Annotated in this window: 52 protein-coding genes (2 of these 52 cut by a window edge); 22 read left to right on the top strand and 30 right to left on the bottom strand. The window is 63.8% G+C overall.

The window, feature by feature from the left end:
* Both ABWW33_RS23945 and ABWW33_RS23940 read left to right on the top strand, forming a co-directional pair.
* A protein-coding gene (locus ABWW33_RS23945) for a TonB-dependent receptor (protein ID WP_353404031.1) crosses the window boundary here: on the top strand, positions 1-299 show its end. Its footprint begins 2104 nt before the window's first position; the window shows 299 of its 2403 coding nt (coding positions 2105-2403); the start codon falls outside the window, past its left edge; the stop codon is at positions 297-299.
* Positions 299-1474: a glycerophosphodiester phosphodiesterase gene (locus ABWW33_RS23940; RefSeq protein ID WP_353404030.1), complete on the top strand. Its 1176-nt coding sequence runs from the start codon at positions 299-301 to the stop codon at positions 1472-1474. Before ABWW33_RS23945 ends, ABWW33_RS23940 begins: the two co-directional genes overlap by 1 nt.
* A 72-nt stretch (positions 1475-1546) precedes the next feature.
* Here the strand turns inward: ABWW33_RS23940 and ABWW33_RS23935 are convergent, their stop codons facing one another.
* From ABWW33_RS23935 to ABWW33_RS23915, 5 genes are all read right to left on the bottom strand, one after another.
* Positions 1547-2137, bottom strand: coding sequence for a PEP-CTERM sorting domain-containing protein (locus ABWW33_RS23935; RefSeq protein ID WP_353404029.1), 591 nt, complete (start codon positions 2135-2137; stop codon positions 1547-1549).
* A gap of 112 nt (positions 2138-2249) precedes the next feature.
* Positions 2250-2777, bottom strand: a complete 528-nt coding sequence (locus tag ABWW33_RS23930) for a gamma carbonic anhydrase family protein (RefSeq protein ID WP_353404028.1) — start codon at positions 2775-2777, stop codon at positions 2250-2252.
* Positions 2778-2782: 5 nt separating this feature from the next.
* Positions 2783-3409: a glutathione S-transferase gene (locus ABWW33_RS23925; protein WP_353404027.1), complete on the bottom strand. Its 627-nt coding sequence runs from the start codon at positions 3407-3409 to the stop codon at positions 2783-2785.
* Entirely contained in the window at positions 3406-4113 is a 708-nt protein-coding gene (locus ABWW33_RS23920) for an aspartate/glutamate racemase family protein (protein WP_353404026.1), read from the bottom strand. The genes ABWW33_RS23925 and ABWW33_RS23920 overlap by 4 nt, the downstream gene beginning before the upstream one ends.
* A gap of 13 nt (positions 4114-4126) precedes the next feature.
* On the bottom strand, positions 4127-4510 hold the full coding sequence (locus tag ABWW33_RS23915; protein WP_176654311.1) for a VOC family protein: 384 nt from the start codon (positions 4508-4510) through the stop codon (positions 4127-4129).
* Positions 4511-4713: 203 nt separating this feature from the next.
* On the opposite strand from ABWW33_RS23915, the gene ABWW33_RS23910 reads away from it, so the two are divergent.
* Entirely contained in the window at positions 4714-7800 is a 3087-nt protein-coding gene (locus ABWW33_RS23910) for a TonB-dependent receptor (RefSeq protein ID WP_176654310.1), read from the top strand.
* A 96-nt stretch (positions 7801-7896) separates the two neighbouring features.
* Positions 7897-9546, top strand: coding sequence for a GH35 family beta-galactosidase (locus tag ABWW33_RS23905; RefSeq protein ID WP_353404025.1), 1650 nt, complete (start codon positions 7897-7899; stop codon positions 9544-9546).
* A gap of 7 nt (positions 9547-9553) precedes the next feature.
* On the opposite strand, the gene ABWW33_RS23900 is transcribed toward ABWW33_RS23905, so the two are convergent.
* The 7 genes from ABWW33_RS23900 to pyrG form a co-directional block, all read right to left on the bottom strand.
* A complete protein-coding gene (locus ABWW33_RS23900) occupies positions 9554-10477 on the bottom strand; it encodes a L,D-transpeptidase family protein (protein ID WP_353404024.1) in 924 nt (307 codons plus the stop codon).
* Positions 10478-10538: 61 nt separating this feature from the next.
* Positions 10539-10919, bottom strand: coding sequence for a VOC family protein (locus ABWW33_RS23895; RefSeq protein WP_176654307.1), 381 nt, complete (start codon positions 10917-10919; stop codon positions 10539-10541).
* 4 nt (positions 10920-10923) lie between these two features.
* Positions 10924-11721: a transporter substrate-binding domain-containing protein gene (locus tag ABWW33_RS23890; RefSeq protein WP_353404023.1), complete on the bottom strand. Its 798-nt coding sequence runs from the start codon at positions 11719-11721 to the stop codon at positions 10924-10926.
* Between the two features lie 7 nt (positions 11722-11728).
* Entirely contained in the window at positions 11729-12049 is a 321-nt protein-coding gene (ftsB, locus tag ABWW33_RS23885) for a cell division protein FtsB (protein WP_176654306.1), read from the bottom strand.
* Between the two features lie 43 nt (positions 12050-12092).
* A complete protein-coding gene (gene eno, locus ABWW33_RS23880) occupies positions 12093-13376 on the bottom strand; it encodes a phosphopyruvate hydratase (protein ID WP_176654305.1) in 1284 nt (427 codons plus the stop codon).
* Between the two features lie 133 nt (positions 13377-13509).
* Positions 13510-14364 (bottom strand): 3-deoxy-8-phosphooctulonate synthase, encoded by an 855-nt coding sequence (gene kdsA / locus ABWW33_RS23875; protein WP_176654304.1) that lies wholly within the window; start codon positions 14362-14364, stop codon positions 13510-13512.
* Complete coding sequence (gene pyrG, locus ABWW33_RS23870; protein WP_353404022.1) at positions 14361-16061, bottom strand: CTP synthase; 1701 nt, start codon at positions 16059-16061, stop codon at positions 14361-14363. The genes kdsA and pyrG overlap by 4 nt, the downstream gene beginning before the upstream one ends.
* A 224-nt stretch (positions 16062-16285) precedes the next feature.
* Between pyrG and ABWW33_RS23865 the strand changes: the two genes are divergently transcribed.
* Positions 16286-16705: a PRC-barrel domain-containing protein gene (locus ABWW33_RS23865; RefSeq protein ID WP_176654302.1), complete on the top strand. Its 420-nt coding sequence runs from the start codon at positions 16286-16288 to the stop codon at positions 16703-16705.
* On the opposite strand, the gene ABWW33_RS23860 is transcribed toward ABWW33_RS23865, so the two are convergent.
* Positions 16706-19879 carry an error-prone DNA polymerase gene (locus ABWW33_RS23860; protein ID WP_353404021.1) on the bottom strand — a complete coding sequence of 1058 codons (3174 nt, stop codon included), beginning with the start codon at positions 19877-19879 and terminating at the stop codon, positions 16706-16708. It lies immediately after the preceding gene.
* Between the two features lie 70 nt (positions 19880-19949).
* Between ABWW33_RS23860 and ABWW33_RS23855 the strand changes: the two genes are divergently transcribed.
* Both ABWW33_RS23855 and ABWW33_RS23850 read left to right on the top strand, forming a co-directional pair.
* A complete protein-coding gene (locus ABWW33_RS23855) occupies positions 19950-20750 on the top strand; it encodes a PhzF family protein (protein WP_353404020.1) in 801 nt (266 codons plus the stop codon).
* Between the two features lie 129 nt (positions 20751-20879).
* A complete protein-coding gene (locus ABWW33_RS23850) occupies positions 20880-23285 on the top strand; it encodes a TonB-dependent receptor plug domain-containing protein (protein ID WP_353404019.1) in 2406 nt (801 codons plus the stop codon).
* 351 nt (positions 23286-23636) lie between these two features.
* Here the strand turns inward: ABWW33_RS23850 and ABWW33_RS23845 are convergent, their stop codons facing one another.
* Positions 23637-24641, bottom strand: a complete 1005-nt coding sequence (locus ABWW33_RS23845; protein WP_353404018.1) for an alpha/beta fold hydrolase — start codon at positions 24639-24641, stop codon at positions 23637-23639.
* Positions 24642-24942: 301 nt separating this feature from the next.
* Here ABWW33_RS23845 and ABWW33_RS23840 point away from each other — a divergent pair, with 301 nt between their 5' ends.
* The 3 genes from ABWW33_RS23840 to ABWW33_RS23830 all read left to right on the top strand — a co-directional run bounded on the left by ABWW33_RS23840 (position 24943) and on the right by ABWW33_RS23830 (position 27952).
* Positions 24943-25563, top strand: coding sequence for a hypothetical protein (locus ABWW33_RS23840; RefSeq protein ID WP_353404017.1), 621 nt, complete (start codon positions 24943-24945; stop codon positions 25561-25563).
* A 156-nt stretch (positions 25564-25719) separates the two neighbouring features.
* Complete coding sequence (locus tag ABWW33_RS23835) at positions 25720-26160, top strand: DUF2844 domain-containing protein (RefSeq protein WP_353404016.1); 441 nt, start codon at positions 25720-25722, stop codon at positions 26158-26160.
* 10 nt (positions 26161-26170) lie between these two features.
* Entirely contained in the window at positions 26171-27952 is a 1782-nt protein-coding gene (locus tag ABWW33_RS23830) for a DUF3443 family protein (RefSeq protein ID WP_353404015.1), read from the top strand.
* Between the two features lie 6 nt (positions 27953-27958).
* Here ABWW33_RS23830 and ABWW33_RS23825 read toward each other — a convergent pair whose 3' ends face one another.
* Together ABWW33_RS23825 and ABWW33_RS23820 are read right to left on the bottom strand one after the other, a co-directional pair.
* Entirely contained in the window at positions 27959-29377 is a 1419-nt protein-coding gene (locus ABWW33_RS23825; protein WP_353404014.1) for a DUF4785 domain-containing protein, read from the bottom strand.
* A 19-nt stretch (positions 29378-29396) separates the two neighbouring features.
* Complete coding sequence (locus ABWW33_RS23820; RefSeq protein WP_218087940.1) at positions 29397-30269, bottom strand: Fes1 domain-containing protein; 873 nt, start codon at positions 30267-30269, stop codon at positions 29397-29399.
* Between the two features lie 242 nt (positions 30270-30511).
* On the opposite strand from ABWW33_RS23820, the gene ABWW33_RS23815 reads away from it, so the two are divergent.
* From ABWW33_RS23815 to ABWW33_RS23805, 3 genes are all read left to right on the top strand, one after another.
* The gene (locus ABWW33_RS23815; RefSeq protein WP_353404013.1) at positions 30512-32608 is read left to right on the top strand and encodes a bifunctional 2',3'-cyclic-nucleotide 2'-phosphodiesterase/3'-nucleotidase; all 2097 of its coding nucleotides are present in this window, start codon (positions 30512-30514) and stop codon (positions 32606-32608) included.
* A gap of 52 nt (positions 32609-32660) precedes the next feature.
* On the top strand, positions 32661-33404 hold the full coding sequence (locus ABWW33_RS23810; protein WP_353404012.1) for a tetratricopeptide repeat protein: 744 nt from the start codon (positions 32661-32663) through the stop codon (positions 33402-33404).
* 96 nt (positions 33405-33500) lie between these two features.
* Positions 33501-33956, top strand: coding sequence for a carboxymuconolactone decarboxylase family protein (locus tag ABWW33_RS23805; RefSeq protein WP_176654290.1), 456 nt, complete (start codon positions 33501-33503; stop codon positions 33954-33956).
* Positions 33957-33974: 18 nt separating this feature from the next.
* Here the strand turns inward: ABWW33_RS23805 and ABWW33_RS23800 are convergent, their stop codons facing one another.
* Positions 33975-34787: an NIPSNAP family protein gene (locus ABWW33_RS23800; RefSeq protein ID WP_353404010.1), complete on the bottom strand. Its 813-nt coding sequence runs from the start codon at positions 34785-34787 to the stop codon at positions 33975-33977.
* Between the two features lie 151 nt (positions 34788-34938).
* Between ABWW33_RS23800 and ABWW33_RS23795 the strand changes: the two genes are divergently transcribed.
* The 3 genes from ABWW33_RS23795 (at position 34939) to ABWW33_RS23785 (ending at position 36119) form a co-directional block, all read left to right on the top strand.
* Complete coding sequence (locus ABWW33_RS23795; protein WP_176654288.1) at positions 34939-35223, top strand: YlcI/YnfO family protein; 285 nt, start codon at positions 34939-34941, stop codon at positions 35221-35223.
* Between the two features lie 5 nt (positions 35224-35228).
* Entirely contained in the window at positions 35229-35519 is a 291-nt protein-coding gene (locus ABWW33_RS23790) for a type II toxin-antitoxin system RelE/ParE family toxin (RefSeq protein WP_353404009.1), read from the top strand.
* 90 nt (positions 35520-35609) lie between these two features.
* Positions 35610-36119, top strand: a complete 510-nt coding sequence (locus tag ABWW33_RS23785) for a hemerythrin domain-containing protein (protein WP_176654286.1) — start codon at positions 35610-35612, stop codon at positions 36117-36119.
* A 16-nt stretch (positions 36120-36135) separates the two neighbouring features.
* On the opposite strand, the gene ABWW33_RS23780 is transcribed toward ABWW33_RS23785, so the two are convergent.
* The 6 genes from ABWW33_RS23780 to ABWW33_RS23755 all read right to left on the bottom strand — a co-directional run bounded on the left by ABWW33_RS23780 (position 36136) and on the right by ABWW33_RS23755 (position 41911).
* Positions 36136-36504: a hypothetical protein gene (locus ABWW33_RS23780; RefSeq protein WP_353404008.1), complete on the bottom strand. Its 369-nt coding sequence runs from the start codon at positions 36502-36504 to the stop codon at positions 36136-36138.
* The gene (gene coaD, locus ABWW33_RS23775; RefSeq protein ID WP_353404007.1) at positions 36501-37643 is read right to left on the bottom strand and encodes a pantetheine-phosphate adenylyltransferase; all 1143 of its coding nucleotides are present in this window, start codon (positions 37641-37643) and stop codon (positions 36501-36503) included. The genes ABWW33_RS23780 and coaD overlap by 4 nt, the downstream gene beginning before the upstream one ends.
* 32 nt (positions 37644-37675) lie before the next feature.
* On the bottom strand, positions 37676-39064 hold the full coding sequence (locus ABWW33_RS23770; RefSeq protein ID WP_353404006.1) for an ATP-binding protein: 1389 nt from the start codon (positions 39062-39064) through the stop codon (positions 37676-37678).
* 8 nt (positions 39065-39072) lie between these two features.
* Positions 39073-39732: a response regulator gene (locus ABWW33_RS23765; RefSeq protein WP_176654283.1), complete on the bottom strand. Its 660-nt coding sequence runs from the start codon at positions 39730-39732 to the stop codon at positions 39073-39075.
* A gap of 58 nt (positions 39733-39790) precedes the next feature.
* Positions 39791-41314: a DegQ family serine endoprotease gene (locus ABWW33_RS23760; RefSeq protein ID WP_353404005.1), complete on the bottom strand. Its 1524-nt coding sequence runs from the start codon at positions 41312-41314 to the stop codon at positions 39791-39793.
* Between the two features lie 138 nt (positions 41315-41452).
* Positions 41453-41911 carry an Hsp20 family protein gene (locus tag ABWW33_RS23755; protein ID WP_176654281.1) on the bottom strand — a complete coding sequence of 153 codons (459 nt, stop codon included), beginning with the start codon at positions 41909-41911 and terminating at the stop codon, positions 41453-41455.
* A gap of 252 nt (positions 41912-42163) precedes the next feature.
* Between ABWW33_RS23755 and ABWW33_RS23750 the strand changes: the two genes are divergently transcribed.
* The 4 genes from ABWW33_RS23750 (at position 42164) to ABWW33_RS23735 (ending at position 46086) form a co-directional block, all read left to right on the top strand.
* The gene (locus ABWW33_RS23750; RefSeq protein ID WP_353404004.1) at positions 42164-44044 is read left to right on the top strand and encodes a M61 family metallopeptidase; all 1881 of its coding nucleotides are present in this window, start codon (positions 42164-42166) and stop codon (positions 44042-44044) included.
* 73 nt (positions 44045-44117) lie between these two features.
* Positions 44118-45044: a sensor domain-containing diguanylate cyclase gene (locus ABWW33_RS23745; protein WP_353404003.1), complete on the top strand. Its 927-nt coding sequence runs from the start codon at positions 44118-44120 to the stop codon at positions 45042-45044.
* 37 nt (positions 45045-45081) lie between these two features.
* Complete coding sequence (locus ABWW33_RS23740; protein WP_353404002.1) at positions 45082-45720, top strand: glutathione S-transferase family protein; 639 nt, start codon at positions 45082-45084, stop codon at positions 45718-45720.
* An 18-nt stretch (positions 45721-45738) separates the two neighbouring features.
* Positions 45739-46086 carry a hypothetical protein gene (locus tag ABWW33_RS23735; RefSeq protein ID WP_176654277.1) on the top strand — a complete coding sequence of 116 codons (348 nt, stop codon included), beginning with the start codon at positions 45739-45741 and terminating at the stop codon, positions 46084-46086.
* Here ABWW33_RS23735 and ABWW33_RS23730 read toward each other — a convergent pair whose 3' ends face one another.
* Genes ABWW33_RS23730 through imuA form a run of 3 tightly spaced genes read right to left on the bottom strand, consistent with a single transcriptional unit; the run spans position 46087 to position 49015 of the window.
* The gene (locus tag ABWW33_RS23730; RefSeq protein ID WP_353404001.1) at positions 46087-46842 is read right to left on the bottom strand and encodes an alpha/beta hydrolase family protein; all 756 of its coding nucleotides are present in this window, start codon (positions 46840-46842) and stop codon (positions 46087-46089) included.
* A 51-nt stretch (positions 46843-46893) separates the two neighbouring features.
* On the bottom strand, positions 46894-48372 hold the full coding sequence (locus tag ABWW33_RS23725; RefSeq protein WP_353404000.1) for a Y-family DNA polymerase: 1479 nt from the start codon (positions 48370-48372) through the stop codon (positions 46894-46896).
* A complete protein-coding gene (imuA, locus tag ABWW33_RS23720; RefSeq protein ID WP_353404094.1) occupies positions 48302-49015 on the bottom strand; it encodes a translesion DNA synthesis-associated protein ImuA in 714 nt (237 codons plus the stop codon). Before imuA ends, ABWW33_RS23725 begins: the two co-directional genes overlap by 71 nt.
* 137 nt (positions 49016-49152) lie before the next feature.
* On the opposite strand from imuA, the gene ABWW33_RS23715 reads away from it, so the two are divergent.
* Positions 49153-50406 (top strand): putative Na+/H+ antiporter, encoded by a 1254-nt coding sequence (locus ABWW33_RS23715; RefSeq protein ID WP_176654274.1) that lies wholly within the window; start codon positions 49153-49155, stop codon positions 50404-50406.
* On the opposite strand, the gene ABWW33_RS23710 is transcribed toward ABWW33_RS23715, so the two are convergent.
* The 4 genes from ABWW33_RS23710 to hrpA all read right to left on the bottom strand — a co-directional run bounded on the left by ABWW33_RS23710 (position 50389) and on the right by hrpA (position 56527).
* Positions 50389-50691 carry an addiction module antidote protein gene (locus tag ABWW33_RS23710; RefSeq protein ID WP_176654273.1) on the bottom strand — a complete coding sequence of 101 codons (303 nt, stop codon included), beginning with the start codon at positions 50689-50691 and terminating at the stop codon, positions 50389-50391. The genes ABWW33_RS23715 and ABWW33_RS23710 overlap by 18 nt on opposite strands.
* A 9-nt stretch (positions 50692-50700) precedes the next feature.
* Positions 50701-50988: a type II toxin-antitoxin system RelE/ParE family toxin gene (locus tag ABWW33_RS23705; RefSeq protein ID WP_353403999.1), complete on the bottom strand. Its 288-nt coding sequence runs from the start codon at positions 50986-50988 to the stop codon at positions 50701-50703.
* Positions 50989-51200: 212 nt separating this feature from the next.
* Entirely contained in the window at positions 51201-52295 is a 1095-nt protein-coding gene (locus ABWW33_RS23700) for an extracellular catalytic domain type 1 short-chain-length polyhydroxyalkanoate depolymerase (protein ID WP_353403998.1), read from the bottom strand.
* Positions 52296-52372: 77 nt separating this feature from the next.
* Positions 52373-56527 (bottom strand): ATP-dependent RNA helicase HrpA, encoded by a 4155-nt coding sequence (hrpA, locus tag ABWW33_RS23695; RefSeq protein WP_353403997.1) that lies wholly within the window; start codon positions 56525-56527, stop codon positions 52373-52375.
* Positions 56528-56582: 55 nt separating this feature from the next.
* On the opposite strand from hrpA, the gene argA reads away from it, so the two are divergent.
* Positions 56583-57044, top strand: the 5' end (the start) of a protein-coding gene (argA, locus tag ABWW33_RS23690; RefSeq protein ID WP_176654271.1) for an amino-acid N-acetyltransferase. 849 nt of this gene lie beyond the right edge of the window; the window shows 462 of its 1311 coding nt (coding positions 1-462); its start codon is at positions 56583-56585; its stop codon lies beyond the right edge, outside the window.

Raw genomic sequence — 57044 nt, 5'->3', positions numbered from 1 at the left:
CGCTGAGCGTCGCCGACACCGAGTTCCAGCTGATCGGCGACTACGTCGGCAAGCGCTACGCCACCTACACCAACGACCTGGACGTGCCGAGCTACTTCCTGATGAGCCTGGGCGTATCGGGCAAGCTGCCCTTCCTCAACGGTGGCCTGGTGAAGAACGCGCGCTATCGCTTGAACGTCAGCAACCTGGCCAATCGCGCAGGCAGTTTGAATGTGGTGGTCGGCGCGGCCAGCGGGACTTACAATACATTCCCGATTGCACCACGTCAGGGCTTCCTGACTTTGATGGCGGACTTCTGATGAACAATCTTTATTTACCGAAGCGTCTGTCGCGGCGCGGCTTCATTCAAACGGCGGCGGTGGCCGCCGGCGCATCGCTGATCATGCCGGCCTCGGTGCTGGCGGCATCGTCGACGCCGGACCTGTCCGGCATGCCGGGCATCGCGCCGGTGGGCGCAGGTTCGAAGACGCCGCTGGTGTTCGGCCACCGCGGCGCCAGCGCGCTGCGTCCCGAGCACACGCTGGGGTCGTACGCCAAGGCCATCGCCGACGGCGCCGACTACATCGAGCCGGACCTGTGCAGCACCAAGGACGGCGTGCTGGTCGCGCGCCATGAAGCCTTCCTCAGCGAAACGACCGACGTGGCCGCCCATCCCGAGTTTGCCAGCCGCAAGGCGCGCAAGACCATCGACGGCGAAACGCACGAAGGCTGGTTCGTCGACGACTTCACGCTGGCCGAACTGAAGACGCTGCGCGCCGTCGAGCGGCTGCCGCAATACCGTCCCGGCAGCGCGCAGTACAACGGCATGTTCCAGGTGCTGACGTTTGAAGAAATCATCGACTTCACGGCGGCGGAAGCGGCGGCGCGCGGCCGCATCATCGGCCTGGTGCCGGAGCTGAAGCACTCGACCTATTTCGCCAGCGTCGGCCTGCCGCTGGAGGACCGCTTCCTGTCCATCCTCGCGGCGCACGACTACACGCGGCGCAATCCGGTCGAGATCCAGTCGTTCGAAATCGCCAACCTGAAATACCTGCGCGGCAAGCTGGGCCGCCGCGCCAACCTGCGCCTGATGCAGCTGGTCATCGGCGAGAACGTGCGTCCGATGGATGTCGCCGCGGCCGGCGGCACGCTGACCTTCGCGCAGATGTGCACGCCGGCAGGCCTGCGCGAAGTCGCCCAGTACGCCGACGTGATCGCCCCGCCGACGCGTGCGCTGATTCCGCTGAAAAAAGACGGCAGCCTCGACCAGCCAAGCTCGCTGGTGGACGATGCGCACAAGGCCGGCCTGCGCGTGGAGCCGTGGACCTTCCGTCCGGAAAACCACTTCCTCGCGGCGGACTTCCGCAACAACGCCGGCGACGCCGCGCGCAACGAAGCCGGCTCCATCGCCGAAATCAAGCGCTACATCGCCACCGGCCTGGACGGGTTCTTCACCGACGATCCCGCCCTCGGCCGCGCCGCCTTGAACGGCTGACCCTGACGGTACCGGCGGTACAAACAAAAAAGCCCGGTTCGAAACTGAACCGGGCTTTTTTTACTGCGGCGATCAGCGCGAACGGCGCCGGGCATATCCCGCCACCAGCACCAGGCCGGCCAGCATCATCATGAACTGCTCCGGTTCCGGCACCGGCGCGGTCGTCAGCACCAGGTTATCCAGGTTGAGGATCTGCTGCTGCTGCGGTGGCAAGATCGAGAAACTGTAGATCGGCACAGCGCTGGTAACGCTCACCGTGCCGCTGGAGCTCGACAGTACATTCGTCGCGAGGACATTCCCGTGGCTGTCAAACGCGGTCAGCGTCGCGCTCCAGTACGACCTGCTGTCCATCGAAATGCCGAACACCGGCACCGAGAACGTAGCGATCGGATTGGTCGAGCTGACGAAATGATTGAGTGGATTGCCGTCGTAAAAGCTGTCCTGGAGCAGCGATCCCTGGGAAAAATGCACGCCGACTGCGGCAAATTTTTCATCCAAGGAAGTCATAAAAGTATTGTCAGTCGGAACATCGTCCGCCGTACCGAGAACGCCATCTGCCCCTGGCAGATGCTCAAAATCGATGGAAATCGTGGCCGCGCCGGCGGCAGCGGAACACAGCAATGAGACGAACAGCGCGACAACCGCGCCACGAATTTTTTTCATGATTATCCCTGTGAGTTAATTATTTGAAATAACAAATTAACCACATAATATGCAAACATAGAAAAATTTACAATAGATTTATTATGAAACAATGAGACCTGCCGGATGCCGGCTATGCCAGGTAGTTGTTCTTGATACGGACGTAATGCTCGGCCGAGTATTTCAGATAGGCGATCTCCTCGGCGGTCAGCGCCCTCACCCGCAGCGCCGGGCGGCCGACGTACAGATAGCCGCTCTCCAGCACCTTGCCGGGCGAGACCAGGCTGCCGGCGCCGACCATCACGCGGTCCTGGATCACCACGTCGTCCATGATGATGGAACCCATGCCGACCAGGCATTCGTTGCCGATGGTGCAGCCGTGCAGCAGCGCCGAGTGGCCGATGGTGACATAGTCGCCGATGATCAGCGGCGAGCCGTCGGGCTTGGCGGCGTTCTTGTGCGACACGTGGCCCATGGCGAAGTCCTGCACGTTGCTGCACTCGCCGATGACGATGCTGTTGACATCGCCGCGCAGCACGGTGTTGCACCAGATCGAGCTGTCGCGGCCGATGCGCACATCGCCGATGACTTGCGCGGAGGCGTGCAGGAAAATGTTGTCGCCGAGGACGGGGCTGGTGTTCAGGTAAGAAGTCAGGGGCATTGTTTTTAACCTTGATAAGTGCTGTCGCCATGCGGCGCGGCGCGGAAGGCTGGCAGCGCTTCGGCCTGGCGCGAGAACTCGGCCTGCAGCGGATAGCTGGCGGCGGCCACCACCTCAGGCAACATCTGCTGCATGAAGTGCCAGGTGACCGCCGTCATCACGCCGGCGTGGTCCATGTCGGCCACGGACAGCGGATGGGCGCGCAGCTCGGCTTCCAGCGCGTCGAACGCCGCCAGCATCTGCCCCGTCACGCGGTCCACCCACGGCTGGTGCAGCTTCTCCGACGGCCGCACCATGCGCTCGTACACCAGCTGCACGCCCTTGTCGCAGGCGGCCAGCGCCAACCCCAGAACGCGGAGGGAGCGCAACAGTTCGGCCGGCATGGTCGGCGTCAGGCGGCTGGACGGCATGGCCAGCGCTTCCGCATATTGCACGATCAGCGTGGAGTCCATCAGCACGGTGCCGTCGTCGGCCACCACGGTCGGCGCCTTGACCACCGGATTGATCGCGCGGAACTGCTCGAAGGTGCTGAACACCGACAGCGACTGGTGCTCGAAGCGCACCCCCATCAGCTGCAAGGTCACCGCCACGCGGCGCACGTAAGGGGAATCGAGCATGCCTATCAGTTTCATTTTTTCTCCATGGAAGTCAGCGCCCATTCGGCGGCCTTGCGCGCGTGAATGGCGGTGGTGTCGAACAGCGGCACGGCCGCGTCCTGCTGCGCGACCAGCAGCGATATCTCGGTGCAGCCGAGGATGATGGCCTGCGCGCCCTGCTCGACCAGTCCGGCGATGATGCGGCGGTATTCGTCGCGCGAGCCGTCGACGATGCGGCCCAGGCACAGTTCTTCGTAAATGATGCGGTGGACGATGTCGCGGTCTTCCTGCCCCGGCACGATCACGTCCAGCCCGTGGCGCTCGCGCAGGCGGTCCTTGTAGAACGCCTGCTCCATCGTGAAGCGCGTGCCCAGCAAGCCGATCCGGGTGTGGCCCGCGCGCTTGATTTCTTCCGCGGTCGGGTCGGCGATATGGAACAGCGGAATGTTCACCGCGCCTTCAATGGCGTGCGCCACCTTGTGCATGGTGTTCGTGCACAGCACCAGGAAATCGGCGCCGGCCGCCTGCAGCGAGCGCGCCGCGCCGGCCAGCAGCGCGCCGGCCGCGTCCCAGTCGCCGGCGTGCTGCAGCCGCTCGACTTCATGGAAGTCCACGCTGTACAGCACCACCTTGGCCGAATGCAGTCCGCCCAGATGCTCCTTGATTGTCTCGTTAACCTGACGGTAGTAAGGCACCGTCGATTCCCAGCTCATGCCGCCTATCAGCCCTATTGTTTTCAACCGTTGCTCCGTTTCATTGTCGTGCATAGCTTACCGTTAGCATTTCCCACTGGTGGCCGTCCGGCTCGTTCCAGTAGACGATGCTGCCGCCGTGATAGGTATCGACCTTGTAGTCTACCGGACTGTGCACCGAGCTGCGGTAGGGAATGCCGGCGGCCCGGATGCGGCCGAGGATAGCGTCGAACTCCTGCTGCGTGACGCGGAAGCAGTAATGCGCCAGCGGTATCGGTTCGGGCCAGGTGTCGAAATCGATGGTGAAGCCATCGCTGACGAACACCGGCGCGAACGGACCGATGCCGGTGGCGGACCACGGCACATCCAGCAACTCCGCCAGCATCTTCGCCGCCGCCACCTTGTCGCGCGACGGCACCAACAGATGATCCAGATGTATGGTCATAAGTGCCTCCTTGACAGCATTGTAAAACAGGCCAGTGGCAAAAGGCGGGGATATCGTATGCGATGAAAAATGACTCAATTGCAACAAATGGTAGCGTATAGCTTTTTTTGCTGATTTTTGTTGACATCCACTTTTATTGATCTCAAAATGGTTGCGCTACCATATAAAAGCAATAAATTACGACTTACAAAGAGGAGACATCAATGTCAAGCAGCTACCCAGCACCAGGCCGCCGTTCGCGCCGGCAATTCGCCTTCGCCCTGACGGCCATGGCCAGTCTGATTTCCCAGGTTTATGCACAGGACGGCACGCCCGCCGCTCCCGCAACGCCGGCCCCCGCCGCCGATGCGCCCGCGATCCAGACCATCCAGATCAGCGGCTACCGCAACAGCCTGCTGTCCTCGGCCAAGGACAAAAAGGAAGCGGTCGGCTTCCAGGATTCGATCAACGCCGAAGACTTCGGCAAATTCCCCGACAAGAACATCGCTGAATCGCTGAGCCGCATTCCCGGCGTGGGCGTGTCGCGCGACATCACCGGCGAAGGCTCGACCATCCAGATCCGCGGCCTGGGTTCCAGCTTCACCAAGATCCTGCTGAACGGCGCGCCGATCGCCGTGGCCTCGTCCGGCCCGATCGACGGCGCCAACACCAACCGCGAGGTCGACCTCGACCTGCTGCCGACCGACCTGTTCACCAAGCTCACCGTCAGCAAGAGCCCGACCGCCGAGATGATCGAAGGCGGCGCCGCCGGCGTGGTCAACCTGCGCAGCGCGCGGCCATTCGACAAGGAAGGCCGCTACATGGTCGGCAGCGTCACCGCCACCAAGCAGCAGATCGCCGACAAGACCGGCGGCCGCGGTTCCTTCATGGCCAGCCAGACCTTCGGCAACTGGGGCATCCTGGGCGGCATCGCCCTGTCGCGCCAGCAAATCCACACCACCGGCTGGGAAACCGTCGGCTACACCAACGCCAACCTGTCGGCCGCACAGAACCCGGCCGCCAACCGCAACAACACCGGCGGCGGCAACTGGACCATCCCGGCCACCGTGCCGGCCGGCGCGGGTAACGGCCTGGTGCCGGGCACAGTGATCGACCAGGCCTTCCTGCTGGCGCACAATCCCGGCCTGACCATCCAGCAGATCGACAACGCGATCCTGCCGCGCCTGGGCCGCACCATGGACTACTTCGGCACCAAGGACAAGGGCTCGGCCATCTTCAGCGCCGAATACCGTCCGTCCGAAAACCTGCACTTCTACGTCGACACGATGTACAGCAAGCGCGACGACAAGATGACGCGCATGGACTACGACTGGTCGGTCCGCAACGGCGGCATGATCCCGCTGAACATGACGGTCGACAAGAGCGACTGCAGCGACGGTTGCACCGTCACCGGCGGCACCTTCGCCAACACCCAGAACTTCTTCGAGCACGGCTACCGTCACGACCAGGTCAGCATGCTGGGCCTGAACCCGGGCATGGAATGGAAGATCACGCCCACGCTGAAGCTGGACGCGCAGGTCAACTACACGCGCAGCAACTTCACCCACGAGGCGCCGACCGTCTATCCGATCACCGCGCCGAACAGCGGCAACACGGTCACCTACACCAACACCGGCGGCATTCCGTCCGTGGTTTCCAATGTGGATCTGAACAACCCGGCCAACTATGTGTGGAACACGGGCCGCGTCAACATCCAGAACGAGTTCCGCAAGACCGAGACCAAGGGCTTCCACGGCGACCTGACCTGGGGTGACGACAAGTTCAACATCAAGGGCGGCCTCGCCTACGATGACATCACCCGCCGCATCAACGCCACCGACAACTCGGCCGCGTGGCAGGCCGCGGTATGCGGCAACAATCCTAGCGTGTTCCTGCAGGGACCGAACGGCGCGCCGCCATGCAACGGCGCCTCCACCCCGGGCGCCAGCGCCGCCGCGCTGTACCCTGGCTACGGCACCGGCTACACCGCCGGCGCCACCACGCCGCTGACCTATGGCGGTTCGCTGATTCCGCAAAGCGCGCTGGCCAGCTACATCGTGCCGGGCCCGTACGGCCGTCCGATCGTCGACTGGGATCGCTTCGCCAAGGATGCGCAGTACCAGAAGTATTACGACAATGCGCCATCGAGCGGCGCCTCGTCGACCGGCGCGGCGGCGGGCTTTATCGGCGAGAAGACCACCGGCCTGTACATGGAGGCCAACGGCAAGTATGACCTGTCCGGCTTCCCTCTGCGCTACAACGGCGGTGTACGTTACGTGCGCACCAAGCAGTCGGTCGGTTCGCTCAACTCGATCACCGATCCACGCAACGCCAACCTGACGCTGAACGGCAGCAAATACCCGAACATCGACCAGTGGGTGTACCAGGAAACCACGTACAACAACACGCTGCCGTCGGGCACCGTGGCGCTCAACCTGCGCAGCGACGTGGTGGCCCGCGCCGCCCTGTCGCGCAGCCTGACCCGCGCCGACCCGAACGCGCTGCGTCCTGGCGTGAACTTCTCCGGCGTGTCGGCGGACGTCGGCTCGGTGGGCAATCCGGCGCTCAAGCCCTACCTGTCGGATAACATCGACCTGGGCCTGGACTGGTACACCGGCCGCGAAGGCTACGTCAGCCTGACCGTGTTCCAGAAGAAGGTGGATGGCTTCACCGTCAACGAAAACGTCACCGCGCCATTCAGCGCGCTGGCCGCCTATGGCATCAACTACAACACGCTGACGCCGAACCAGCAGACCGCCATCGATTCGCGCGGCGGTCCTGACAAGGCCACCGTGGTGCTGACCCGTGCCCGCAACGCCGATGGCGACCTGCGCATCCGCGGCCTGGAACTGGGCTGGGTCCAGCCGCTCGACAAGATCCTGCCGTTCCGCGGCGTGGGCTTCAACGAGACGGCCACCTTCATCACCCAGCGCGCCAGCGGCGACGGCTTGAACGGCTTCATCGCACTGGGCGTGCCGAAGCGCACCAACAACTTCTCGGTCTACTACGAGAACCACGGCTACATGGCGCGCCTGTCGCACACCTTCTCGAAGGGCAGCCAGACTGCAACGGCCAACCAGAACGGCATCACCAACGCGGCGCTGTTCTCGGACAACTACAAGCAGCTGGACTTCTCGTCGAGCCTCGACCTGGCGGAAGTGTTCGACAAGGATAACTGGCCGACGCTCAGCTTTGACATCGTCAACCTGAACAACGACTCGCGTCGCGGCTACTTCCAGTTCGGCAACGCCAACTTCACGCAATACTCGCCAGGCCGTACCTACTCGCTGGGCTTGCGCGCCAAGTTCTAAACAGCTCGCTCCGAGGCCGCCTGTTCCTGTTCAGGCGGATCTTATCCATCGCCGCCCTCCAGTGGCGGTGGATTTTTTTTACAGACGAGGACAACCATGAAATTTTGGACAGGCCGTCACGGCCTCTGCGCCGGCGCTCTGCTGCTGGCCTGCGGCGCCGCTGCCGCCCAGGCGGCGACGATCCCCCATCTGCGCAAGCAGGGTACGGCCACGCAACTGATCGTCGACGGCCAGCCGCTGCTGATGCTGGGCGGCGAGCTGCACAACTCGTCGGCCTCCAGCCTGGCCTACCTGGACAAGCTGTGGCCGGCGCTGAAGACGGCCGAGCTGAACACGGTGATCGCGCCCGTCGAGTGGGACCAGATCGAGCCGGTGGAAGGCCGCTTCGATTTCACCGTGCTGGACGGCATGCTCAAGCAGGCGCGCGCGCACCAGATGCACGTGGTGCTGCTGTGGTTTGGCGCGTGGAAGAATTCGATGTCCACCTACGTGCCGGCCTGGGTCAAGCACGACCAGCAGCGCTTCCCGCGCGCGCGCAGCCGCGCCGGCGTGCCGCAGGACTTGCTGTCGCCGTTCGACGCCCGCACGCTGGCGGCGGACACGGCGGCCTACCGCGCCATGCTGGCCCACCTGAAGCAGGCCGACCCGCAGCACACTGTGGTGATGGTGCAGGTGGAAAATGAAATCGGCATGCTGCCGGACGTGCGCGACTACAGCCCGCAGGCCGAAGCCGCCTTCGCCGGCCCGGTGCCGGCGGCGCTGACCGCCTACCTGGCCGCGCACCAGGACAGCCTGCATCCGGCGCTGCGCGCGCTGTGGGCGGAACACGGCAAGCGCACGGCGGGCAGATGGACCGAAGTGTTCGGCGACAGCATCGCCGCGCAGGAAATCTTCCAGGCCTGGTATTACGCCGCCTTTGTCGACAGCATGACGGCGGCCGGCAAGGCCGCCTATGCGCTGCCGGCGTACGTGAACGTGGCGCTGAACCGGCCGGGCAAGAAGCCGGGCGAATATCCCAGCGCCGGCCCGTTGCCGCACTTGTTCGACATCTGGAAGGCCGGCGCGCCGGCCGTCGATCTGATCGCCATCGACACCTACTTCCCCAACTTCGCCGACTGGGCCAGACTGTTCAAGCGTCCCGACAATCCGCTGTTCATCCCGGAAGCCAACTATGCGGGCCGGCCCAACAACGGCGCCAACGCCTTCTTCATGATGGGCGAGCTGGACGCGTTCGGCTTCTCGCCGTTCGGCATCGAGGACATCAAGGATGGCAAGACCGAGTCGCTGCCGCAGGCCTACCGCGTGCTGCGCCAGCTGACGCCGCTGATCAACCAATACCAGGGCAGCGGCAATATGCGCGGCTTCAAGGCGCCGGTATCGTACGACGGCGTGGTCGACCTGCTGCCGGTGAAGACCACGATGGGCGGATATGCGCTGGAAGTCAGCTTCGTCAACCAGTGGGGCAAGACCGACAGCGCCGAGGCCGAAACCCGGGGAGGCCTGGTGATACGGCTGGCCGACGACGAATTCCTGGTCGCCGGCAAGGGCATGACCGTCACCTTCAGCAACGCCAACGGCGACGGCAGCGTGGCCGGCATCGAGAAACTGACCGAAGGCGGCTACGACAACGGCGTATGGAAGGAAGGCCGCTGGCTCAACGGCGACGAAAGCCACCAGGGCCGCCACGTGCGGCTGCCGGCCGACGACTTCAGCATGCAAAGGGTCAAGCTGTACCGTTACAGGTAGTGCGGCACTAGGCGCTCTGCTGCAGCAACACCACCGCGCCGCGCGAGATCGAGCGGACCACGGCCATCACGTCCCAGTTGGTGAGGCGGATGCAGCCGTGCGACTGGGTCTTGCCGATCTTGCCCGGCTCGGGCGTGCCGTGGATGCCGTAGTGTTCCTTGCTCAGTTCTATCCACGCGACACCGACCGGGTTGTTCGGCCCTGCCGCCAGCCTGGCCTTGCTGTCGCCGGCCTGGGCATCCCAGAACAGCTTGGGGTTGTAGCGGTATTCCGGATTGACGGCGACGCCGCGCACCTGCCAGCGGCCTTCGGGCAAGGGATCGTGCTTGCTGCCGGTGCTGGCGGGGAATTGCGCGAACGGCATGCCGCCCGCATCAAGCAGCGTCAGCGTGCCTTCCTTCGCATCGACCAGGATGGACGCCGCCTTCGGCAGCGGCTTGGCGGCGGCCACATTGGGCACCACCAGCTGCGTGCCGGCGCGGGCCAGCACCTTGCCGGGATTGAGGCGGCGCAGCAGGTCGGGACTGATGTGGAAGCGTTCGCCGAGCGCTTCGGCCAGGTTGGCATAGCCCAGCGCCGGCAGTTTGGCCTTGGCCATCATGCCGGCCGGCACCGACGTGTAAGGCCCGGCCACATCCTGCGCGGTGACGGTGTAGACGTCGAGCACCGGCGCCTGATCGCGCTCCAGCTCGGTCCACGTGGCGGCGTCGACCACGCCGGTCACCGGCAGCTGGTGCAGTTTCTGGAAGCCCCGTATGGCCTGGCGCATATTGCTGCCATAGGCGGCGTCCATTTCGCCGGAAGAAAAGTGCGCGCGGTCGAGCAGCACTTGAGCCCGCAAGACTTCATCGCCCCTGGAATGCGGACCGATCACGGCCGCGTTGGCGACGCCGGCCAGCGTCAGCGTGCATGCAAAGAATAGAACTCTCAAACCAAACTCGGATAACGACAAAAGAAGCGCATTCTATCCGCAATTCGTCGGCGGACCGCGCTCAGGAGATCTGCTGTCCGACTTCCCAGCTATGGCCGGCGGGATCGACGAAATTGGCGGTACGCATGCCCCATGGGCGATCCACAGGGCCCTGCAGCAATTGCACGCCGCGCTGCTGCAATTGCGCGCAGACCGCGTCCACATCCGGCACCCAGATGCTGATCTGGAAGCGCGATCCTGCATCGCGCGGCGCCACGACAGCGGGCGCAATAATCACCGGTGCGCTGTCCACGTGCAGCAGATTGATGAGCACGTTCTCGAACTGCATCACCGCCGATACCGCATCCTCGTAGACCATCTTGACGTCGAACACGTCCAGATAGAAAGCCTTGGCGGCAGGCAGGTCTTCAACAAACAAGCTGATGGCGCTGATCGATTTCATGGAGTTAGTCCTGTTTGCGGTATTTTTGCATGACGTAGCCGAGGCGGCCACGGTTGGTGTCCAGCCAGGTCCACAGCGCTTCGACCTGGTCGTGGTGGGCGCGGTAGTAGCCGGCGTTGAAAGCCAGCCACAGCCGCGTATTGATCAGAGGTTGCGGCAGCTGCACGATGGTGCCCTTGTAGCGCTTCAACGTCGCCGTCAGGTGCTCCGGCTTGACCAGGCTGGCCAGCACGCCGTCCACCCGGCCCAGCTTGAGCTTTTCGATATTGCGGTCGAGGTCGCGGGCGCCGTCGTCGATGGTCAGGCCGGACTCGCGCAGGCGTGCGGTGTAGGCGTTACCCTGCGTCGCGCCGAGCGGCTTGCCACGGAAATATTCCATCGGATTGGTGCTGGCCGGCAGCTTGTCCCTGGCACGCACCAGCACCACCACCGTGTTGTGCAGCGCGCGGTTGCGGTCGACGTTGCCGTCCTTGTCGCGCGGCAGCGCGATCTCGGGCGGATAGCTGGGCTGCTCGCCCAGGGTCGACATGTCGATGTCGCCCGCTTCCAGCGCCAGCTTCAGCCGCGCCACCGGCAGCCGCACCAAGGTCGGCAGGCAGTTGAAGCCGGAGCCCATCACCGCGTCGCGCACCAGGTCGACCGCCGCGCCGGGCGGTTCCGGCACCTTGTCGCCGTCGCCCATCCAGTACGGCGGCCGGTCCTGGTCCATATAGCCGAAGCGCAGCGGAATGCAGTTGCCCGCCGCCTGCGACAGCGGTGCAATCAGGGCCAACATCAGCAATATGCCAGCACGTTTCGCCATGGTGGGATTACTGCCCGGGAGGTTTCGGAGCGACAGGCGGCGGCGGAGTGGCTTGGCCCTTGCCGACGATCTGGATGAAGATTTCGTTTTGCTTGATCATGCTGAGCTCGTAGCGAGCACGCTCCTCGACCGCGCCGGTGCCGTCCTTGAGGTCGCGCACTTCGGAATCGAGCTTGGCGTTGCGGGCGATCAGTTCCGCGTTTTTCTTGTGGGCCGTGTTGACCTGGGACTCGAAATCAGCCACGCGCAGCCATCCCCCCTTCCCCAGCCAGAGCGGGTACTGGATCAGCAACAACAGCGTTGCCAGTGCGAGGGTGATCAGGCGCATGGGAAGGAATGCGGCCGGATCAGATCCGGCCGCGCTTGCTTAATTACTTCAGATTATAGAACGCGTCGCGGCCCGGGTAGGAAGCGATGTCGCCCAGATCTTCTTCGATACGCAGTAGCTGGTTGTATTTCGCCATGCGGTCCGAACGCGACATCGAGCCGGTCTTGATCTGCAGGGCGTTCAGGCCAACGGCGATATCGGCGATGGTCGAGTCCTCGGTTTCGCCCGAACGGTGCGAGATCACGGCGGTGTAGCCGGCGCGCTTGGCCATTTCGATGGCGGCGAAGGTCTCGGTCAGGGTGCCGATCTGGTTGATCTTGATCAGGATCGAGTTGGCGATGCCCTTCTGGATGCCTTCTTTCAGGATCTTGGTGTTGGTGACGTACAGGTCGTCGCCGACCAGCTGCACCTTCTTGCCCAGTTCCTTGGTCAGGATCGCCCAGCCATCCCAGTCGCCTTCGTGCATCGCGTCTTCGATCGAGATGATCGGGTACTTGTCGCACCAGGTCGCCAGCAGGTTGGTGAACTCGGTGGCGGTCAGGCTCAGGCCTTCGCCTTCCAGTTCATACTTGCCGTTCTTGTAGAACTCGGAAGCAGCGCAGTCCAGGCCGATGGCGATCTGGGTGCCTGGCTCGTAGCCGGCTTCTTCGATGGCCTGGATGATCAGCTTGATCGCTTCTTCATGGTTGGCCAGCGATGGCGCGAAACCGCCTTCGTCGCCCACGTTGGTGTTCAGGCCCTTCTTGTGCAGGATCTTTTTCAGCGTGTGGAACACTTCGGCGCCGTAGCGGACCGCTTCCTTGAACGACGGGGCGCCCACTGGAATGATCATGAATTCCTGGATGTCCAGGTTGTTGTCGGCGTGCGCGCCGCCGTTGATGACGTTCATCATCGGCACCGGCAGTTGCATCGCGCCCGAACCGCCGAAGTAGCGGTACAGCGGCAGGCCGGCTTCCTCAGCAGCGGCCTTGGCGACAGCCATCGACACGGCCAGCATGGCGTTGGCGCCCAGGCGGCCTTTGTTTTCGGTGCCGTCCAGGTCGATCAGCGTGCGGTCGAGGAAGGCTTGCTCATTGGCGTCCAGGCCCATGATCGCTTCCGAGATTTCGGTGTTGATGTTTTCGCAGGCTTGCAGCACGCCCTTGCCGAAGTAACGCTTCGGATCGCCGTCGCGCAGCTCGATCGCTTCGCGCGAACCGGTCGATGCGCCCGACGGCACGGCGGCGCGGCCCATGACGCCGGATTCCAGCAGCACGTCGCATTCGACGGTAGGATTGCCGCGCGAGTCCAGGATTTCACGGCCGATGATGTCAACAATAGCACTCATGTCATTCTCCAAAGTTAGGCGATGCGAAGTCGCTACGCGTTCTGATGCGCGTTGCGGACAAAATAACGGGAATTAATTGTACCCGGCGCAAGAGGGCCACTCATACGAAAACTCGTACGCCAGGTATGCTGCGTCAGTTGAAGCTGTTTTCCAGGAAGCCAGCTTTTTTGGTGATGCGGTCCAGCTCGATCAGCGTGGACAGCAGCTCCTTCATGCGACCCAGCGGCACGGCGTTCGGGCCGTCCGACAGGGCTTCCGCAGGGTTCGGATGCGTTTCCATGAACACGCCGGCCACGCCCACGGCCACGGCCGCGCGCGACAGCACGGGCACCATCTCGCGCATGCCGCCGGACGAGGTACCGTTGCCGCCTGGCAGTTGCACCGAGTGGGTCGCATCGAACACCACCGGGCAGTTCGATTCGCGCATGATGGCCAGCGAACGCATGTCCGACACCAGGTTGTTGTAGCCGAAGGAGGCGCCGCGCTCGCAGGCCATGAAGTTGTCTTCGTTCAAGCCCTTGGCGCGGGCGGCCAGGCGGGCTTTGTCGATGACGTTCTTCATGTCGCCGGGAGCGAGGAACTGGCCCTTCTTGATGTTGACCGGCAGGCCGGACTCAGCGCAGGCGACGATGAAGTCGGTCTGGCGGCAGAGGAAGGCCGGCGTTTGCAGCACGTCGACCACCGCCGAGACTTCGGCGATTTCGTCGATCGAGTGCACGTCGGTCAGCACCGGCACGCCCAGCTCGCGCTTGACGTCGCCGAGGATCTCCAGGCCCTTGTCGCGGCCCGGACCGCGGTACGAGGTACCGGAGGAACGATTGGCCTTGTCGAACGAGGACTTGTAGATGAACGGGATGCCCAGCGCCGCCGTCATTTCCTTCAGCGCGCCGGCGGTGTCGAACGCCATCTGGCGCGATTCGATCACGCAGGTGCCGGCGATGAGGAAGAACGGTTTATCCAGGCCTACGTCGAATCCGCACAGTTTCATGCTGCATCTCCTTGCAGTGCAGGTGCTTCACCCGCGGCGACAGCGTGCGGGCGATTGCCGCCGGCGGCCTTGTGGGCCAGTGCTGCCTTGATATAGGACGTGAACAGCGGGTGGCCGTCACGCGGGGTCGATTTGAATTCCGGGTGGTACTGCACGCCCATGTACCAAGGGTGGGCGTTTTCGCCGGTACGCGGCAGTTCCATGATTTCGCACAGGTCTTCGGTCGGCGTACGGGCCGCCACCACCAGGCCGGCCGCTTCGACGCGCGGCAGGTAGTGGTTGTTGGCTTCGTAGCGGTGGCGGTGACGCTCGGTCACCACGCCGCCGTAGATTTCCGATGCAAGGGTGCCCGGCTTGACGGCGCAGGTCTGCGCGCCCAGGCGCATGGTGCCGCCCAGGTCGGAGTTTTCGTCGCGCTTCTCGACCTTGCCGTCCTGGCCTTGCCATTCGTCGATCAGGGCGACCACGGGCTGCGAGGTTTCCAGGTCGAACTCGGTCGAGTTGGCGGCGGTCAGGCCTGCCTTGTGGCGGGCGTATTCGATCAGCGCCACCTGCATGCCGAGGCAGATGCCCAGGTAAGGGATCTTGTTTTCACGGGCGAACTGCGCCGCCATGATCTTGCCTTCGACGCCGCGCTTGCCGAAGCCGCCCGGCACCAGGATGGCGTCGTACTTGGCCAGCGAGGCGCAGCCGGTGGTTTCGATCTCTTCCGAGTCGATGTACTCGATGTTGACCTTCGATTCGTTGTGGATGCCGGCGTGGCGCAGCGCTTCGGTCAGCGACTTGTACGACTCGGTCAGTTCCACGTACTTGCCGACCATGCCGATCGACACTTCGGTCTTCGGATGTTCCAGCGTGTAGATCAAACGGCTCCACACCGACAGGTCGGCCGGCGCCGGGTTCAGGTCCAGCGCTTCGCAGATGATCGCGTCCAGACCCTGGTCGTGCAGCATCTGCGGCACTTTATAGATGGTATCGACGTCCCACACGGAAATGACGGCCTGCTCTTCGATGTTCGAGAACAAGGAGATCTTGGCGCGTTCGTCTTCCGGGATGGCGCGGTCGGCGCGGCACAGCAGCGCGTTCGGCGAGATGCCGATTTCGCGCAGCTTCTGTACCGAATGCTGGGTAGGCTTGGTCTTCAGCTCGCCGGCGGAGGCGATGTACGGCACCAGGGTCAGGTGCACGAAGGCCGTGTTCTTGCGGCCTGCGCGCAGGCTCAGCTGACGCGCGGCTTCGAGGAACGGCAGCGATTCGATATCGCCGACGGTGCCGCCGATTTCGCACAGGGCCACGTCGTAGCCTTCGGCGCCGCGACGGATGTAGTCCTGGATTTCATTGGTGATGTGCGGAATCACCTGCACGGTCTTGCCCAGGTACTCGCCGCGGCGTTCCTTGCGGATCACCGATTCATAGATCTGCCCGGTGGTGAAGTTGTTCACCTTTTTCATGCGGGTGGAAATGAAGCGCTCGTAGTGACCGAGGTCGAGGTCGGTTTCGGCCCCGTCGTCGGTGACGAAGACTTCACCGTGTTGCATAGGGCTCATCGTGCCAGGATCGACGTTGATGTACGGGTCGAGCTTGAGCATGGTGACTTTGAGGCCGCGCGATTCGAGGATCGCGGCGAGAGAGGCGGCGGCAATCCCTTTACCAAGGGAAGACACGACGCCGCCAGTGACGAAGACAAATTTGGTCATTGCAGATAGTGCCGAACGGCACGTGCGGGAAATTGAAATTATACCCTAAAACGTGCAATTCTCCACCTTCCTGCCCGGAAAAATCCGCAACTGGACGGGAAAATCCAGATGGTTAAACAGCAAACGAGACCGTTTATCAATCCGCCGCGACCGTGCCTCACCGTACAGACCGGATACTCCAACAAGAACAAAATGACAACTCATTGAATAAAAGGAGGCTCATCATGAACTACGAAGAACTCGATCCATTTGGCATGTATGTCGACAACGGCCATAAAGGCCCCGGTCCGGAACTGATGGGCGCCGACACGCTGATCGGCAACCATGTCCACAACCTGAAAAACGAGCACCTGGGCGAGATCAAGGAAATCATGCTCGACATGCGCACCGGTCAGATCGCCTATGCGGTGATGTCGCACGGCGGCGTGTTCACGCTCGGCGAGAAGCTGTTCGCCGTGCCCTGGGAAGCGATGACCCTGGACACCATCAACAAGCGCTTCACGCTCAATATCGACAAGGACCGCATCGATAGCGCCCCCGGCTTCGACAGCGACCACTGGCCGAACATGGCCAACCAGACCTGGGCCAGCCAGATTCATACCTACTATGGCACCAACAGCGCGCGCAGCGCCGACCTCCGCTAACTAGCAGAAGTCGCGGCTGATGGTCGGCAGGCGTCCCAGCAGGTGGGACATGTCGACCAGCCGCTTGGCAATCAGGTGGCGCACCACACCCTCCTGTTGCCAGACCCCATACACCCCCAGCAGCGGCGCGCTCAGCACTTCGCGCCGCTGCTGCTCGACCAGCGCCGGCCAGATGATGACGTTGACGTTGCCGGTCTCATCCTCGAGGGTGATGAAGATCACGCCCTTGGCCGTGCCGGGACGCTGCCGCACCGTGACCATGCCGCAGGCCCGCGCCAGCATGCCGTTGGTGTAGGTGTTGAGCGTGGCGGCCGGCAGGAAGCGGTGCTCCAGCAGCCTGGGCCGCAGCAGCGCCAGCGGATGGCGCCCCAGCGTCAGGCCGTGCGAGCGGTAGTCGCCAAGGATTTCCTCCCCTTCCGACGGCGGCTTCAGCACCGGGATTTCCTCGTCCGGCGTGGTCGGCCGCAGCAGGTCCTTGTCCGGCGTGGCGCCGACCGCCTGCCACAAGGCCTGGCGCCGGTTGCCGGCCAAATCCTTCAACGCATTGCCGCCGGCCAGCACCTGCAGGTCATGCCGCTCCAGGTCGGCACGCCGCGCCATATCGGCCACGCTGGCGAACGGCCGCTGCGCGCGGGCCTGCTCGATCCGCTCGGCCGCTTCGGCCCGCATCCCCTTCAGCATCGACAGGCCCAGCCGCACCGCAGGCTGGCCGCGCTTGCCCGCCGGCTCTTCCAGCGATGAATCCCAGCCGCTGATGGTGACGTCGATCTCGCGCACCTGCACGCCGTGGCGTCTGGCGTCCTGCACCAGCTGCGACGGGCTGTAGAAGCCCATCGGCTGGCTGTTGAGCAGCGCGCACAGGAAGGCGGCCGGCTCGTGGCATTTGAGCCAGGAACTGGCATAAGTGAGCAGCGCGAAACTGGCGGCGTGCGATTCGGGGAAGCCATACTCGCCGAATCCTTTGATCTGCTCGCAGATAGCTTGCGCGAAGCCCAGTTCATAACCGCGCTCCAGCATGCCACTGATGATGCGGCCCTGGTACTTGTCTACGCCGCCCTTGCGCTTCCATGCCGCCATCGCGCGGCGCAACTGGTCCGCCTCGCCTTCGGTGAAGCCTGCCGCAATCTGGGCAATTTGCATCACCTGCTCCTGGAAGATCGGCACGCCGAGCGTGCGTTTCAACGCCTCGTCCAGTCCGTGCGGATAGTCGATCAGTTTGGGATTCATGCGCCGCTGCAGATACGGATGCACCATGCCGCCCTGTATCGGCCCCGGCCGCACCAGCGCAACTTCGATCACCAGATCGTAGAACTCCTTAGGCCGCAGGCGCGGCAGCATGCTCATCTGGGCGCGCGATTCGATCTGGAACACGCCGATGGTATCGGCTTCCCACATCATGGCGTAGGTGGCCTTGTCCTCCTTCGGAATGTCCTGCATGCGGAACGGCGTCCCGCGCTGCGCCGCGACCAACGCCAGGCAGCGCCGCAGCGCCGACAGCATGCCCAGCGCCAGCACGTCCACCTTCATCAGGCCCAGCTCCTCCAGATCATCCTTGTCCCATTGGATGACGCAACGCCCCTCCATCGTGGCCGCCTCGATCGGCACCAGCCGCGACAGCTTTTCGTGCGAAATGACAAAACCGCCCGGATGCTGCGATAAATGGCGGGGGAATCCCAGCAGCGTCATCGCCAGCGAAGCCCACTGCTGCGCCAGCTGCGATGCCGGATCCAGCCCGCACTCGGCCAGCCGTCCCAGCAGATCATGCTTGCTGTCGAACCAGTGATGCGCCTTGGCCACCTTCTCGACGATGGCGAGGTCCACGCCCAGCGCCTTGCCGCTGTCGCGCAGCGCGCTCTTGGGCCGGTAGCTGATGACGACGGCGGCCAGCGCGGCACGATCGGCGCCGTACTTTTGATAGATGTACTGGATCACCTCCTCGCGCCGCTGGTGCTCGAAGTCGACGTCGATGTCCGGCGGCTCGTTGCGCTCCTTGGAAATAAAGCGCCCTGTCAGCATGTTGCTGCGTTCCGGATCGACCTCGGTCACGCCGAGGCAGTAACAGACCACCGAGTTGGCCGCCGATCCCCTGCCCTGGCACAGGATCTCTTTCGATCGCGCGAAACGGACGATGTCGTACACCGTCAGGAAGTACGGCTCGTACTTCAGGTCCGCAATCAGCTCCAGCTCTTTCTCGATCTGCCCCCGCACCTTGTCCGATACGCCGGCAGGGAAGCGCCGTTGCGCACCGGCATACACTTCCTGCCGCAAATAGCTGGCCGGCGTATGGCCGGGAGGCACCAGTTCGTGCGGATATTCGTAGCGCAATTCTTCAAGATTGAACGTGCATAGCTCCATGATGCTCAGCGTCTCCGCCAGCGCTTGCGGCGGATACAGATTCGCCAGCCGCAAGCGCGGCCGCAGATGCTGCTCCGCGTTCTGCGACAAGGCATAGCCGCACTCGCCCACCGCCTTGCCGAGACGCACGGCGGTCAAGGTATCGTGCAGCGGCTTGCGCGAGCGCACATGCATGCAGACATGCCCGAGCGCCACCACCCGCATGCCATGTTGCAGCGCCACTTCATCGATGCTGATCCGATGCGCCTCGTCGAAGGCGCGCTGCAACAGGCTCAAGCCCATCCACGCGCGGCCGGGAAACGTCGCTTCCATCCATGCCGCCTGCGCATGCAGGCGATCGACATCGTCCGGCTGGTGCGCCGGATAATGCGGCAGCAAAATCAGCAGGCAATCCGGCAATCCCTTCAGATGCGCAAACGCCGGCGGCGGCGCGGCCAGGTCGGCCGGCGTCAGCAGATAGCTGCCCTTGGCGACGCGGTTGCGGGCGATGGTGATCAGCTCGCACAAATTGCCGTAGCCTTCACGGTTCCTGGCCAGCGCGACCAACGACAGCGCCGGACTGCCGTCAGGATTCTTCAGATGGAAATGGCTGCCTATCAACAGCGGAAACTTTGCCTCTTTCGCGGCGGCGTGAGCACGTACTACGCCCGCCAGCGAGCATTCATCGGTGATGGCCAGCCCGGCGTAATCGAGCTGCATGGCGCGCGCGACCAACTCCTCGGCATGGGATGCGCCTTGCAGGAAGGAGAAATTGGACAGGCAGAACAGCTCGGCATAAGCGGGCAATCCCTGCGCTGGCGATGTGTTCGAGGTGGCCATGGCTTGATACTGTGTTTATATACAGTATTCTACACCCTATTTTTCCCTCCTGGGCCGTTATACTAGCCGGATGATTATTCAAGAATTGAACTGCTTCGGCATCGCCCCTGGCGGCGGCAACGCCGCTCTGGTTATCCAGGACGACCACACCGGCGCCGACCAGCGCCAGCAACTGGCCCGGGAGCGCAACAAGGCGGCGTGCGTGTTCATCGACCACGACGCGGCCGGCAACGTCCTCCTTGACTACTTCTATCCGCACACCCGCAGCCCGCTGTGCCTGCACGCCACGCTGGCCGCGGCGCGGGTGCTGCTGTCGGCGGAACAGCCGTCGCTGCAGGTCCGCACCGCGATGCGCGGCCAGCCGCTGACGCTGACCTTGCGGGCCGGCAGCGTCTTCATCGAATTGACGCCGCAAGCGCCGCCGGCCGTGGACATCCCGCACAACCTGCCAGCGCTGCTGCTGGCCGCACCCGGCCTGCGGCTGGCATCGCCGCCGGTCATCGCCTCGGTCGGCAGCCCCAAGCTGCTGCTGCAAGTCGCCGACAGCGCCACCCTGCAAGCGCTGCGGCCGGACCTTGCGCGCATCCACGAATGGGGCAAGCAGCACGGCGTCAGCGGCTGCTACGCCTGGTGCCTGCGTCCGGATGGCGCCGTCGAAGGCCGCAACTTCAACCACCTCGCCCCGGCGATGGAAGACAGCGCAACCGGCGTGGCGGCCGGCGCCCTCACCGTCCACCTCCGGCGCAGCCTCGATCTGTACCAGGGTGCGAACATGAACCAGCCTTGTTTGATCCGCACGCAGCTCAACCATGAAACTATTTTAATAGGTGGTGCAACCGAGTTTGTCCCGAACAAAATCAGCCCTACGTAGTTCTACGCAGAACGAAAGCCACTTGGCGCGGCAAAACAACAGTAAATAAAGTTTGCACGCAAAATTGTCGGAAAACCCATGTTTCCATGAACGATTTGAATAGAATCAAATTTTTCATGGGAGAGATACTTGTTCGCCACTTCACCGCTACGTAAAGCCGTTCTGCTCAGCCTGTACGGCGCCGCCGCCCTCAGTTTCGCACCATCCGCCTTCGCCCAATCGGCGCCGGAAGCCAAGCCGGACACCGGCATGCAATCGGTCAGCATCATCGGCTCGCGCCGCGCGACCAGTTCGTCCACCGACACCGTGGTGCCGGTCGATATCATCCCGATGAGCAAGTCCAGCGAACAAGGCGGCCAGTTCGACCTGGCGCAAACGCTGACCTACATTTCGCCATCGTTCAACTCGACCCGCCAGACCGGCTCCGACGGCGCCGACCTGGTCGACTCCGCCGCGCTGCGCGGCCTCGGTTCCGACCAGACCCTGGTGCTGGTCAACGGCAAGCGCCGCCACACTACCGCGCTGGTCAACCTGTTCGGCGCGCGCAACCGCGGCAACACCGGCACCGACATGAACGCCATTCCGCTGCTGGCCATCAAGGACGTGCAAGTGCTACGCGACGGCGCCGCCGCCCAGTACGGCTCGGACGCGATCGCCGGCGTGATGGATATCGGCCTGAAGAAAAGCAAGGGTTGCGAAGCGGTCGCCGGCTTCAGCGAATACTCGCGCCGCGACGGCAAGAACTACCTGGCCTCGGCCTACTGCGGCTTCGAGATCGGCAACGGCGGCGTGCTCGGCGTCACCGGCGAGTACCTGGACCGCGGCCGCTCCAACCGCGCCGAAGCGGACAACCCGCGCACCATCGGCGACAGCAAGACCCAGAACCAGACCATCTACCTGAACGGCGAACTGCCGACCACCGGCAGCGGCCGCCTGTACTTCACGGCCGGCGCGCAAACGCGCGACGCCTCATCCGGCGCCTGGGCGCGCGGCGGCATCGACAGCGACGACATCCCGTCGCGCAACTCGGCGGCCATGTACCCGAACGGCTTTGTGCCGTTCATCAACGCAACCATCGACGACCGCTACGCCACCGTCGGCCACCGCAACCAGGTGGGCGAGTGGAATATGGACCTGTCGCAGACCTACGGCTACAACAAGATGATCTATGACATCAGCAACACGCTGAATGCCTCGATCGCCAACAAGGACCTGCTGGCCGGCGGCAAGGGCGTCAGCCCGGACCACTTCAACGCCGGCGGCTTCTCGTTCGAGCAGCTGACCACCAACCTCGACTTCAACCGCTACTTCGAAGGCGCGCTGGGCACCGGCGGCCTGAACGTCGCCTTCGGCGGCGAATACCGCCACGAGAACTACAAGATCTACGCCGGCGAACCCGGCTCGTACAGCGACGCAGACGGCGTCGGCATCGGCGGCAACGCCGGTAGCCAGGGCTTCCCCGGCTTCCAGCCGGCCGACCAGGTCAACGCCAACCGCCACAGCCTGGCCGCCTACCTTGATCTGGAAGCGGACCTGACGCCGACCATCAAGGCGCAAGGCGCGGTGCGCTATGAAAAATACAGCGACTTCGGTTCGACCACCACCGGCAAGCTGGCCGGCAGCTGGCGCGTGGCGCCCGCCGTGCTGCTGCGCGGTTCGGCCAGCACCGGCTTCCGCGCGCCGTCGCTGCAGCAGGTCTACTTCTCGTCCACCTTCACCGACTTCATCGGTGGCGTGCCGACCGACGTCGTGCTGGCGCCGAACGGCAGCGCCGTCACCAACGCGGCCGGCATTCCCAAGCTGAAGGAAGAAAAATCCAACAGCTACACGCTGGGCACCACCTGGACGCCGAGCCAGGCCGTTTCCGTCACCGCCGACCTGTACGACATCAAGATCAAGGACCGCATCGTGCTGTCGGGCCGCTTCGACGCCAGCAACTACCCCGACCTGGCCGCCAGGCTGGCGACCCTGGGCGTGGGCCAGGCGCAATTCTTCGTCAACTCGGTCGACACCACGACCAAGGGCCTGGACCTGACCGCGTCGCACAAGACCAACTTCGGCGCCAACAAGCTGACCACCTTCCTCGCGCTGAACGTCAGCAAGACCGAAGTGACCGGCATCCACGCGCCGGCCTCGCTGAAGGGCTACGAGGACGTGCTGCTGTCGGAGAAGGAACGCCTGTACATCGAGCAAGGCGCGCCGCGCTCGAAGGCGACCCTGGGCTTCGACTATGTGACCGGTCCGTGGGAAAGCGACCTGAAGATCATCCACTTCGGTCCGCAGACCCTGGGCACCTACAGCGGTACGGCCGCCGGCGTGCCTAACCAGCACTACGAAGCCAAGACCTCGGCCGACCTGAGCTTCACCTACGCCATCAACAAGAACATGAAGTTCACGTTCGGCGGCAACAACATCTTCAACGTCAAGCCGACCTCCCAGAACCCTGACGAGACCGACAACGGCTTCAAGTATGAGAGCGTGCAGTTCGGTTTGAACGGCGCATCGTACTTCGGCCGCCTGTACGTCAAGTTCTAAGTTTTACCGCTTCCTCCAACGGCACCTTCGGGTGCCGTTTTACTATAAGCTGTGGTTTTTCTTTTTCGAACGACAACCTTCCATGAGCGATGAAAATCAGCTATCTCTTGACGAACTGAGGCTCCTTTGTCAGCACATCTGCCCCGTCTGAGATTGATGGAAATTTCGCCCGAATCGCTGCGAGCACTTCCCCGCGACGACCTCGATATGACCGTGTACGAATATGTTGAGGCGCAGTTGGGCAAAGCTGAAGCAATTTGACGCCAAGTTCGCCGATAGCGCGACGAAGTTTCCTGAGCTGCGAAGCCTCTTTATCCAATCGCATGAACATGAGTTCATACCCGCAAAGAACTAGCGCTCAGGCAGTTGCTGCTTCAGGAAGGTAACGGTGGCATCGACTGTCGGCTGCAGCCATGGATCAAACAGCCAGAACGAGTGCGGCGTATCCGGCAAGATAACTGTCTGAGTGGCTGCCGCCACCTGTCTCATTTTTCCCTGCATCTCATCACGTCCCACCGAGAAGCGCGGTTGTGCGCTGTCGATGAAGAGGATGGCTGGCATGCCTTCGCGTACGTATTGGATCGGCGACGCTTCGCGCCACAAGGCTGTCTTCTCTGCATAACGGCCACCAAACCATGCGCCGGCCGATGATGGATTCTTTTTCGGATCGTCCTCCGTCGCGCGGGCGGCCTCGGAAGTAAAGTCGGACAACCCGTCGATGTTGATGATGGCCTGCACCGCGCTGGAGATGGAACTGCCGGCGGCACCGGGATCGAACTGGTCGAGGTGACCGGTCACGCCGGCCAGGCTGGCGATCTGTCCGCCTGCGGAGCCGCCAGCCAGAGCAATGCGCTGCGGATCAATCCCGTACTGCCCGGCATTGCTGCGCACCCAGCGCACCGCCGCGCGCACGTCGTGTATCGCGGCGGGATAGCGCGCCTCGCCCGATAATCGATAGCTGACCGTCACCGCTGCATAGCCGCGCTGCGCCAGCAGCACCGCCATCGGCGCGAACTCGGAACGGAAGCCGGAGCGCCAGCCGCCGCCATGCACCAGTATGACCACGGGCATGCTGCGACTTGCGTCCATCGCCGGCAGATACAGGTCGAGCTTCAGGCAGCGTGCACCGTATTGAACATAGGTCTGATCCGCGATCCTCGCCACATCTGGCGGCAGTGCCGCGCTGGCGATGCGAATGAAAGGATAGTCGCCCCGGAGCTTGTCGTAAGTATGCAAGGCGTCGTATGTATTGGTTGCGTCAGGTGGCGGTTCAATACATGGCGCGGCAATGGCCAGTAGAGGCGAAAGCAGCAGCGCGGCGGTGAAAGAAAGGAGGCGCGGCGGAAAAACAGGCATAGCAGGCTCAATGACAATGCAAGGAGCCCAGTATTACACATCGCCTGGCTTGTTCAACTGAGCATCTTACTCTTGGCCAACAACAAACTGGCTTCGATCATGCGTCCATGTTAATCTGTACTGAATGGCAACTTCAATCCGGTCTCATGCAACTCGGCAGTGATTGCGGCAAGCCCTGGGGTGTTTTATATTTTTCCGAAAAATTTAACCTCACCATATGCCAACTATAAAAATCGGTATATTTGCGCCCGATATTCGCTCTGCGCCAATTTCCGGCCGGTCCATTGTTGACCGAGCAAAAATGATTGCGGAAAAAATCGCGCTATGGAGCGCAAGCTACCAAGTGTTTCTCGCTCCCGAATATCTGTTTGCGCAAGATATAGACAAACTGCCCGGCTACTGCACCCCCATTAGCTACGACGAGGCGCAGCAAGTGCGTGACATCATGAAAGCCGCCAGCCTGCGGGCGCAAGGGATGCTGATTGTTCCGGGCACGATTTTTTTTATGAACGGAACATATAACCCGCACGCGTTCAACGTCGCATTTGCCTATTTGGATGGAAAAGAAATCAAGGAGGTCAGCAAGACCGGCGATGCCCAGGATATCGCTTATGCCAGGAAAGCAGGTTTCGCCTATTTTGCCACCCCGCCCGACGAAGCGACGGCTGTTCTGCCGTGGAGGGGTATCAAAGTCTGCATGCAAATCTGTGCGGACATAACGATTGAACCGCCAGAAGTATGCAAGCTCGCGCTGCATCCGGCATTCATGCCCGGGGCGGCGCTTCTCCACACAGTGGGCCAAAAGAACGCTCCGGAGAACCGCGCCATTGCGGACGGCTCGGGCAAATGTAAAGGCTTGGGCGCGTCCGCGGCATTCGAGATGAAAGGGGCAGACGGCGAAATGACGCTCGAGATTCCCTGATTCGCTAACAGCGTGGAGCAGGCGCCGACCACATCGTTTTAAAGCATCGACAGCTTACGTTTGCTTACATCTCCCTAACGCTATCCAACTCGTTGCCGTTTTACACTGCCTACATCTTAGGCACAGGAGCGTACTATGCGCCGGGCACTCTTACTCATGTTGGTTCTTTCGTTGCTGCAGGGCGCGCTGGCATACGCCGCGCTGGGCAGTTCCCCTTCCGATTTCGGTACCACGCCAGTGCGCCAAGGCGGGCGCAGCCTGGCGGCCGCCAGCAGCGACACGGCGGCCGTCTATACCGTCAGCCAGAGCACGCTCGACAGCGGCACGGTCGTTCGCGAATATACCAACACACAAGGCATCGTCTTTGCCGTCAGCTGGAACGGCCCGACTTTGCCCGACCTGCGCACGCTGCTGGGCGACAAGTTCGCGGTGATGACCAGCTCCGCCGGCAAGCGCCCCAAGGCCGGCCACTCGCAACTGGCGGTGAACCAGTCGGACGTGGTGATCGTCTCCAGCGGCCATATGCGCGCCTTCGCCGGCCATGCCTGGATACCCGGCGCGCTGCCGGCCGGCTTCGACACCAACGTCATCGAATAAGGACCAGCGCATGAAACGATTGCCTGCCACCGACCGGCTGCTGCATCGCGCCGGTGCCGCCCTGCTGTCCGCGTCCAGTTCGATCTGGTTTGTCTACCTTGCCGGCGCCGTGCTCGCGCTGGCCTTGAGCGCTTGCGGCGGCGGCAGTGGCAGCAGCGCCGGCAGCGGCTCGTCCACCGTCCAGGCCAACGCCACGACAACGCCGGTGGTCAGCATCAGCGCCACGCCGACCGCCACCACCGTCGGCCAGGTCGTCACGCTGACCTGGAGCGTCAGCAATCCGACCTCCACCAGCTGCAGCGCCTCGGGCGCCTGGAGCGGCATCGTCGAGACCAGCGGCACCCAAACGGTGACCGCCGGCGCGGCGGGCACGGCCAACTACACCATCACCTGCGGCGGTGTCAGCAACACGACCAGCGTGGTCGTCAGCACGCCGCCGCCCTCGCCCACCGTCAGCCTGACCCTGGCGCCGGCCAGCATCACGACCGCGCAGACGACCGTGCTGAGCTGGTCGTCCGCCAACGCCACCGGCTGCACCGCCAGCGGCGCATGGAGCGGCGCCAAGGCCACATCCGGCACGGTCAATATCACGCCCACCGCGGCGGGCAACTTTACCTACAGTCTGTCGTGCAGCGGCGGCGGCGGCAGCGCCGATGCCAGCGCGGCCTTGAGCGTGACAGCGCCGCTCAGCAACAGCACCGCCATCATCGTCGACAGCGGCCCGACCGGCGTCAACGGTTCGATCAACATCCCCTACGTCAACTTGACGGTGTGCCGCCCCGGAACAACTATCTGCCAGACCATCGACCACGTGCTGCTCGATACCGGCTCCTACGGCCTGCGCCTGCTGGCGCCGCTCGACGCGGCGCTGGCGCTGCCGGTCGTCAAGACAGCGTCGGGCGCAGACGCCGGCGAGTGCGGCAAGTTCATCAGCGGCTACACCTGGGGCGCGGTGCGCCAGGCCGACGTGAAGATGGCGGATGAAACAGCATCCGCGATCTCGATCCAGGTGATCGGCGACACCGGCGCCAGCTATGCGAGCACGCCGTCCAGCTGCAGCAGCGCCGGCAACAACATCGGCACGCTGTCGGCGCTGGGCGCCAAGGGTATCCTCGGCGTCGGTCTGTTCAAGCAGGATTGCGGCGACAGCTGCGCGCGCTCGGCGGTCAGCGGCTTTTATTATGCGTGCACCAGCAGCGGCTGCACGACCAGCAGCATGCCGCTGGCGTCGCAGGTCAGCAATCCGGTGGCGTCGTTCGCGGTGAACAACAACGGTGTGCTGCTGGTATTGCCCAGCGTGGGCACGGGCGGCCTGACGTCGGTCAGCGGCACGCTGATCTTCGGCGTCAACACGCAGACCAACAACGCCATCGCCGGCGAGACGCTGTTCAAGACCAACAGCGGCGGCGATTTCAGCACCACCTATAAGAGCAAGACCTACAGCGCCAGCTTCATCGACAGCGGCTCGAACGGCTACTTCTTCAACGACAGCACGATACGCACCTGCTCGGGCGGCGACTTCTATTGCCCGGCCTCGACGCTGTCGCTGAGCGCGGCCAATGCCGCAGCCGATGGCAGCGCCACCGGCACCGTCAATTTCAACGTGGTGAACATGGTGCAGCTGGACTCCGCCATCTCGGCGGCGCAGGTCGGCGGCACGGCGGGCAGCACCACCTCGTCGGCCGGCAACTACTTCGACTGGGGACTGCCCTTCTTCTACGGCCGCCGCGTGTTTGTCGTGATGGAAGGCGGCACCGTCAACGGCAAGACGGGGCCGCTCTGGGCTTACTAGGCAGGACTAGGACTGTGCCGCCGCGTTCGGCGCCCGCTTGACGCGCGGCGCGGCGGCAGGCGCCACACTGACGCCGATAACCGCCTTGGCCGTCGCCCGTCCGCCGGCGCGTACCACCTCATCCTCGCCGATCACCAGGGCCCGCTGCTGGCGGTGCAGCACGCCCAGCCGTCCCTGGTCGAGCAGGAACAGGTCGCGCAGTTCGAACGGCCCGGTGGCGCCGGCGATCAGCTCCGGCGCGAAGCCCAGCGCGATCTTGCCCTCGCCCGCTTCCAGCCATTGCGCGGAATCGGCCACGCCCAGCGGCTTCAGCACGCCGTTGACGGTGCCGTACAACATGCCGCGCACTTCATAGCGGCCCGCCGCCGCAGTCTCCACGCCGACCTCCAGATTGACGCCCGCGCCGTCCGCCAGCACCACGCCGCGCGTCAGCCGCGCCACCGGCATGGCGACAGGGAACGCCAGCCGCACCGAGCGCTCGATGGCCTGGTCCTTGACCTTGCCTGACGCCTCGGCGCGTATCTCCCACAATCCCGGCACTGGCGCCTCGTCGGCATCGAGCACCAGGCTGGCGCGCATGCGACCGGTGACGTCCGTCTTGAAGCTGACCGGGAAGCGCCGACCTGCCGGCGAGATCACGTAGCCCTCGAGCTTGGAAAGCTTGGCGGCAGAAGGCTTGCCAGTACCGTCCTGCAATTCCGATTGCAGCACCAGCTCGTTCCCGTGCAGATAATGCAGCGCGGCCGTTTGCATGGTCAGCGTGTACGGGCTGTCCGGTTCGACCACGTTGATCAGGTAGCGGTCGCTGCCGCTGGCGCCATCCACCTTCAGCTTGAACTTGCCGGCACCCAGCGACGGATGCAGGCGGAACGCCGAGGTGCCCGGCGCGAACGGCACGTCGGCCTTGGCCAGCTTGTCGGCGCTGACGATCATTTCCATGCCGTCGCCCGAGGCCAGCGAGCGGCCGGCCGGATCGATCACCGTCATCGCCAGCGGATGGATAGCAGCTTGCTCGCGCGGGCCGACCGAGCTCAGCACCTGCAATCGCACCAGCGCGCGCGGCGCCGTGGTGTTCAGCGTGACGCCGGCGGCCAGCTCGTCTGCCGTTACGCTGCGGTACGACTCCTTGCTCTGCGCGACATACGGCGTGGCGGCAGGCGCGGCGGCCGCACCTGGCGTCGCCCAGCTCAGCGAGACAGGATCGCGCGAGACTTTCGGCATGGCGCCGGCCAGCGATGGCGGCGCGACGGCATCGTCCCCAGCGCCGGCGGCCACGGTGAGGTTGGCATTCTTCAAGCTCGACGTGCCGGGAGCGACGACGGCGACGGCGGACAAATCGCCGCCCTGGGCCGGCAGCAGTTCGCGCGGCGCGGCATGGGCATGCGCGGCCGCCAGCAGGGCGGCCATCAACAGTGTCATTTTCATGGTGTGGTTTCCTCTGCGATCAAACATCGTTGCGCAAGATGACGTCCAGGCCGAAGCACTGGCGGCGGCTCTGGTTGTGCGACAGCGGCTCGGCGCCATTGGTCACATCCTTGTCGTTGAACCAGTGCGCGCCCGCGCCCGATTGGCTGGTACAGTTGAGGAAGCCGTCTGAGCAGCTGTTGAGCCAGGCCTGCGTCACTTCCAGCCCGACGTTGAGCGTGTAGCCGCCGCAATAGCTGTCGCTGTCGAACGGTGAGCTGTCGACGTCGGTGCCGACCACGTTGTAGAACGGTTTGGGCAAGGCCGGGCGGCCTGCCGTGCCGTACAGCCAGGCGGAGTTGTAACTGGCCATCCAGCTGGTCTGCTGCATGCGCACGGCATCGCTCTTGTAGCCGAGCAGCCAGCCGACCGCGCTCTCGAACACGTTGCCGCTGATGGCGGCGTCGGCCAGCGGCGTGCCCAGAGAAGACGGCGCCAGCGCGTTGGCCCAGCGGATCGCGTTGATGATGGTGGGATAGCGGCTGTCCGACGTCGGATTCGACATCAGCCAGCGCAATACGTTGCCGCCGTTGGAGTGGGTCTCGACGACCAGGTCGGTGATGTTGTTGTTGACGATGAAGGGATAGAGCTGATCGGCAAGGCAGCCCACGGCCGCGGGGCTCCACATGTATTGATCGAAGTCGCAATTGATGACCACATACAGATTTTGGTTGGGCAAGCCCTGTCGGACCGAATTGACCATGTCCCAGGTCCAGTAATCGTTGGCGGCGTTGGTCTGGTGGCCGGTGCCGTGTACGAAGGCCAGTCCGGTATTGCCGGCAGTTGCCGGCAGCGCTGTGGTAAGCGCCGCCGCCAGAGCCGCTGCCGCAGTCCATCTATTGCGTAGTTTCATGCCTTGTCTCCATGGGTGGTTGATCGAAGGATGACGCATCTCTGTGCGCACCGGTGGTTCGTGGCCCCGATGCGCCCGCCCAGACTAGCGGGATGCCGGCACGACAGTATTGTTAAATCGCGACAGTGGCTTATTAAATCGCGCCTTGGCTCGCCAGGCCATGATGTTTGCGTTTTGTCACGACTATGTCATGTAGCTTGGATACAGTCGCCAACTTGAATTTTCTTAATTTTGGGGAAGCAATGAAAACAAATCTGGTGATGTTGGCTGCCATGACGGCGGCTGGTCTGGTGGGTTGCGGCGGCGACTACACTCCTCCTCTGGCGATCCCGGAAGGCACGACCGTCACCCTGGCGCTCATGGAAACCACCGACATCCATGCCAACGTGATGAGCTATAACTACTATTCCCTGTCGGAAGACACCAGCCTGGGCCTGGAGCGCACCTCGACGCTGGTCAGCGCCGCCCGCGCGGAAAATCCAAACAACCTGCTGCTGGACGACGGCGACGTCATCCAGGGCACCTTGCTGGGTGACTTGCAAGCCGTGACCAAGCCGATCGCCTGCAGCGACACCATGGCCGTGCACAAGGTGATGAACGCCATGAAGTACGACGGCGGCGGCTTCGGCAACCACGAATTCAACTACGGCCTGCCGTTGCTGAGCCAGATCACCAACACCGACTTCGGCATTCCCGGCATCGCCAAGCCGGCCGGCACCTGCGGCGCGCCGACCTTCCCGCTGGTGCTGACCAACGTCACCGGCGTCGCCAGCGGCAAGCCCATCGTGCAGCCCTACACGCTGCTGCCGCGCACCTTCTCGGCCACCAAGCCGGACGGCACCAAGGTCGACGTCAAGATGAACATCGGCATCATGAGCTTCGTGCCGCCGCAGATCCTCGACTGGGACCAGAAAAACCTGGCCGGCAAGGTCGCGGTGACCGGCGTGCAGGAAGCTGCCAAGCAATACGTGCCGGAGATGCGCACCAAGGGCGCCGACCTGATCGTGGCGCTGTCGCACGGCGGCCTGGACCCAAGCGCCTACAGTCCGAAAATGGAAAACGGCAGCTATCACCTGACCACCACCGGCATCGACGCGCTGCTGGTCGGCCACTCGCACCTGATCTTCCCGAAAGGCAAAGAGACTGGCGCGGCGGCACTGGATCCATCGTTCGCGGCCTTCCCCGCCAGCGCCAGGATCGACGCCGTCAACGGCTTCGTCAACGGCGTGCCGACCGTGATGGCGCAGAGCTGGGGCCGCCGCCTGGGCATCATCAAGATGACCTTGGCGTACACCGCCGGCAAATGGGTGGTGCAATCGGACAAGACCACGGTGGAATCGCGCGGCTTCAAGTACAAGGACGGCACCACCAACGCGGCGGCCGATCCGGCCATCGCGCCCATCGTCGCCGCCGAGCACGCGGCCACCATCGCCTACGCCAAGCAGCCGCTGGGCGTGACGACCGACTTTGAAATGTCGGCCTACTTCTCGCTGGCGGGCGACGTCAGCGCGATCCAGCTGGTCAACCAGGCGCAGCTGGACTACGTGAAGAAATTCATCGCCAGCAGCACCGACGCCACCATCGCCAGCTACAAGAACATACCGGTGATCTCGTGCAGCGCGCCGTTCAAGGCCGGCCGCAACGGTCCTTCGGACTTCACCGACGTGGCGCCGGGCGCCAGCGCCGCGGCGCCGATAGGCTTGCAAGTGCGTAACCCGGGCGACCTCTACCTGTACAGCAACAACAACCTGCAGGCAGTGAAGATCAAGGGTTCCGACCTGAAGGCATGGCTGGAAACGGCCGCCAAGCAGTTCGGCCAGATCGATCCGGCCAAGACGGCAGAGCAGGACCTGGTTCCTTCATACGGCACGATCTACAATTATGACGTGTTCTATGCCGAGAACAACGCGCTGACCTACCAGATCGACGTGACCAAGCCGGTGGGCAGCCGCATCGTCAACCTGACCTATCTGGGCAAGGCTGTGGCCGATGGCGACGACTTCATTGTCGCCACCAACGACTACCGCGCGGGCGGCGGCGGTGCGGTGCCGGGCATAGACGGCAGCAAAACCATCATCAAGTCGCCGGACGCCAACCAGACCATCGTCAGCAACTACCTGGTGGCGCAGGGCACGGCGACCGGCAAGGTCACGCTGGCCAGCAACGGCAGCGCGCGTAGCTGGAGCTTCGTCAAGGTGGCCACGGCCGGTCCGGTGATCCTGCGTTCGGCGCCTGGCCACCTGGCGCTGGCCAAAAGCAGCGGCATCACCGCCGTCACGGCCGAGGGTGCGCTGGATGCCAGCGGCTTCGCCAAGTACACGGTGGATTTGAGCAAGTAAAGGGAATCGCGGGGCCGGTTGCGCCGGCCCCGTTCTTCATGAGGCAAGCGTCATGCAAATCAAAAACTATCCTGGGGTTGCGCTGATCGCCGTGTTGGCCAGCGTGTTCCTGTTCGGCTGCCAGATCCAGCACGAAAAGCCGACGTCGGCGCAGATTGAAGTCGTCGGCATGAAGGCGATGCAACAGGCCGACGCCAGCGCCGAGCGCAAGCTGATGTCGTGGTCGGCGCAGAACATGCCGGTGGCGCAGCGCGAGCTGGGCTTGTTGTATCAAACCCGTCCCAGGCAGCGGGCCGAATCGCTGAAGCTGTTCGAAGACGCCGCGCGCGGCGGCGACACCGAAGCCGCGTTCCAGCTGGGTGAAATGCTGCGCATCGGCGTGGTCGGCGTGCCGGCCGCACCGGGCGACGCGGCGCCCTGGTACGAGTTGGCCGCCAAGCAAAAGCACGCCAAGGCGGCGCTGGTACTGGGCCTGCTCTACAAGAACGGCGACGGCGTCAAGCGCGACGACGCGCAAGCCGCGTACTGGCTGAACGCGGCCAGCGACTTGGGCAACGCCCACGCGATGTTCCTGCTATCCAACATCTACAACGAAGGACGCGGCGTCGCGCAAGACGCCGCCAAGGCGCGCCACCTGCTGGAAGAGGCCGCCGAACACGAATACCCGCCGGCGATCCAGGAGCTGGCGATGACGGTGCAACTGGGCGACGCCCTGAGTCCCAAGGACGAGCGCCGCGCCGGCCACCTGCTCAAGGAAGCCAGCGAACACCGCCACAACAACTGGAATCGCTTTTAATTATGGCCTACTAAACCAGCCATTTCTTGGCTCTTTTGGAGTGGGCCAAGATGGTTCAAGATGGAATCCCTAACCAGCAATCAAAAGGATTTCATCATGAACCAACGTCTCGACTACGCCAAAGCCTCCCCTGAAGGTTACAAGGCTTTTGGCGCAGTGCACGTCTATCTCCAGAAATGCGGCCTGCCGCACGAATTGATCGATCTGGTCTACCTGCGCGTATCGCAAATCAACGGCTGCGCCTATTGCATCGACCTGCATACCAGCGACCTGCTCAAGCTCGGCGTTGCCATCGACAAGCTGGTCCTGGTGCCGGTATGGCACGACGCGGGGGCAGTCTTCAGCGCCCGCGAACGCGCCGCGCTGGCCTGGGCCGAAACGGTGACGCGCGTGGCGGAAACCCGCGTTCCCGATGCCGACTACGCCGCCGCGGCGGCAGAATTCAGCGACAAGGAACTGGCCGACCTGACCTACGCGATCGGCCTGATGAACGCCTTCAACCGCCTCGGCGTCACCTTCCGCATGCCGCCTGCCGCCGCCAACAAGGCCTGATACCGGCTTCCGCGTGAGTCAGTCTTTAAGCCAGCGCAAGCGCGAGCGGCTGGCCGGATCGAGTATCAGCAGCTCGGGCGGCGAGCGCAGCATGCCGGTTTTGTCGAATGCGGCGGCCGCGCGGCCGATGGCGGGCCTGAGCTGCCGCTCCAGCACATCGTTGTCCTTCACGACACCGATCCAGGCCACATAGGTTCCATCGGTGCGCACCGGTAGTTGTGGGAAGTTGTTTGGTACATCCAGCGTCGCCAGCATGCCGGCCTCCCGCGCTCCCGCCGCGCGATAGCTGGCGAACGCGCTTTCCGCCCGCTGCGCAAAGGCTTCCGCGCCGGCGCCGTTCTTCAGCGCGAAAATCTGCGCCACCACCACGCCGTGCGCGCCGTCGCGTTCCTTGACCGGATCGACCGCAGGCAGCACCGGTACCGCCCGCAACGGCCGCATCAGCATCACGTTGTCGCTGTCGACGATCAGCGCGTTCAGCGTGGCCTTGTGCTCCTTCCACAGCGGGCCATAGTAGAAAGCCGAGTTGACGATGGCCCTGCCCTCCAGGTTTTTGAAGCCGCGCAGCCAGGTGAACGACGCCGGATTGCCGCGCTCCGTGAACTGGCCAAACGCAATCGCGCCCAACTGCTCGAACGCTTCGGGGAAGTAACTCTGGAAGTAGCTGGCGAAGTCCTGCTGGCCGCCCGGCGTGATCGTATAGCGCCGAAACTCGATCACCTGGAATTCGCCCAGATGCGCAACCGCCGGGAAGACACGTTCCTGAGCCGACGCCTGCGACACCGCCAACAACGACAAGCCGCCCAGGGCGGCGGAAAGCAAACGATGCATGAACGGCTCCCATCCAATTGATCAGCCGCCAGCATAAAACCGATACAGGACAGTTTCCGCCCTGATTCATCATTTGATCTGCGTCTCGTCCCTGGCAGCGGCGCTGACCTGGCATGGTGCTAAAATCGGAGATTCTCGCAGGGAGATCGCCATGCCTACCATTTCGATTCAGTTGTCAGATGAGCTGCTTGAACAGCTTGCTGAAGCGGTCGAGCTAAGCAAGCTTGGGACTGATGATTTTCTTCTGCTGGCGATCGCGGAAAAAATCGCGCAGACCAGAACTCAAGACACTTTAGATGCTGAAGCCGAGGCAAGCTACGCGGAATACCTGAAATCCGGCGAATCGATATCACTGGAAGAGGTTCGCCGCCACTTCGAGCGCCGCGTTGCCGGCGACCATGGCGACAAGTTCATCTTCGAAAAATCCAAACGCTAGCCGTCATGGTCCGCGTTCAGCTGAGTCACCACGCCGCTGATCACCTGGACCAGATTTTTGATCGTCTGGCGACGATAGATATCGCGACCGCAGCAGCAAAAATTCAAGAAATCCATACCGCACTGGCCACACTTGAGCAGAATCCCATGATCGGGCGCCCTGCTTCATCGGGCACAAGAGAGTTGCTCATTGGCAGGCACCACCGTGGCTATGTCGCACAATATCGCTATGTTCCCGGTAGCGATCTTGTACTCGTACTCGCCATCCGAAGTCAACGGCAGGCCAGCTACCCTTAGCGGCAGCGTTGGGCAACGCACAGACCGAGCCGGGGATCGTCCCTAGACTGGTTTGGCAGCCTGCACTTCACCGCCAGCCAAGGAGCCATTATGAGAACCACTTCGCATTCGTCAGACAAAATCCCAAAACCTATTCCCACCGAAACCGATCCGCAGGACGCAATTACCCTGCTGACCGAGGACCACGAGCACGTCAAGTCGCTGTTCGAGCAATACGAGGAGCTGGGCGACCGGGCCCATGCCAGCAAGCAGAAACTGGCCGTGCAGATCTGCACCGAGCTGACCAAGCACGCTACCGCCGAAGAGGAAATCTTCTATCCCGCCGTGCGCGAAGCGAACAAGGAAAACGAGGACATCATCGACGAGGCCGTGGTCGAACACGCGGCAGCCAAGGACCTGATCGCGCAGATCCTCTCCATGGAAGAAGGCGATGAGCTGTTCGACGCCAAGATCAAGGTGCTGTCCGAACAGATCGAACATCACGTCCAGGAAGAAGAAAGCGAAATGTTCCCCAAGGCCCGCAAGGCCAAGCTGGATCTGATGGCGCTGGGTCAGGCCATAGCCCGGCGCAAGGAAGAGATCACGCTACCCAATAGCTAGACCTGGAACCTTCAACTTACTTCCATTCCCCCTGTTCGCGCAGCAGCGGCTTGCCGCGCTGCTCGACGATCAACTCGCCGCCGTCGCTGAGAAAGTAGACGGTGGCGCCGTTCTTGAATTCATAGCCAAGGAAGCGGCATGGGGTGACGCCGTCGGCGCATGTGGTGTGACGCGTGCGGCCGGTCAGGCGGATCGCCTTGCCGGTCTTTTTGCTGGTACCGACATAACGTACGTCATCGCAGGTCACGTTACCTTCCTCGCAGCGCACATCAATGGTGATGCTGAACGATGGCGTGTCCAGCGTCTGCGTTTCGGCCGCATCAGCCGATGTGGCCGCGGCAAAGCAGCACAATGCCAGCAAGGCGCGCTTTAAACTGGCGCTCATGCCAGGCTCTCTATCTCGCGCCGCATGTTGTCGATGGCGCGTTCGTTGTACTGGTCGGCAAAATACGGATCGACATACAACAGCCCCGCCTCCGCCTTGCGCGACAGGTGCGCCAGCGCGCCGCTGCGCTGGCTCCGGTATTTTGCGTCCGGCAGATGACTGTACTCGCGCCGGATCGCCTGCGCATAGTTCTGATAGACCTCCTCGTCCTGCCCCAGGATCGCCAGGTCCACGCACAGCATGATGTCCTTCAGCCGGTGCTGGATCGACGCTTCCTGGAAGTGGTCGGTGGCGCGTATCAGCTCCGCCGCGTCGCTCATGTCGTGCGCCAGCTGGCTGCCCAGCCACAGTTGCGCGCTCGCCTCTTCGTTGCTCATCGCGCCCGGCTCGCCGCTGTGGCCATACTCCGCGTCATGGAACCAGAACGCCTGCTTGACGATGTCGACGTCGGCCGGATCGGGCCGCGTGTTGGCCGCCCATACGCGGATCTCGCACAGGCCGTGCACCAGGTGGTCGAGGTTGTGATAGTAGCGCGCCTTGCCGCCGTACGCCGTGGCGCCGGTCAGCTGCACGAACCACAGGTCGGCATGGGCGATGGCGGTAGCGTCCAGGTGGGCGTAGTCCCACAGGGTTTCCCATTCCTTGCGCAGCCAGCTCAGCACCCAGGCGTGGTAGCCCGGCCCGGGAACGAACTTTTTCATGATCCAGTTCCAGCCGATCGGCCCTTCCAGCGCCTTGACGAAGCTGGAGCTGACCGAGCCCAGGTCGCGCGGGGGCATGACGAAGATGGTCTTGGCGCCTTGCAGCACGTCGACGTTGGTTTGCTGGATCAGATTTTCGTAATCGAAATCGGCGGTGGTGCGGATGCCGCGTATCAGGCAGTGCACGCCCTGCTTCTTGGCCGCGCGCGCCGTGTAGTCGCCCTTGACGATGACCACCGATACGTTGTCCCAGCCCTGCTCGGCGCAGCTGAGCGCGATGATGCTCTTGCGCTCCTCGGCCGTGAACTTGGGCTTCTTGGCGGGGTTTTCAGACAGGAAGACCACCACCTCGTCCGCCAGCGAACGGGCTTCGTTGATCACCCACATATGCCCGTTGGTGATCGGGTCCAGGGTGCCCGAAAAGCCGATTTTCTTCATACGCCACTCCAACGCCATGTCAAAGTGGCATTTTAGACTGGAGTGGCCCTCGTGGTGTCAGGAAAATCGACTTTGACCTTCAGCCCGCCCAGGCGTTCGGACTGATCCAGGGTCAACACGGCGCCATGGCGTTCGGCGATGGACTTGATGATGGCCAGCCCCAGACCGCTGCCGCCGGCCTGGCTTCCCGGCACGCGGTAGAAGCGGCTGAACACCCGCTCGCGCTCCTCCGGCGGGATGCCGGGACCGGAATCCTCGACGCTGAGCACGATACGGCCCGGCACGTTGGCTTTTGCTCCACCTGTGGCGCCGGCGCTACGGCGCAGGTCGATATCGACGGTGCCGCCGGACGGCGTGTACTTGATGGCGTTGTCGACCAGGTTGCGCAACAGGATGATCAGCGCGTCCGGCTGGCCGTCCACCGTGGCCTCGTCGGCATGATGCAGGCCGAGGTCGATCTGGCGCGCCTGCGCCAGCCCGGCCATGTCGCCCAGCGTGCGCTTGACCAGGTCGCTCAGGCTGACCGGTTCCAGCTTGACGTCGTTGACCGAGCCTTCCTGCCGCGCCAGCACCAGCAATTGTTCCACCAGCCGCGTCGCCCGCTCGATGCCGGCCGTCACGCGCGAGATGGCGAGGCTGCGCGCCGCCTCGTCCTGCGCCCGTTCCAGGCTCAGCACCTGCAATTTCAGCGCCGCCAGCGGCGAGCGCAGCTCGTGCGCGGCGTCCGCCACGAAGTGCTGCTGGGCATCGAACGCGGTGCGCACGCGGCCGAACAGCAGGTTCAGCTCGTGTACCAGCGGCAACACTTCGTCGGGCAAATCGTTTTCCGACACCGGCGACAGATCGTCGGCCTGGCGCGCCGCCACCTGCCGCTTGACGCGCGACACCGGCGCCAGCGAGCCGCTGACCACCCACCACACCACCAGCATCAGCACCGGCGCCATGACGGCGATCGGCCCGACGGTGCGCAGCGCCAAGGTGCCGGCCATGCGCTGGCGCACGGCCATGTCCTGCGCCACCTGCACGGTCTGGTTACTCGTTTGAACGGAGAAGATGCGGTAGGTGGTGTTGTTGGCCTTGACGTTGGAGAAGCCCAGCACCGCCCGCTGCGGCAGCGCCGCGCGCGACAGCGAACGGAACACTTGCGCGCCGTCCGGCGTCCACACCTGCACCACCAGGTCGTCGTTCTCCGGGTCGGCGGCGGTGTCGGCGGCCTTGTTGGTCAGCGTGGCGCTGGAACGCAGCGACATCGCCATCTGCTGCATGTGATAGTCGAAGATCTGGTCGGCGTCGCTCAGCGCGCTGCGGTAGGCGATCATCGCCTGTGCGATGGCGGCCATGGTGATGGCGGCCAGCAGGAACCACAGCAAACGTCCGCGCAGCGAGTGCGTCACCACGGGAACCCGCGGCAACGACGGCATCTTCACCTTCATAGTTTCGGTACCATGTAGCCCAGGCCGCGCACGTTTTGGATCAGTTCCGCGCCAAGCTTCTTGCGCAGGCCATGGATGTAGACTTCGACCGCGTTGCTGTTGACCTCATCCTTCCAGCTGTACAGTTTTTCCTCCAGCTGGTGCCGCGACAGCACGATGCCGGGCCGCGCGATCAGCGCTTCCAGCACCGCCCATTCGCGGGCAGACAGGTTGACCTGCTTGCCGTCGGCGATCACTTCGCGGGTTTGCGGATTGACGCTCACGCCGCCGTGCTCGAAGATCGGCTCGGCGCGGCCGGCCGAACGGCGCAGCAAGGCGCGGATGCGCGCCAGCAGTTCGTCGAGGTCGTAGGGTTTGAGCACGTAGTCGTCGGCGCCGGCGTCGAGGCCGGCGATGCGCTGTTCCTTGGCGTCGCGCGCCGTGGCCACCAGCACCGGCGTCAGCTCCTTGCGCGCGCGCATCGAGCGCAGCACGTCGAGGCCGTCCTTGCGCGGCAGGCCCAGGTCCAGCAGCACCAGGTCGTAGGTCTGGGTCTGCAGCGCGGTGTCGGCCATCGCGCCGTCCTTAACCCAGTCGACGGCGTAGTGCTCGGCCCGCAACAGGTCGAGCACCACTTCGCCGATCATCGTATCGTCTTCCACCAGCAGAAGTCGCATATTGTTTCCTTTCTGTTTTTGTGTCGCGTTCTGCCGGTCCGCGGGCTTGAGCTTAACCTCAGCCCAGACGCACCGGTATGAAGATTTTATCGTCGCCGCGCTGTATCAGCAATGCCACGGACTTGCCGGACTTGTCGACCACCTCGCGCACCTGCTCGACGCTGCTGACAGGACGGCCGTTCACCGACAGCAGCACGTCGCCGGGCTGCACGCCGGCATTGGCCGCCGCGCCGCGCGCATCCTCGATCAGCAAGCCGTTCGGAATACCCGACTGGCGCTTCTCGATGGTTTCCAGCGGCCGCAGCGACAAGCCCAGCTTCAGCTTGGCGCTGGCCTGGTCGGTGCGTTCGCCATCGGCCGCCGCGACCTTGTCGTTGGCGTTGCCCAGCGTGGCGGTCAATTGTACCGGTTTGCCCTGGCGCCAGACTTCCAGCGTTACTTTATCACCTGGCGTGGCCAGGCCCACAATCGCCGGCAAATCGCCGGAACTGATGATCTTCTGGCCGTTCAGCGTGCGGATCACGTCGCCCGGTTTCAGGCCGGCCTTGTCGCCGGGGCTGCCCTTCTCCACGTTCGACACCAGCGCGCCCTCAGGCGTGGCCAGGTTGAAGGAGTCGGCGAAGCCCTGGTTGATCTCCTGCACCGTCACGCCCAGCTTGGCATGGGTGACCTTGCCGGTGGAGACGATCTGGTCCTTGATCTTGCCGGCCACCTCGATCGGTATCGCGAACGACAAGCCCTGGTAGCCGCCGGTCTGGCTGTAGATCTGCGAGTTGATGCCGACCACCTCGCCGCGAGTGTTGAACAGCGGTCCGCCCGAGTTGCCGGGATTGACGGCGACGTCGGTCTGGATGAACGGCACGTTACCGTCCGGCAGCGAGCGGCCCTTGGCGCTGACCACGCCGGCGGTCACGGTGTTGTCGAGGCCGTACGGCGAACCGATCGCCAGCACCCATTCGCCCACTTTCAGGTCGTTGCCCTTGGCCAGCGGCACCACGGGCAGGTTCTTGGCGTCGATCTTCAGCACCGCCACGTCGCTCTTCGGATCGGAACCCAGCACCTTGGCGCGGAACTCGCGGCGGTCGGTCAGCTTGACCACCACTTCGCTGGCATCGCGCACCACGTGGGCGTTGGTCAGGATGATGCCGTCGGCGCTGATGATGAAGCCCGAACCCAGGCCGTGCGTCGGCACCGAGCGCTGGCCGCCGCGCTGCTGCGGCCCCTGGAAGCGGCGGAAGAATTCATAGAACGGATCGTCTGCAAACGGGTCGCCGCGGCGGGCCTGCTGCGGGCCGTCGTCATCGTCGTAGGCCGTCTTGGTGCTGCCGGTCACGCTGATGTTGACCACGGCGGGACCGTTGTGGGCCACGATGACGCTGAAGTCGGGCAGCGAGATGGCGGGCGCGGGCACAGGGACGGGGGCAGCAGCGGGGGCGGCCTGCGCCGGCGCGGTAGCGGCGGCAACGATGGCAGGGGCGGCGGCAACCGCATTACTTTGTTGAACTGCGACTGCACCTCCCACGCCTATCACGCCCAGGACGGCGACCGCCAGAGCTGCACGTTTGAGAGTAGATTCGGACATAGCTGCACTCCTGAATAATGAGGTTTGTAGATGTATCCAATATGAGGGTAAAAACTTAGACGCTGCTTAACACTTGCTACAGACGTGCAACTGGCCGGATCAACCGGCCAGTCGGGCACTACTTAGCTACAACAGGGCTTACGCGGCCTGGCGCTGCTCCAGGGCGGTGACGTTTTCGCCGCCGTCGATGACGATCTTGCGTGGCTTCAGCGCTTCGGGCACTTCGCGCACCAGTTCGATGTTCAGCATGCCGTTGTCGAAGCTGGCGCCGGTCACCTTGACATGGTTGGCCAGCTGGAAGCGCTGCTCGAAATCGCGGGCGGCGATGCCGCGGTGCAGATAGGTGCGCTCGGTGGCGTCCTTCTGTTTGCGGCCGACGACGTGCAGCGAATCACGCTCGAAGGTGATGTCGATTTCCGAACGGTCGAAACCGGCCAGCGCCATCACGATGCGGTATTTGTCTTCCGACACGAGTTCGATGTTGTAGGGAGGGTAGCTCGGGGTGGAATCGCCGCGCTGGGCGTCGTTCAGCAGTTGTGCCAGACGATCAAAGCCGATGGCGGAACGATACAGTGGAGTCAGGTCAAAAGTACGCATGATGAATATCCTTTTAAAGTTAAGCGATATGGGCGGGGAAGATCCCCCTCGGTGGTCCCCATCTGGGCAACCACTGAGTCCGATATAGGATGGGTTTTCGGTCTTTCAAGGCCTTGAAAAACGACTGCAATATCCCCAGACGGCCACTTTTTTTAAAAATATTTTCGCTGCGGTGCGTCATCTCTTTGCGAGATTTGCAAGTTGCCTGCGTGCTACACTCTTTTTCTTGTCCAACCCTTGCCCACCTTGCCCATGTCCACGACTCGTGTTGCAATCGCCGCCCTGCTGGCTACCGCCTTCAGCGCCCAGGCACAATCGATCTCCGAACAGCCTTACCCAGGCACCATCGTCCTGAAAGTTGACGCGACCAACACCGCGCAGCAGATCTTCCGCGTGCGCGAGAGCATCCCCGCCAAGCCGGGCAAGCTGACCTTGCTGTATCCGCAATGGGTGCCGGGCAACCACGGCCCCAGCGGCGCGCTGAACCAGTTCGCCGGCCTGAAGGTCAGCGCCAACGGCAAGCCGCTGGAATGGAAGCGCGACACGGTCAACGTCTACGCCTTCCATATCGACGTGCCCAAGGGCGCCGCGACGGTGGACGTGGAATTCCAGTACCTGTCGCCGACCGATGCGCCGCAGGGCCGCACCACGATGACCAACGACATCGTCGGCGTGCAATGGCAGTCGGTGACGCTGTATCCGGCCGGCTACGACAGCCGCCGCATCACCATGCAGCCCAACCTGACCGTGCCGGCCGGCTGGCAGTTCGGCACCGCGCTGGAAACCGCGTCGCGCAACGGCGACGAGGTGGCCTTCAAGCCGCTGGACCTGGAAGCGATGATGGATTCGCCGCTGTTCGCCGGCCGCTACTTCCGCAGCATCGACCTCGATCCGGATGGCAAGATACCGGTGCGGCTGAACGTCGTGGCCGACTCGGCCGAACAGCTGGAAGCGACGCCGGAACAGATCGCGCCGCACCGCGCCATGGTGCAGCAGGCCTACAAGCTGTTCAACTCGCAGCACTACAAGCACTACGATTTCCTGTTCGCCATCAGCGACGAGTTCGGCGGCATCGGCCGCGAGCACCACCAGTCCAGCGAGAACGGCGTCAAGACCGGCTACTTCACCGAGTGGGCCAAGAACGAGGCGCGGCGCGAGCTGCTGCCGCACGAGTTCACGCACTCGTGGAACGGCAAGTTCCGCCGTCCGGCCGACCAGAACGTCCCCAACTTCAACACGCCGCTGCAGAACTCGCTGCTGTGGGTGTACGAAGGCCAGACCCAGTACTGGGGCGCGGTGCTGGCCGCCCGCTCCGGCCTGATCAAGCCCGAGCACACGCGCGACCTGCTGGCCGCCACCGCAGCCCGCTACGACAACACCAAGGGCCGCGACTGGCGCGCGATGCAGGACACCACCAACGACCCGATCGTCAACGCCCGCCGTCCGCAGGGCTGGAACAACTGGCAGCGCGCCGAGGATTACTACTCGGAAGGCGAGCTGATCTGGCTGGACGCCGACACGCTGATACGCGAAAAATCCGGCGACAAGCGCTCGCTCAACGACTTCGCCCGCAGCTTCTTCGGCGTCGACGACGGCGTCAACGTGGCCAGGCATTACACCTTCGACGACGTGGTCAAGGCGCTCAACGCCGTGCAGCCGCACGATTGGGCGACTTTCCTGCGCAGCCGCCTGGACGGCCATGGCCCGGGCGCGCCGCTGGACGGCCTGGCCCGCGCCGGCTGGAAACTGGTCTACACGGAAAAGCCGACCGACTTCCTCAAGGCCCAGGAAGACCTGAGCAAATCGGCCAACTTCCAGTATTCGCTGGGCTTCTCGGTGGGCGCCGAAGGCAAGCTGGAAGCCTTCCAGTGGGACGGCGTCGGTTTCAAGGCCGGCCTGTCGGGCGGCAGCACGCTGGTGGCCGTCAACGGCCGCGCCTACAAGGCCGAACTGCTGCGCGCGGCCGTCACCGCCGCCAAGACCGGCAAGGAACCGATCAACATCCTGGTCAAGAAAGGCAGCCTGTACCAGAACTATGCGCTGGACTACCATGGCGGCCTGAAATATCCGCGGCTGGAACGCATCGCCGATACGCCCGACCGCCTTGAGGCAATTCTGCAACCGCTGAAGTAATTGTGACAATACGGGGAGTCGGCGATCGCGCCAAATCCGCGCGCCGGCTCCCTGTCAGGTCTATACTGGCCCCATGCCAGATCGGACCGATATCCATCCCCAGCCACGCGCCGAACTTGACGAACTGCGCGAGTCCGACCGCGTGTTCCGCGCGCTGCTCGACAATGCTCCCATCCTGATATCGACCAAGGACCTGCACGGCAATGTCACGATGGCCAGCCGCCATTTCGAAATGCTGGACGGCTACGACGCCGCCACCTTCGTCGGCAGCAACGTGTTCGACCTGTTCGCGCGCGAGATCGCCGAGCAACTGTGGCACAGCGACCGCAAGGCAGCGCTGGAAAAGCGCGCCGTCCACGAGGAAGAATCGGTCTACCATCGCGACAAGACGCTGCACACCTACATGACGGTGAAGTTTCCGCTACTGGACGACAACGGCGAGGTCTATGCCACCTGCGCCGTCTCGACCGACATCACCGAGACCAAGGCGGCCCGCGACGACAGCGTCACCGATGAGCTGACCGGGTTGAAAAACCGGCGCTATTTCAACATCCGCTTCAACGAGGAACAAAAGCGCGCGCACCGCGACCAGCGCACGCTGACCTTGCTGTTGATCGACGTCGACCGCTTCAAGGAATACAACGACACCTATGGCCATCCGCAGGGCGACGCGGTGCTGAAGGCGGTGGCCGACGCCATGCGCCACACGCTGCACCGGCCGGGCGATCTGTGCTTCCGCATCGGCGGCGACGAATTCGCCTGTCTGTTCGCCAGCAGCGGCCCGGACGAGAGCGAGGCGCTGGCCGAGCAGATCCGTGCCGACATGGCAGCACGCAGGATTCCCCACCGAGGCAACCCGCCCGGCGGCTACGTCACGCTGTCGCTGGGACTGGCGTTCATCCTGCCGGACTCCGCGCTGGGCCAGGATGACATCTACCAGCAGGCCGACCAGGCGTTGTACCGGGCCAAGCATAAGGGGCGCAACATTATCTCCAGATAGATTATCGTGGCGGCTACTGTGCAAAGAGGGAGACGCCATGATTACGCTGTACACCTGGACCACGCCCAACGGCCGCAAGATTCCCATCATGCTGGAGGAACTGGGCATTCCCTACACCATCGAGACGGTCAACATCGGCGAGGGAGAACAGTTCAAGCCCGAATTCCTCGCCATCTCGCCGAACAACAAGATTCCCGCCATCGTCGACACCGATGCCGACGGCCGGACCGTGGCCGTGTTCGAGAGCGGCGCCATCCTGACCTATCTGGCCGAGAAAACCGGCAGGCTGCTGCCCGCATCAGGGCCGGAACGGTACAAGGTGCTGGAATGGCTGCACTGGCAGATCGGCGGCCTCGGCCCAATGTTCGGCCAGCTGGGCTTCTTCGAGCTGCGCGCGAAGGAAAAATCCGAACTGGCCAGCAAGCATTTCCTGGACGAAGCCGAGCGCCTGCTGGGTGTGATGGACCGGCAACTGGCGCACCACAGCTGGCTGGCCGGCGCGGAATACAGCATCGCCGATATCGCCGCCTATCCGTGGGTGATGGCGGCGACCGAGAAGATGCGGCCGGTGCTGGGCAACCAGCTGGAGAGCCTGCACAACGTCCAGCGCTGGCTGGCCCTGGTGGGCGCCCGCCCCGCCGTGCAGCGCGGCATGGCCTTGCCCAAGGTCGGCTGACGGGTGTATGCTGAGCACATGAATAAAGACACCGACATCCAACTCAGCGGCCCCTTCAAGGCCTCCGACGGCTCCGGCCGTGCCCACGACGCCAAGGCGATCCGTATCTTCGACGAAGGGTATGGCGCGATCGACGTGTATGTGGACTTTTCCGGTTCGATCAGCGGCCTGCACAAGGACAAATCGCTGATCGACGCCGTGGTCGCGCAGCTGCGCACCGTCGGCTACAAGGGCCCGGCCCTGACCGCCGGCGATTCCGTGCTGCAGGAAAGCAAACTGCTGGTGCTCGAAGCGCCGGACGAATTCAACACCTTCGCCGCCGGCAAGGGCTGGAAAGACCTGGCCGAAGAATTCGACGACGAGTAATCACAGATAGCGGTCGCTCCAGGCCGCGATCAAATTCGCCACGTACACCGCATCGCCGCGCTCGGTCAGCAGATGGTCCGCGCTGTCGAGCGAGATGAAGCTTTTCGGATGCTTTGCGGCGGTAAAAATCTCCATCGCGTTGCTGATACCCACCGTGGTATCGCCCGGCGCGTGCATCACCAGCAAGGCCCGCTTCAGGGCCGCGATCTTCACTTTCAAATTATGTTCGCCCGCATCCTCGACAAATTGTCGCTTGATGCGGAAAGGCCTGCCCGCCAGTTGCACATGGGCCTCGCCCTCGCGCGCGATCTGGTCCAGGTGCTGGCTGAACAAACCGGTGACATGCGACGGATCGCTGGGCGCGGCCACCGTCACCACCGCCTTCACTTCCGGCACCTGCGCGGCCGCCGCCAGCACCGCCGCGCCGCCGAGGCTGTGGCCGATCAGCAGGCGCGGCGCCGCATAGGTGGCGCGCAGGAAATCGGCCGCCGCCACCAGATCCGCCAGGTTGGAAGAAAAATTGGTGTTGGCGAACTCGCCCTCGCTGGCGCCCAGGCCGGTGAAATCGAAGCGCAGCACGGCAAAGCCATGCTCGGTCAGCGCCTGCGCGATGCGGCTGGCGGCAAACACATCCTTGCCACAGGTGAAGCAGTGCGCGAACAAGGCGTAGGCCTTGACCTCGCCATCCGGCGCATCGAGACGGGCCGCCAGCTTCTGGCCATCGGCGCCGAGGAATTCCTGTCGTTGTGATTGCATGGTTCCTCCCGCTTGAGATGGGGAAAATATAGCACGGAAAATATAACAGGCTCAGCCGAACAACCCGTGCAGATACCAGCGCGCCGACGTCTCGCCGTCGTTGCCGCTGCGCTCACGGTACAGCCAGTAGTGGGCATGGTCCGCCCCTTCGGCCATGAAGTAGTCGCGCGTCTGCATGGCTCCCCACCAGCCCGCTTCGATGCGTTCGCCGGTGGAGACGATCTTCAGCGGCGAGCCGTAGTAAGGCCGGTGATCGCGCATCAGCAGGGCGATCGGCTTGGCCAGCAGCCATGCCGGACGCGGCAGGCTCGGCATGTCCGGCGGCAATTGCGCGCGGGCATCGGCGGGACGGATTTTTTCCTGCACGCTGACCCAGGCGTTGGCTTGCTCGGGCCGGTAGTCGGCGCGCGGCGCCGCCTGCAGCACGTTGTCCGGCCCCAGCCGAGCTGTCAGCAATTCCAGCAGGCGCTGCCAGTCTTCCTTGCTGCCACCCGGCTCGGGAAACAGCGAATCGCTGGGCGGCGCCATCGGCTGCACCTGCGGCGCCTCCAGGCACAGGCCGATCACCGGCGCGTCCAGCGTCTGCTTGGCCAGGCGCTCCTTCAGCAGGCGCACCAGATGTTCGTCGCGCCAGGTCGGCTCGGCCAGCACGATCTCGATCAAGGTCGGCGGCCGCGCCACCTTGCCGCGCTCGTGTTCCAGCAGCAGTTGGATGCGCTCGACCGCCAGTTGATGCGCACTGAGCCAGCCGGTCAGTTGCTGCAGCAGGCGGTGCGCGCCGAACAGCAGCGCTTCGGCGTTCTCCACCCGGTCGAACAATTCCAGCTTGGCGCGGAAGCTGGCCGGCGCCGCGATCCAGCGATGCATCTCGGCGCGCTCGCCATGGGCGTCGTCCAGCATGTCCAGCAAGGCCCGGCCGCAGCGGCGCTGCAAGCCTGGACGCGGTAGGCGGCGCATGTCACCCAGCGTCATGCACCCTATACCTTCGAGCCAGCTCAGGTAGGGCCGAGCCGGTGGCAACAGGCTGCTGGGCAAGCGGTCCATGCGCCGCACTAACGCCTCCATCGTCAAGGCGCGCCCGGCATGGCTGCGCGCCAGCAGCCATGCGCCGCGCGCGGTCGGCGCGCAGCTGATCACGGCTGTAAATCCCAAGGTGCGCAGGCTGGCAGCCACCTGCCTGCACAACGCGCGTATGCCGCCAAACAGGCGCAGGCTGGCGCCCACGTCCAGCAGCAGCGTATCCTCCTCCGCCTGCGCCAGTTGCGGCGTAAATTGCAGCAGCGCCATCGACACCGCGTGCAGCGCTTCCAGTTCCAGCTGCGGCGCGCGCTGCTGGAACTGCGATTGCGGCGCCAGCATCAGCGCGCCGCCGCGCCGCATGCCGACGTCGATGCCGGCCTCCCACGCCGCATCCGACATCGCCACCACCCGCTCCTGCTCCAGCACCACGGTGCAATTGTCAGCCGACCAGCGCGGGCAGAATATCTCGAGCGGGAGCCGTGGCAGGTGTAGTCCGATCCAGAGGCGCATGACGTTGTAGCAAAGAAGGCGTTAAAGGTAAAAACAATGGCGTGTCGCGCTGCGGTCCTCGTCGTTTGACGAAGCCGATGTCGATGCCGCCCGCCGCCGGTTTCAGCGACAGGCGCAGCGGCGCCGGCGACGCATCCTGCGCGGCCGTCAGTGGCCGCAGCATGCAGAACAGCGTGTCCCCGCTTTGCGCCGCCAGGTGCAGCCGCCGCAGCGTTTCGCCGCGCGCATGGTTTTGCCACATCAGCAGCGCGCCGCAACAGCCGCTGCGCAGTACTTGTTCAGCGGCCCACAAGGCATCGCCGCTCTTGGCGCCGCTGCGTATCCAGATCAGCTGCGATGGTTCCAGTCCCAGCGCGGCCAATGCCAGTGCCTGCGGTGCGTGCGGCGGCTGCAGCAGCACCACCGGCCGCTTGCCCAGGCCGAGCAGCGCCGGCCGCAGCAAGCGCAGCTCGCCGATGCCGTGCTGCTGGACCAGCAAGTCGATCAGCACGCCCAGCGGCCAGCCGCCGCCCGGCAACTGCGTCGACAGCGCGGCAAAGCCGGTGTCGACGCAGCGGGTGGCGCTGTGCGCCAGTTGCGAGGCCAGCCATAGCGATGGATGGACTGCTTCGGGCGCAGCAATGGCGGAGGCGGATCGGGTCATCATTTTAACGCAAATACTGTACAAATACACAGTACTATTCGAAGCGGATTTTGGCAAGGCTTATCTGATTCGTGCATGCCGTTTGCCGCATTGTTTGCTGTACCATGTGGCTGAGGAAATTAATAAAAGGACATACTTTGCAAACCATACAACTGGTGGGCGCGATCCTGTTCGGACTGGCGCTGCTGCACACTTTTGCAGCCAAATCCTTCGAGGTGCTGTCGCACCGCCATCCGAAACACGCGGGCCTGTTCCACCTGCTGGGCGAAGTCGAGGTGGTGTTCGGCTTCTGGGCCTTCATCCTGATCATCGCGATGGCTTTGCTGAGCGGCGGCGACGCCGCCATCCACTACGCCGAATCGCGCCAGTACACCGAGCCTCTGTTCGTGTTCACGGTGATGGTGGTGGCCGCATCGCGGCCGGTGCTGGACATCGTCGAACGCATGCTGCTGGTGCTGGCCAGGCTGATGCCGATGCGGACCGAACTGGCGCTGGTGTGGTTCGGCCTGGCGCTGGTGCCGCTGACCGGTTCGCTGATCACCGAGCCGGCCGCGATGACCTTGGCCGCGCTGATGCTGGCGCCGCTGATCTTCCGCGAAGGCATGCCGGAATGGTTGAAGTACGGCGCGCTGGGCGTGCTGTTCGTCAACGTCTCGATCGGTGGCACGCTGACCGCCTACGCTGCGCCGCCCGTGCTGATGGTGGCCACCACCTGGCAATGGGACAGCGCGTTCATGGCGACGCATTTCGGCTGGAAGGCGGCCATCGCCGTGCTGATCAACGCGACCGCGGTCAGCTTCATGCTGCGCAAGCATTTGCGCGCACCTGCGCCGGCCGCCGGTGAGACCGCCGACGCGCCGGCCGTGCCGCTGATGGTCACCGCGATCCATCTGGTGTTCCTGGCCGCCGTGGTCGTGCTGGGCCACCATCCGGTACTGTTCCTCGGCATCTTCATGCTGTTCCTCGGCTTCACGCAGGCTTACCAGCGTTACCAGAATCCGCTGATCGTCAAAGAAGGCCTGCTGGTCGGCTTCTTCCTGGCCGGGCTGGTGGTGCTGGGCGGCATGCAGCAATGGTGGTTGCAGCCGATCGTCGAAAGCCTGCCGCCGGTGGCCTTGTTCTTCAGCGCGCTGGGACTGACGGCGATCACCGACAACGCCGCCCTCACCTACTTGGGTTCGCTGATCAGCGGCATCTCGGCGCAATCGCAATACATGCTGGTAGCGGGCGCGGTGGCCGGCGGCGGCCTGACGGTGATCGCCAACGCCCCGAATCCGGCCGGCGTCTCGCTGCTGCGCCGCGGCTTCCAGGACGAATCAATAGGCGCTATCGGCCTGCTGCTCGGCGCTATCGCCCCGACAGCGGTGGCGGCATTAGCTTTCCTGCTGTAGTACCTCGACGTGGAATTTCAATCCAAGCGCACGCGTGACTTTCAGTATTGTCGCGAAGCTTGGATTGCCGTCCGCAGAGAGGGCTTTATATAAGCTTTCGCGTCCCATTCCGGTATCGTTGGCAAGCTGTGTCATCCCGTGCGCGCGGGCGATATTGCCTAATGCCTTGGCAATAAAGGCGACATCGTCCCCAGCTTCCTCAAGGCAAGCGTCAAAATACAGGGCGATATCTTCTTTGGTCTGAAGGTGTTCCGCACTATCCCATTTTGTCAACTTAAGCACCACGATATCTCCCTACAGTTGCCGCGCCAGTGCCTGCGCAGTTTTGATGTCCTTGGCTTGGGATGATTTATCTCCGGCAGCCAACAAGATGATCATTGTTGTACCTCGAAGCGTGTAATACACGCGATATCCCGGGCCATAATCGATGCGCATCTCGGAGACACCGTTGCCAACAGATTTATGATCGCCGAAATTGCCATCCTCCGCTCGATCAATGCGTACCTGTATGCAAGCCCGTGCCCGGCGATCTTTCAGCCGGCTAAACCAGGAGCTGAAAAGCTCAGTTTGAAGGATGTCCATGCGCCTGAAACTTCAATCCGATTGTATTCCATGGGATACATCAAAACAAGCGCGATGTTATCCCATCAATCGAGATCAGACTGAGCGAACAGAGACTTTACTGATACGCATCATGCGATAAACCCGGGGTCAGGTCTGACATTTGGACACGAACTCTGCCGTAGCAGCCGCTACGGCAGAGTTCGTGTCCAAATGTCAGACCTGACCCCGGATTAGCGCTGGTGGCGCGAGAAGAATTCCAGCATCATCTTGCTGGCGTCGGGGCCGGCTTTGGCGTTGAAGGCCAGCGCGGGATCGCCGCCGCTCCAGGCGTGGTCGAGGTCTGCGATCTGCGCCACCCGCAGCAGCAGTTTTCTTCCTTCATAGAAATCATGCAGCCGGTGGGCGTTGTGACTACCGCCGCGTCCCTGCGGCCTCTCCGTGGTCTTGGGCGCTCCTCCCAGACGGTTCAGCAACAGGCTTTGCCGCGCCAGTTGATGCTGATTGACCGGCCGCACCACGCTGTCACCCTCCCCCTGGATCAGGATCGCCGGCATGCCGGGGAATTGTGGCTGGCGTATCAGCACCTCGCGCGCCGCAAGCTCGGCACGCGGGCCGGCGCCGTGCTGCATCACGCCCAGCGCGCCTATCGTGCTGTGACCGGCGCCAAACACCGGTCCCGAATGCAGCCCCACCGCCGCAAATAAACGCGGATGGTTCAGCGCGACGATGTTGGCCATGCCGGCGCCGGCCGAAATGCCGGCGATGTAAATGCGCGAGCGGTCGATGGCATATTCAGTCAGCACTTTGTTGACGATGCCGACGATCATCGGCACATCGCCGCCGCCTTCCTGCGTGGCACGGTCGTACCACTTCCAGCAGCGCTGGGCGTGCGTGCTGACCAGCTGCTGCGGATACAACACGGCATAGCCCATCTGCTCGGCCCATTGGTTCATGCGCGTGCCTTGCGCGAACTGCGTGGCGGTCTGCTGACAGCCGTGCAGCATCACCAGCAGCGGCAGGCCGTTGCGGACGGCAGCATCGGGAATCTTGTTGGGAAGGTAGAGCCAGTAGCTCATGCGGTGCCCGGAGGCGGTGAGGTGCGATGCCAGCCATTTGCCGGGCGATGGCGGAACGTGGGCAGCGGCAGGCGGCTTCGTCCGCGGCGCGGGCGCAGCCACGCGCGGCGCGGCGGCCGGCGTTCGCTTGCGCTTGGATTTAGGCTTGGTCTTCGGCGTGGCTGCGGCCGTGGCCGCGACAAGCAATTTCGTCATGCGCTTGCCCGAGCGAACCAGGCTGCGCAGCAAGCCGGCGGTTTTGAGCTTCATGGCGACATTCTCCTGTTGAGATAAAGTCTACCGCGAAAACCCCTCCGGCCTGCGTACGCCAGCGCGCTTAACGGCGTCTAGCGTTGCATCGATTCCCACACTTTCTGCAGACGCTTGGCCGACACCGGCATCGGCGTGCGCAGCTCCTGCGCGAACAGCGATACCCGTAACTCCTCCAGCATCCAGCGGAACTCGACCAGCTTCGGATCGGTGTTCTTGCCCGCCGATTTATCCTTGGCCACACGCTGATACAGCATCGCCGCCTGCTGCCACTCGGCCATCAATTTCGCATCGCGGGACGGATCGCCGCGCAGCTTCTCGATGCGCACGTTCATCGCCTTCAGGTAGCGCGGGAAATGCGACAGCTGGCTGTACTCGTTCTCCGACAGGAAACGTTTGTTGACCAGCCCTTGCAACTGCGCCTGCATGTCCGCCGCCGCCGGCGCCGGCAGTCCTTGCAGACGCTTGGGCAAGCCATGGAACTCGGTCAGCACCGACGACAGCAAACGCGCGATCTCGTTCACCAGCAGCACCAGGCGCGACTTGCCCTCGTCCTTGCGCTTGGCGAAGCTGGCCGCGTCCACCGGCAGCGGATCCTGCAGGCAGGCGATGTCCAGCGCCTTGTTGATGATCTGCTCGCGCAGCTCTTCCTGCGTGCCCATGCTCATGAACTGCATGCCCATCTGCTGCAGCCCGGGGATGCTCTTTTCGATGAACTTGATCTGGTCCTTCATCTGCAGCGAGAACAGGCGGCGCAAGCCCACGCGGTGCGTGCGCGCGGCCACCGTCGGATCGTCGAACACTTCCAGGTCGCAGTGCGTGCCCTTGTCGACCAGCGCCGGGAAGCCGATCAGGGTCAGCTTGCCCTGGGCGATTTCCAGCAGCTCCGGCAGCTCGCCGAAGGTCCACGAGGTCAGGCCGGTCAGCGTGATGTTGTTGGTGGACGTGGCCGGCGCGGCGGCTTTCTGGGCCGTCGGCGCGACGCTGCCGCTGCCCTTCGGCGGCACCACGGCGCGCGCGGCCACCGTCGACTGCGGCCCCGAAGCCTCCGCCATCTTCTGGAAGCTCTCGCGCGCCTGCATGCCGAATTCCGCCTGCAGCGTGGCCAGGTTGCGCCCCATTTCCAGCTGGCGTCCGTGCTCGTCGATCACCTTGAAATTCATGAAGTGGTGGGCGGGCAGCGTCTCCGGCTTGAAGTCGGTGGTCAGCACCGAAATCGTGATCTGGGTGCGAATATCGGCGATGATCGCGTCGATCAAGTCGCCGCGCCCGAACACGCCCGCTTCGTGCACACGCTCGCAGAACCTGGCCGCGTAATCCGGCAGCGGCACGCAATGGCGGCGCAGCTTTTGCGGCAGGGACTTCAGCAGCAGATGCACCTTCTCCTTCAGCATGCCCGGCACCAGCCACTCGCAACGCTCGCGCGGCAGCTGGTTCAACGCATACAGCGGCACGGCCAGCGTGACGCCATCGCGCACGCTGCCAGGCTCGAAGTGATAGGTCAGCGCCAGTTCGAGACCGGTCACCGACATGATCTTCGGGAACAGGTCGGTGGTGACGCCTGCCGCTTCATGCCGCATCAATTCGTCGCGGTTCAGATACAGCAGCTTCGGCTCGGCGGCCGTCGCATCCTTGTGCCACTTCTCGAAGCCGGCGCCGTTGACCACGTCGGCCGGTATCAGCTTGTCGTAGAAGGCAGCGATCAGTTCGTCGTCCACCAGCACGTCCAGGCGGCGCGACTTGTGTTCGAGGTTTTCGATTTCCTTGATCAGCTTATGGTTGTGGGCGAAGAACGGCGCCCGTGTCTCATAGTCGCCGCCGACCAGCGCGTCGCGGATGAAGATCTCGCGCGCCTCGACAGGATTGAACAAGCCGTAGTTGATGCGGCGCTGGCTGTACACCACCAGGCCGTACAAGGTCGCGCGTTCGGACGCGGTCACCTGCGCCGATTTTTTCTCCCAGCGCGGCTCGCCCCACGATTTTTTCAGCAGGTGGCCGCCGACCTTCTCCAGCCACTCCGGCTGGATCTGTGCCACGCAGCGCGCATACAGGCGCGTGGTGTCGACCAGCTCGGCCGCCATGATCCACTTGCCCGGCTTCTTCAGCAGCGAGGAGCCAGGCCAGATATTGAACTTGATGCCGCGCGCGCCCAGGTAGCCGGCGCCCGGTTCGTCTTCGCTCTTGAAGCCGATATTGCCCAGCAAACCAGTCAGTAGCGCCAGATGCAGGTTTTCGTAAGTGGCCGGCGTTTCGTTGACGCGCCAGCCCTGCTCCTTGACGATGGTCAGCAGCTGCGAGTGGACGTCGCGCCATTCGCGCAGGCGCAGTTGCGACAGGAAATTGGTGCGGCAGTTGTCCATCAGCTGGCGATTGGTCTTCTTGTGCTCGATCGCGTTTTCGAACCACTTCCAGATCTTGATATAGCTGAGGAATTCGGACTTCTCATCGGCGAACTTCTTGTGCGCCTCGTCGGCCGCCTGCTGGTGTTCCATCGGACGGTCGCGCGGATCCTGCACCGACAGTGCCGAAGCGATGATCAGCACTTCCTCCAGGCAGACATTGTCCAGCGCGGCCAAAATCATGCGGCCGACGCGCGGATCGAGCGGCAGCTTGGACAGCTTCTTGCCCAGTGGCGTCAGCTGGTTGTATTCGTCGACGGCGCCCAGTTCCTGCAGCAGCTGGTAGCCGTCCGCGATGGCGCGGGCCAGCGGCGGCTCGATGAACGGGAAAGTCTCCACGTCCGTCAGGTGCAGGGACTTCATGCGCAGGATGACCGACGCCAGCGACGAGCGCAGGATTTCCGGCTCTGTGAACTTCGGCCGCTGCAGGTAGTCCTGCTCTTCGTACAAACGGATGCAGACGCCATCGGCCACACGGCCGCATCGGCCGGCGCGCTGGTTGGCCGCCGACTGGGCGATCGGCTCGATCTGCAGCTGCTCGACCTTGTTGCGGTAGCTGTAGCGCTTCACGCGGGCCAGGCCGGCGTCCACCACGTAGCGGATGCCGGGCACGGTCAGCGATGTCTCTGCCACGTTGGTGGCCAGGACGATGCGGCGCGCGTTGGTCAGCTTGAACACGCGCTCCTGCTCCTCGGCCGACAGGCGGGCGAACAGCGGCAGGATTTCCACGTGCGGCGGATGGTGCTTGCGCAGGGCTTCGGCGGCGTCGCGGATTTCGCGTTCGCCGGGCAGGAACACCAGCACGTCGCCGGAGCCTAGGCGCGCCAGTTCATCGACGCCGTCGATCACGGCATCCATCAGGTCGCGCTTTTCGCGGGCGGCGGCGGTGCGCTGGCCCTTGCCTTCGGCGTTGGCCACGGCCGGATTGATTACATCGCTTTCGATCGGGCGGTAGCGCACTTCCACCTTGTACAGGCGGCCGGAAACCTCGATCACCGGTGCCGGTTTTTCCGGCGTGCCGAAGTGGCGCGAGAAGCGCTCGGCATCGATGGTCGCGGAGGTGATGATCACCTTCAGGTCCGGACGGCGCGGCAGCAGCTGTTTCAGGTAGCCGAGCAGGAAGTCGATGTTCAGGCTGCGTTCGTGTGCCTCATCGATGATGATCGTGTCGTAGCCCTTGAGCAGCGGGTCGGTCTGCGTTTCGGCCAGCAGGATACCATCGGTCATCAGCTTGACCGAGGCGCCCTTGGTCAGCGTGTCCGCGAAGCGGACCTTGAAGCCGACCGTCTCGCCCAGCGGCGTGCCCAGCTCCTGCGCGATGCGCTTGGCGGTGGACGAGGCGGCGATACGGCGTGGCTGCGTATGGCCGATCAGGCCTTTCTGGCCGCGTCCCAGCTCCAGGCAGATCTTCGGCAGCTGCGTGGTCTTGCCCGAGCCGGTTTCGCCGGAGACGATGATGACCTGGTTATTGACCAGGGCTTCGGCGATTTCCTGGCGGCGGCCGGAGACCGGCAGGTCTTCGGGGTAGGTAATCGGCGGCAACGGGTTGCGGAAGTTGCGTTCGGCTTCCTTGGCGGCCAGCTCCTCGGGCGTCAGGCGTGGCCGGGGTTCGCGGCGCGGCGGAGGAACCAGCGAGCCCTCGCCGTCCGGCAGCGGCGCGCGGGCCGGGCGCGCAGCGCGCTGCTGGCCGCCCTGGCGTGCCTCCCCTTGCGGGCGTGGCTGCCCCTGCCCTTGCCGGGCGTTGGGCGCTTGCGGAGTGCGGGGGCGGACGGCGTTTTGCGGATTGGCGGGCGCGCTATTTGCGCCTTTTGGCTTGTTGCTGGCTTCTGACATTGTTTTTTACAAAGGTTTTGGCGCGGAAGTCGCGCACCGAATTATAATGCGGCTAATGGAAAACCCTACCCAATTCGTCCAATGGCTGCGTTCCGTCGCGCCCTACATCCACGCCTTCCGTGGCAAGACCTTCGTGGTCGCCTTCCCTGGTGAGCTGGTCAGCGCCGGCGCCTTGCAGGTGCTGGCCCACGATCTGTCGCTGCTGCACGCGCTCGACATCAACGTTACCGTGGTCTACGGCTCGCGCCCGCAGGTGGCCGAACAGCTGGCGCTGCGTAACGTCGAAGGCCGCTTCCACAACGGCGTGCGCATCACCGACATCGCCGCCATGGAGTGCGCCAAGGAGGCCGCCGGCGAGCTGCGCCTCGATATCGAAGCCGCGTTCAGCCAGGGCTTGCCGAACACGCCGATGTCCAACGCGGCGATCCGTATCATTTCCGGCAACTTCATCACCGCCCGTCCGCTGGGCGTGATCGACGGCGTCGACCTCGAGCTGACCGGCGTCACCCGCAAGGTC

Source organism: Duganella hordei, assembly GCF_040369125.1.
Taxonomy (GTDB): domain Bacteria; phylum Pseudomonadota; class Gammaproteobacteria; order Burkholderiales; family Burkholderiaceae_D; genus Rugamonas; species Rugamonas hordei.
The sequence above is the reverse complement of the archived record's forward strand: the minus strand, read 5'-3'. Positions and strand labels throughout refer to the sequence as shown.

Coding starts and splice junctions, on each gene's coding strand:
- ABWW33_RS23940 (WP_353404030.1), top strand. CDS start 299: ATGAACAATCTTTATTTACCGAAGCGTCTGTCGCGGCGCGGCTTCATT.
- ABWW33_RS23935 (WP_353404029.1), bottom strand. CDS start 2,137: ATGAAAAAAATTCGTGGCGCGGTTGTCGCGCTGTTCGTCTCATTGCTG.
- ABWW33_RS23930 (WP_353404028.1), bottom strand. CDS start 2,777: ATGCCCCTGACTTCTTACCTGAACACCAGCCCCGTCCTCGGCGACAAC.
- ABWW33_RS23925 (WP_353404027.1), bottom strand. CDS start 3,409: ATGAAACTGATAGGCATGCTCGATTCCCCTTACGTGCGCCGCGTGGCG.
- ABWW33_RS23915 (WP_176654311.1), bottom strand. CDS start 4,510: ATGACCATACATCTGGATCATCTGTTGGTGCCGTCGCGCGACAAGGTG.
- ABWW33_RS23910 (WP_176654310.1), top strand. CDS start 4,714: ATGTCAAGCAGCTACCCAGCACCAGGCCGCCGTTCGCGCCGGCAATTC.
- ABWW33_RS23905 (WP_353404025.1), top strand. CDS start 7,897: ATGAAATTTTGGACAGGCCGTCACGGCCTCTGCGCCGGCGCTCTGCTG.
- ABWW33_RS23895 (WP_176654307.1), bottom strand. CDS start 10,919: ATGAAATCGATCAGCGCCATCAGCTTGTTTGTTGAAGACCTGCCTGCC.
- ABWW33_RS23890 (WP_353404023.1), bottom strand. CDS start 11,721: ATGGCGAAACGTGCTGGCATATTGCTGATGTTGGCCCTGATTGCACCG.
- ftsB (WP_176654306.1), bottom strand. CDS start 12,049: ATGCGCCTGATCACCCTCGCACTGGCAACGCTGTTGTTGCTGATCCAG.
- eno (WP_176654305.1), bottom strand. CDS start 13,376: ATGAGTGCTATTGTTGACATCATCGGCCGTGAAATCCTGGACTCGCGC.
- kdsA (WP_176654304.1), bottom strand. CDS start 14,364: ATGAAACTGTGCGGATTCGACGTAGGCCTGGATAAACCGTTCTTCCTC.
- pyrG (WP_353404022.1), bottom strand. CDS start 16,061: ATGACCAAATTTGTCTTCGTCACTGGCGGCGTCGTGTCTTCCCTTGGT.
- ABWW33_RS23865 (WP_176654302.1), top strand. CDS start 16,286: ATGAACTACGAAGAACTCGATCCATTTGGCATGTATGTCGACAACGGC.
- ABWW33_RS23860 (WP_353404021.1), bottom strand. CDS start 19,879: ATGGCCACCTCGAACACATCGCCAGCGCAGGGATTGCCCGCTTATGCC.
- ABWW33_RS23855 (WP_353404020.1), top strand. CDS start 19,950: ATGATTATTCAAGAATTGAACTGCTTCGGCATCGCCCCTGGCGGCGGC.
- ABWW33_RS23845 (WP_353404018.1), bottom strand. CDS start 24,641: ATGCCTGTTTTTCCGCCGCGCCTCCTTTCTTTCACCGCCGCGCTGCTG.
- ABWW33_RS23840 (WP_353404017.1), top strand. CDS start 24,943: ATGATTGCGGAAAAAATCGCGCTATGGAGCGCAAGCTACCAAGTGTTT.
- ABWW33_RS23835 (WP_353404016.1), top strand. CDS start 25,720: ATGTTGGTTCTTTCGTTGCTGCAGGGCGCGCTGGCATACGCCGCGCTG.
- ABWW33_RS23830 (WP_353404015.1), top strand. CDS start 26,171: ATGAAACGATTGCCTGCCACCGACCGGCTGCTGCATCGCGCCGGTGCC.
- ABWW33_RS23825 (WP_353404014.1), bottom strand. CDS start 29,377: ATGAAAATGACACTGTTGATGGCCGCCCTGCTGGCGGCCGCGCATGCC.
- ABWW33_RS23820 (WP_218087940.1), bottom strand. CDS start 30,269: ATGAAACTACGCAATAGATGGACTGCGGCAGCGGCTCTGGCGGCGGCG.
- ABWW33_RS23815 (WP_353404013.1), top strand. CDS start 30,512: ATGAAAACAAATCTGGTGATGTTGGCTGCCATGACGGCGGCTGGTCTG.
- ABWW33_RS23810 (WP_353404012.1), top strand. CDS start 32,661: ATGCAAATCAAAAACTATCCTGGGGTTGCGCTGATCGCCGTGTTGGCC.
- ABWW33_RS23805 (WP_176654290.1), top strand. CDS start 33,501: ATGAACCAACGTCTCGACTACGCCAAAGCCTCCCCTGAAGGTTACAAG.
- ABWW33_RS23800 (WP_353404010.1), bottom strand. CDS start 34,787: ATGCATCGTTTGCTTTCCGCCGCCCTGGGCGGCTTGTCGTTGTTGGCG.
- ABWW33_RS23795 (WP_176654288.1), top strand. CDS start 34,939: ATGCCTACCATTTCGATTCAGTTGTCAGATGAGCTGCTTGAACAGCTT.
- ABWW33_RS23790 (WP_353404009.1), top strand. CDS start 35,229: ATGGTCCGCGTTCAGCTGAGTCACCACGCCGCTGATCACCTGGACCAG.
- ABWW33_RS23785 (WP_176654286.1), top strand. CDS start 35,610: ATGAGAACCACTTCGCATTCGTCAGACAAAATCCCAAAACCTATTCCC.
- ABWW33_RS23780 (WP_353404008.1), bottom strand. CDS start 36,504: ATGAGCGCCAGTTTAAAGCGCGCCTTGCTGGCATTGTGCTGCTTTGCC.
- coaD (WP_353404007.1), bottom strand. CDS start 37,643: ATGAAGAAAATCGGCTTTTCGGGCACCCTGGACCCGATCACCAACGGG.
- ABWW33_RS23770 (WP_353404006.1), bottom strand. CDS start 39,064: ATGCCGTCGTTGCCGCGGGTTCCCGTGGTGACGCACTCGCTGCGCGGA.
- ABWW33_RS23765 (WP_176654283.1), bottom strand. CDS start 39,732: ATGCGACTTCTGCTGGTGGAAGACGATACGATGATCGGCGAAGTGGTG.
- ABWW33_RS23760 (WP_353404005.1), bottom strand. CDS start 41,314: ATGTCCGAATCTACTCTCAAACGTGCAGCTCTGGCGGTCGCCGTCCTG.
- ABWW33_RS23755 (WP_176654281.1), bottom strand. CDS start 41,911: ATGCGTACTTTTGACCTGACTCCACTGTATCGTTCCGCCATCGGCTTT.
- ABWW33_RS23750 (WP_353404004.1), top strand. CDS start 42,164: ATGTCCACGACTCGTGTTGCAATCGCCGCCCTGCTGGCTACCGCCTTC.
- ABWW33_RS23745 (WP_353404003.1), top strand. CDS start 44,118: ATGCCAGATCGGACCGATATCCATCCCCAGCCACGCGCCGAACTTGAC.
- ABWW33_RS23740 (WP_353404002.1), top strand. CDS start 45,082: ATGATTACGCTGTACACCTGGACCACGCCCAACGGCCGCAAGATTCCC.
- ABWW33_RS23735 (WP_176654277.1), top strand. CDS start 45,739: ATGAATAAAGACACCGACATCCAACTCAGCGGCCCCTTCAAGGCCTCC.
- ABWW33_RS23730 (WP_353404001.1), bottom strand. CDS start 46,842: ATGCAATCACAACGACAGGAATTCCTCGGCGCCGATGGCCAGAAGCTG.
- ABWW33_RS23725 (WP_353404000.1), bottom strand. CDS start 48,372: ATGCGCCTCTGGATCGGACTACACCTGCCACGGCTCCCGCTCGAGATA.
- imuA (WP_353404094.1), bottom strand. CDS start 49,015: ATGACCCGATCCGCCTCCGCCATTGCTGCGCCCGAAGCAGTCCATCCA.
- ABWW33_RS23705 (WP_353403999.1), bottom strand. CDS start 50,988: ATGGACATCCTTCAAACTGAGCTTTTCAGCTCCTGGTTTAGCCGGCTG.
- ABWW33_RS23700 (WP_353403998.1), bottom strand. CDS start 52,295: ATGAAGCTCAAAACCGCCGGCTTGCTGCGCAGCCTGGTTCGCTCGGGC.
- hrpA (WP_353403997.1), bottom strand. CDS start 56,527: ATGTCAGAAGCCAGCAACAAGCCAAAAGGCGCAAATAGCGCGCCCGCC.